At 51.2% G+C, this 57,671-nt stretch carries 52 protein-coding genes, 1 tRNA gene, 1 other RNA gene and 1 pseudogene (2 of these 55 only partly in view); 24 read left to right on the top strand and 31 right to left on the bottom strand.

Annotated features, from left to right (window positions below; all coding sequences use genetic code 11):
- Window positions 1–953, bottom strand: partial view of a galactarate dehydratase gene (gene garD / locus WES_RS02905; protein ID WP_016159727.1) — the 5' portion only. 619 nt of this gene lie to the left of the window's left edge; only the first 953 of its 1,572 coding nucleotides appear in the window; its start codon is at window positions 951–953; its stop codon lies off the left edge, out of view.
- A gap of 543 nt (window positions 954–1,496) precedes the next feature.
- On the opposite strand from garD, the gene garL reads away from it, so the two are divergent.
- From garL to rnpB, 4 genes are all read left to right on the top strand, one after another.
- A complete protein-coding gene (garL, locus tag WES_RS02910) occupies window positions 1,497–2,267 on the top strand; it encodes a 2-dehydro-3-deoxyglucarate aldolase (protein WP_016159729.1) in 771 nt (256 codons plus the stop codon).
- Between the two features lie 29 nt (window positions 2,268–2,296).
- Complete coding sequence (garR, locus tag WES_RS02915; RefSeq protein WP_016159730.1) at window positions 2,297–3,187, top strand: 2-hydroxy-3-oxopropionate reductase; 891 nt, start codon at window positions 2,297–2,299, stop codon at window positions 3,185–3,187.
- Window positions 3,188–3,283: 96 nt separating this feature from the next.
- On the top strand, window positions 3,284–4,429 hold the full coding sequence (garK, locus tag WES_RS02920) for a glycerate 2-kinase (protein WP_016159731.1): 1,146 nt from the start codon (window positions 3,284–3,286) through the stop codon (window positions 4,427–4,429).
- A 32-nt stretch (window positions 4,430–4,461) separates the two neighbouring features.
- An RNA gene (gene rnpB, locus WES_RS22020) (RNase P RNA component class A) lies at window positions 4,462–4,838 on the top strand.
- Window positions 4,839–5,072: 234 nt separating this feature from the next.
- Here rnpB and tdcR read toward each other — a convergent pair.
- Window positions 5,073–5,291 carry a transcriptional activator TdcR gene (gene tdcR / locus WES_RS0121815; protein WP_032147933.1) on the bottom strand — a complete coding sequence of 73 codons (219 nt, stop codon included), beginning with the start codon at window positions 5,289–5,291 and terminating at the stop codon, window positions 5,073–5,075.
- A gap of 313 nt (window positions 5,292–5,604) precedes the next feature.
- Here tdcR and tdcA point away from each other — a divergent pair, with 313 nt between their 5' ends.
- The 9 genes from tdcA to cyuA all read left to right on the top strand — a co-directional run bounded on the left by tdcA (window position 5,605) and on the right by cyuA (window position 17,330).
- The gene (tdcA, locus tag WES_RS02925; protein ID WP_000104198.1) at window positions 5,605–6,543 is read left to right on the top strand and encodes a transcriptional regulator TdcA; all 939 of its coding nucleotides are present in this window, start codon (window positions 5,605–5,607) and stop codon (window positions 6,541–6,543) included.
- Window positions 6,544–6,641: 98 nt separating this feature from the next.
- Entirely contained in the window at window positions 6,642–7,631 is a 990-nt protein-coding gene (gene tdcB / locus WES_RS02930; RefSeq protein ID WP_000548355.1) for a bifunctional threonine ammonia-lyase/L-serine ammonia-lyase TdcB, read from the top strand.
- Window positions 7,632–7,652: 21 nt separating this feature from the next.
- Complete coding sequence (gene tdcC, locus WES_RS02935) at window positions 7,653–8,984, top strand: threonine/serine transporter TdcC (RefSeq protein ID WP_000107716.1); 1,332 nt, start codon at window positions 7,653–7,655, stop codon at window positions 8,982–8,984.
- A 25-nt stretch (window positions 8,985–9,009) separates the two neighbouring features.
- Window positions 9,010–10,218 carry a propionate kinase gene (gene tdcD / locus WES_RS02940; protein ID WP_016159733.1) on the top strand — a complete coding sequence of 403 codons (1,209 nt, stop codon included), beginning with the start codon at window positions 9,010–9,012 and terminating at the stop codon, window positions 10,216–10,218.
- Window positions 10,219–10,251: 33 nt separating this feature from the next.
- On the top strand, window positions 10,252–12,546 hold the full coding sequence (gene tdcE, locus WES_RS02945) for a 2-ketobutyrate formate-lyase/pyruvate formate-lyase (RefSeq protein ID WP_016159734.1): 2,295 nt from the start codon (window positions 10,252–10,254) through the stop codon (window positions 12,544–12,546).
- Between the two features lie 13 nt (window positions 12,547–12,559).
- Window positions 12,560–12,949 (top strand): enamine/imine deaminase, encoded by a 390-nt coding sequence (locus WES_RS02950; RefSeq protein ID WP_000719986.1) that lies wholly within the window; start codon window positions 12,560–12,562, stop codon window positions 12,947–12,949.
- Window positions 12,950–13,018: 69 nt separating this feature from the next.
- Window positions 13,019–14,383, top strand: coding sequence for an L-serine ammonia-lyase (tdcG, locus tag WES_RS02955; protein ID WP_000622148.1), 1,365 nt, complete (start codon window positions 13,019–13,021; stop codon window positions 14,381–14,383).
- A 277-nt stretch (window positions 14,384–14,660) separates the two neighbouring features.
- On the top strand, window positions 14,661–15,992 hold the full coding sequence (locus WES_RS02960) for an SLC5/6 family protein (RefSeq protein ID WP_016159735.1): 1,332 nt from the start codon (window positions 14,661–14,663) through the stop codon (window positions 15,990–15,992).
- Window positions 15,993–16,019: 27 nt separating this feature from the next.
- Window positions 16,020–17,330 carry a cysteine desulfidase gene (gene cyuA, locus WES_RS02965; protein ID WP_000460497.1) on the top strand — a complete coding sequence of 437 codons (1,311 nt, stop codon included), beginning with the start codon at window positions 16,020–16,022 and terminating at the stop codon, window positions 17,328–17,330.
- A gap of 133 nt (window positions 17,331–17,463) precedes the next feature.
- Here cyuA and yhaL read toward each other — a convergent pair whose 3' ends face one another.
- Both yhaL and WES_RS02975 read right to left on the bottom strand, forming a co-directional pair.
- Window positions 17,464–17,628, bottom strand: coding sequence for a protein YhaL (gene yhaL / locus WES_RS02970; protein ID WP_010346326.1), 165 nt, complete (start codon window positions 17,626–17,628; stop codon window positions 17,464–17,466).
- A gap of 22 nt (window positions 17,629–17,650) precedes the next feature.
- On the bottom strand, window positions 17,651–18,352 hold the full coding sequence (locus WES_RS02975) for a pirin family protein (RefSeq protein ID WP_016159736.1): 702 nt from the start codon (window positions 18,350–18,352) through the stop codon (window positions 17,651–17,653).
- 104 nt (window positions 18,353–18,456) lie between these two features.
- Between WES_RS02975 and yhaJ the strand changes: the two genes are divergently transcribed.
- Window positions 18,457–19,353, top strand: coding sequence for a DNA-binding transcriptional regulator YhaJ (yhaJ, locus tag WES_RS02980; RefSeq protein ID WP_001041002.1), 897 nt, complete (start codon window positions 18,457–18,459; stop codon window positions 19,351–19,353).
- Between the two features lie 33 nt (window positions 19,354–19,386).
- On the opposite strand, the gene WES_RS02985 is transcribed toward yhaJ, so the two are convergent.
- The 11 genes and pseudogenes from WES_RS02985 to exuT form a co-directional block, all read right to left on the bottom strand.
- Window positions 19,387–19,755, bottom strand: coding sequence for a DUF805 domain-containing protein (locus WES_RS02985; RefSeq protein ID WP_000384146.1), 369 nt, complete (start codon window positions 19,753–19,755; stop codon window positions 19,387–19,389).
- 292 nt (window positions 19,756–20,047) lie between these two features.
- A pseudogene (yqjG, locus tag WES_RS0121810) lies at window positions 20,048–21,034 on the bottom strand (glutathionyl-hydroquinone reductase YqjG).
- A gap of 71 nt (window positions 21,035–21,105) precedes the next feature.
- Window positions 21,106–21,498, bottom strand: coding sequence for a DoxX family protein (locus WES_RS02990; RefSeq protein WP_000732237.1), 393 nt, complete (start codon window positions 21,496–21,498; stop codon window positions 21,106–21,108).
- 185 nt (window positions 21,499–21,683) lie between these two features.
- Window positions 21,684–21,983 (bottom strand): YqjK-like family protein, encoded by a 300-nt coding sequence (locus WES_RS02995; RefSeq protein WP_000015589.1) that lies wholly within the window; start codon window positions 21,981–21,983, stop codon window positions 21,684–21,686.
- Window positions 21,973–22,377, bottom strand: coding sequence for a phage holin family protein (locus WES_RS03000; protein ID WP_000785727.1), 405 nt, complete (start codon window positions 22,375–22,377; stop codon window positions 21,973–21,975). Before WES_RS03000 ends, WES_RS02995 begins: the two co-directional genes overlap by 11 nt.
- Window positions 22,378–22,379: 2 nt before the next feature.
- Window positions 22,380–22,685 carry an ElaB/YgaM/YqjD family protein gene (locus tag WES_RS03005; RefSeq protein ID WP_000031409.1) on the bottom strand — a complete coding sequence of 102 codons (306 nt, stop codon included), beginning with the start codon at window positions 22,683–22,685 and terminating at the stop codon, window positions 22,380–22,382.
- A 37-nt stretch (window positions 22,686–22,722) separates the two neighbouring features.
- Window positions 22,723–23,091, bottom strand: coding sequence for a DUF1090 family protein YqjC (yqjC, locus tag WES_RS03010; RefSeq protein WP_010346332.1), 369 nt, complete (start codon window positions 23,089–23,091; stop codon window positions 22,723–22,725).
- A gap of 146 nt (window positions 23,092–23,237) precedes the next feature.
- Window positions 23,238–23,621, bottom strand: coding sequence for an EnvZ/OmpR regulon moderator MzrA (gene mzrA / locus WES_RS03015; protein WP_001166775.1), 384 nt, complete (start codon window positions 23,619–23,621; stop codon window positions 23,238–23,240).
- A 3-nt stretch (window positions 23,622–23,624) separates the two neighbouring features.
- A complete protein-coding gene (yqjA, locus tag WES_RS03020; RefSeq protein WP_000422149.1) occupies window positions 23,625–24,287 on the bottom strand; it encodes a DedA family general envelope maintenance protein YqjA in 663 nt (220 codons plus the stop codon).
- A 343-nt stretch (window positions 24,288–24,630) separates the two neighbouring features.
- Window positions 24,631–25,407: a transcriptional regulator ExuR gene (gene exuR, locus WES_RS03025; RefSeq protein WP_000406484.1), complete on the bottom strand. Its 777-nt coding sequence runs from the start codon at window positions 25,405–25,407 to the stop codon at window positions 24,631–24,633.
- Window positions 25,408–25,536: 129 nt separating this feature from the next.
- Window positions 25,537–26,835 (bottom strand): hexuronate transporter ExuT, encoded by a 1,299-nt coding sequence (exuT, locus tag WES_RS03030; protein WP_016159739.1) that lies wholly within the window; start codon window positions 26,833–26,835, stop codon window positions 25,537–25,539.
- 478 nt (window positions 26,836–27,313) lie between these two features.
- On the opposite strand from exuT, the gene uxaC reads away from it, so the two are divergent.
- The 3 genes from uxaC (at window position 27,314) to WES_RS03045 (ending at window position 30,862) form a co-directional block, all read left to right on the top strand.
- Window positions 27,314–28,726 carry a glucuronate isomerase gene (gene uxaC, locus WES_RS03035; protein ID WP_000187442.1) on the top strand — a complete coding sequence of 471 codons (1,413 nt, stop codon included), beginning with the start codon at window positions 27,314–27,316 and terminating at the stop codon, window positions 28,724–28,726.
- Between the two features lie 14 nt (window positions 28,727–28,740).
- Window positions 28,741–30,228 (top strand): altronate dehydratase, encoded by a 1,488-nt coding sequence (gene uxaA, locus WES_RS03040; protein WP_016159740.1) that lies wholly within the window; start codon window positions 28,741–28,743, stop codon window positions 30,226–30,228.
- An 82-nt stretch (window positions 30,229–30,310) separates the two neighbouring features.
- Window positions 30,311–30,862 (top strand): YgjV family protein, encoded by a 552-nt coding sequence (locus tag WES_RS03045; RefSeq protein WP_000128138.1) that lies wholly within the window; start codon window positions 30,311–30,313, stop codon window positions 30,860–30,862.
- Window positions 30,863–30,865: 3 nt separating this feature from the next.
- Here WES_RS03045 and sstT read toward each other — a convergent pair whose 3' ends face one another.
- From sstT to WES_RS03070, 5 genes are all read right to left on the bottom strand, one after another.
- A complete protein-coding gene (gene sstT, locus WES_RS03050; RefSeq protein ID WP_000211637.1) occupies window positions 30,866–32,110 on the bottom strand; it encodes a serine/threonine transporter SstT in 1,245 nt (414 codons plus the stop codon).
- Between the two features lie 460 nt (window positions 32,111–32,570).
- Complete coding sequence (alx, locus tag WES_RS03055; protein WP_001098792.1) at window positions 32,571–33,536, bottom strand: TerC family membrane protein Alx; 966 nt, start codon at window positions 33,534–33,536, stop codon at window positions 32,571–32,573.
- A 282-nt stretch (window positions 33,537–33,818) separates the two neighbouring features.
- Window positions 33,819–34,805, bottom strand: a complete 987-nt coding sequence (locus WES_RS03060) for a Gfo/Idh/MocA family protein (protein WP_016159741.1) — start codon at window positions 34,803–34,805, stop codon at window positions 33,819–33,821.
- Window positions 34,806–34,883: 78 nt separating this feature from the next.
- Window positions 34,884–35,576, bottom strand: a complete 693-nt coding sequence (locus tag WES_RS03065; RefSeq protein ID WP_016159742.1) for a SanA/YdcF family protein — start codon at window positions 35,574–35,576, stop codon at window positions 34,884–34,886.
- Between the two features lie 76 nt (window positions 35,577–35,652).
- A complete protein-coding gene (locus tag WES_RS03070; RefSeq protein ID WP_001295542.1) occupies window positions 35,653–36,156 on the bottom strand; it encodes a M48 metallopeptidase family protein in 504 nt (167 codons plus the stop codon).
- Window positions 36,157–36,240: 84 nt separating this feature from the next.
- Between WES_RS03070 and rlmG the strand changes: the two genes are divergently transcribed.
- The 3 genes from rlmG to higA all read left to right on the top strand — a co-directional run bounded on the left by rlmG (window position 36,241) and on the right by higA (window position 38,808).
- Entirely contained in the window at window positions 36,241–37,377 is a 1,137-nt protein-coding gene (gene rlmG, locus WES_RS03075; RefSeq protein ID WP_000018652.1) for a 23S rRNA (guanine(1835)-N(2))-methyltransferase RlmG, read from the top strand.
- Between the two features lie 195 nt (window positions 37,378–37,572).
- Complete coding sequence (locus WES_RS03080; RefSeq protein ID WP_016159743.1) at window positions 37,573–38,370, top strand: DUF1266 domain-containing protein; 798 nt, start codon at window positions 37,573–37,575, stop codon at window positions 38,368–38,370.
- A gap of 21 nt (window positions 38,371–38,391) precedes the next feature.
- Window positions 38,392–38,808, top strand: coding sequence for a type II toxin-antitoxin system antitoxin HigA (higA, locus tag WES_RS03085; RefSeq protein ID WP_000560254.1), 417 nt, complete (start codon window positions 38,392–38,394; stop codon window positions 38,806–38,808).
- 53 nt (window positions 38,809–38,861) lie between these two features.
- Here the strand turns inward: higA and fadH are convergent, their stop codons facing one another.
- The 7 genes from fadH to ebgR form a co-directional block, all read right to left on the bottom strand.
- Window positions 38,862–40,880 (bottom strand): NADPH-dependent 2,4-dienoyl-CoA reductase, encoded by a 2,019-nt coding sequence (gene fadH, locus WES_RS03090; protein WP_016159744.1) that lies wholly within the window; start codon window positions 40,878–40,880, stop codon window positions 38,862–38,864.
- Between the two features lie 225 nt (window positions 40,881–41,105).
- Window positions 41,106–43,457: an alpha-glucosidase gene (ygjK, locus tag WES_RS03095; protein WP_016159745.1), complete on the bottom strand. Its 2,352-nt coding sequence runs from the start codon at window positions 43,455–43,457 to the stop codon at window positions 41,106–41,108.
- A gap of 16 nt (window positions 43,458–43,473) precedes the next feature.
- A complete protein-coding gene (ygjJ, locus tag WES_RS03100; protein ID WP_016159746.1) occupies window positions 43,474–44,544 on the bottom strand; it encodes a protein YgjJ in 1,071 nt (356 codons plus the stop codon).
- A gap of 133 nt (window positions 44,545–44,677) precedes the next feature.
- Window positions 44,678–46,111: an amino acid permease gene (locus WES_RS03105; RefSeq protein WP_001285444.1), complete on the bottom strand. Its 1,434-nt coding sequence runs from the start codon at window positions 46,109–46,111 to the stop codon at window positions 44,678–44,680.
- 62 nt (window positions 46,112–46,173) lie between these two features.
- On the bottom strand, window positions 46,174–46,623 hold the full coding sequence (locus tag WES_RS03110; RefSeq protein ID WP_001219943.1) for a beta-galactosidase subunit beta: 450 nt from the start codon (window positions 46,621–46,623) through the stop codon (window positions 46,174–46,176).
- Window positions 46,620–49,712, bottom strand: a complete 3,093-nt coding sequence (gene ebgA, locus WES_RS03115) for a beta-galactosidase subunit alpha (RefSeq protein ID WP_016159747.1) — start codon at window positions 49,710–49,712, stop codon at window positions 46,620–46,622. The genes WES_RS03110 and ebgA overlap by 4 nt, the downstream gene beginning before the upstream one ends.
- A gap of 183 nt (window positions 49,713–49,895) precedes the next feature.
- The gene (ebgR, locus tag WES_RS03120; RefSeq protein ID WP_000212439.1) at window positions 49,896–50,879 is read right to left on the bottom strand and encodes a transcriptional regulator EbgR; all 984 of its coding nucleotides are present in this window, start codon (window positions 50,877–50,879) and stop codon (window positions 49,896–49,898) included.
- A gap of 217 nt (window positions 50,880–51,096) precedes the next feature.
- Between ebgR and WES_RS03125 the strand changes: the two genes are divergently transcribed.
- Complete coding sequence (locus WES_RS03125; protein ID WP_000450586.1) at window positions 51,097–51,429, top strand: tRNA-binding protein; 333 nt, start codon at window positions 51,097–51,099, stop codon at window positions 51,427–51,429.
- Between the two features lie 41 nt (window positions 51,430–51,470).
- On the opposite strand, the gene ygjG is transcribed toward WES_RS03125, so the two are convergent.
- Window positions 51,471–52,850, bottom strand: coding sequence for a putrescine aminotransferase (gene ygjG / locus WES_RS03130; RefSeq protein ID WP_032147932.1), 1,380 nt, complete (start codon window positions 52,848–52,850; stop codon window positions 51,471–51,473).
- Window positions 52,851–53,268: 418 nt separating this feature from the next.
- Between ygjG and aer the strand changes: the two genes are divergently transcribed.
- A complete protein-coding gene (gene aer / locus WES_RS03135; RefSeq protein WP_016159749.1) occupies window positions 53,269–54,789 on the top strand; it encodes an aerotaxis sensor receptor Aer in 1,521 nt (506 codons plus the stop codon).
- Window positions 54,790–54,906: 117 nt separating this feature from the next.
- On the opposite strand, the gene nfeR is transcribed toward aer, so the two are convergent.
- On the bottom strand, window positions 54,907–55,530 hold the full coding sequence (gene nfeR / locus WES_RS03140) for a DNA-binding transcriptional regulator NfeR (protein WP_000018005.1): 624 nt from the start codon (window positions 55,528–55,530) through the stop codon (window positions 54,907–54,909).
- Window positions 55,531–55,806: 276 nt separating this feature from the next.
- Here nfeR and nfeF point away from each other — a divergent pair, with 276 nt between their 5' ends.
- Window positions 55,807–56,571: an NADPH-dependent ferric chelate reductase NfeF gene (gene nfeF / locus WES_RS03145; RefSeq protein WP_016159750.1), complete on the top strand. Its 765-nt coding sequence runs from the start codon at window positions 55,807–55,809 to the stop codon at window positions 56,569–56,571.
- A 49-nt stretch (window positions 56,572–56,620) separates the two neighbouring features.
- Here the strand turns inward: nfeF and WES_RS03150 are convergent.
- Window positions 56,621–56,696, bottom strand: a tRNA-Ile gene (locus WES_RS03150).
- 125 nt (window positions 56,697–56,821) lie between these two features.
- Here WES_RS03150 and mug point away from each other — a divergent pair.
- Window positions 56,822–57,328, top strand: a complete 507-nt coding sequence (gene mug / locus WES_RS03155; RefSeq protein ID WP_016159751.1) for a G/U mismatch-specific DNA glycosylase — start codon at window positions 56,822–56,824, stop codon at window positions 57,326–57,328.
- Window positions 57,329–57,404: 76 nt separating this feature from the next.
- On the opposite strand, the gene rpoD is transcribed toward mug, so the two are convergent.
- Window positions 57,405–57,671, bottom strand: partial view of an RNA polymerase sigma factor RpoD gene (rpoD, locus tag WES_RS03160; RefSeq protein WP_000437367.1) — the final stretch only. Its footprint extends 1,575 nt past the window's final position; only the last 267 of its 1,842 coding nucleotides appear in the window; its start codon lies beyond the right edge, outside the window — the gene reads right to left on this strand; it ends in the stop codon at window positions 57,405–57,407.

The raw sequence follows: 57,671 nt of genomic DNA, 5'->3' as shown, positions 1-57,671 counted from the left end.
ATCACCGTTGCGCCGCAGCGCACCAGTAGATCAGATGCATAGCCCACTGCCGGGTTTGCCGTTACACCAGAAAACGCATCGCTGCCGCCGCACTGCATACCGACAACCAGTTCTGAAGCCGGACAGGTTTCTCGCTGCCGTTGATTTAATTTGTGCAGGTGGTGCTCGGCAACCTGCAAAATATCCTCGACCATGGACTGAAAACCGACATGCTTTTCATCCTGCAAGCTGACAATACTGGCACTTTCCACTGGAATAGCCTGTACATCATCCGTGCCGACCAGCAGGCGTTCAGGCTGCAATTTCTCGCAACCCAGACCAATCACCATCACCTCGCCGCCAAAGTTTGGGTTAAGCGAAATGTTGTGAATAGTACGAATAGGCACCACCGCCGCCGGAGCGTTAATCGCCACGCCACAACCGTACAGGTGATTCAGCCCCACCACACCATCGACGTTCGGGTATTTCGACAGCAGGTCACGCTCAATGATTTTCACCACGTAATCCACCACGCCCGCCACACAATGCACGCTGGTGGTGATGCCGAGCAGGTTTTTGGTGCCCACGCTGCCATCGGCATTGCGATAGCCCTCAAAGGTATAACCTTCAAGCGGCGGTAAGGGTTCCGGCACTTTAGTTGCCAGTGGCAGCGTGTGTAACGGCGGCGCTTCCGGCAGTACGACCATTGATTCGTCGATCCAACTTCCGCGTGGGATTGCGCGCACGGCATAACCAATCACTTCACCGTAACGAATAATTTCGCTATTCGCAGGGATATCAACTAATGCGACTTTATGCCCCTGGGGTATATGTTCAATTAATTCCAGTCCGTCCGGGAAACGTGTTCCTGCTTTCAGGCCATTATCATTAACAATAATTGCCACATTATCTGTGTCGTGAACTTTTATATAAAACGCAGTCGGCGTTTCTTGCCTGATTTCGATGTTGGCCATTATCCCGTTTTCTCCGGTCGCTGGTAATAATAAATTTATGTTGAGTGATTCTGATGACAGAAATAATTTCATCTGTGAGATGGAATAAGAGTGTCAGGAGATGAAAAGTCAGTATGTGATCAACATCACTAATTATCGTGATAGCAGGGCGACAGGGGCCGGCAAAGCGTAAATATGTGCATTGGCACGCAGCGTGATAGGCATATGCTCAAAATAATATTTATATCAGGCAATCATAATGAGCATTTGCACAATGCCTATTATTTCTGGTCTGATTATACTCATTGTCGAAAACAGATTTATTATTGAACAGGGTCAATATTCGTTAAGAGAATATTTAATAAATAGCACTGACCTTTTTGCTATCGACGGAATATAAACATAATTAGTGGGATTGCTGAATAAGGAACGCATGTGCCTTTTTAATCTTACTGCCTATTTTTATTGTCATCGAAGAGATTGCCCTCTTTCAATACTGCACCGGGAAGCCTGACTGGCGACATTAAACGTATGGAATTGCAGAAATAAGCAAAGGTATAAGCGATGAATAACGATATTTTCCCAAATAAGTTCAAAGCCGCGTTGGCAGCGAAACAGGTACAGATTGGCTGCTGGTCAGCACTTTCTAACCCAATTAGCACTGAAGTTCTTGGTTTAGCTGGCTTTGACTGGCTGGTGCTGGATGGCGAACATGCGCCAAACGATATCTCCACGTTCATTCCTCAGTTGATGGCTCTGAAGGGGAGCGTCAGCGCGCCAGTGGTGCGTGTACCGACCAACGAACCGGTAATTATTAAGCGTCTGCTGGATATCGGTTTTTATAACTTCCTGATTCCCTTTGTCGAAACGAAAGAAGAAGCAGTGCAGGCGGTGGCATCTACCCGTTATCCACCAGAAGGTATTCGCGGCGTGTCCGTTTCTCACCGCGCCAATATGTTTGGCACCGTGGTGGATTACTTCGCTCAGTCGAATAAGAACATCACCATTCTGGTGCAAATCGAAAGCCAGCAAGGTGTTGATAACGTTGATGCTATCTCTGCAACCGATGGCGTAGACGGTATCTTTGTTGGCCCCAGCGATCTGGCGGCGGCATTAGGCCATCTCGGCAATGCGTCACATCCGGATGTGCAAAAAGCGATTCAACATATTTTTAATCGCGCCAGAGCCAACGGCAAACCCTGCGGCATCCTCGCCCCTGTCGAAGCCGATGCGCGTCGTTATCTGGAATGGGGCGCTACGTTTGTGGCCGTCGGCAGCGATCTCGGCGTATTCCGTTCCGCCACGCAGAAATTGGCAGATACCTTTAAAAAATAACCACCACCGCAACAAGAGAGATGATTGATATGACTATGAAAGTTGGTTTTATTGGCCTGGGTATTATGGGTAAACCAATGAGTAAAAACCTCCTGAAAGCAGGTTACTCGCTGGTGGTTGCTGACCGTAACCCTGAAGCCATTGCTGAAGTGATTGCCGCAGGCGCAGAAACAGCGTCTACGGCTAAAGCTGTCGCTGAACAGTGCGATGTCATCATAACCATGCTGCCAAACTCCCCTCATGTGAAAGAGGTGGCGTTGGGTGAAAATGGCATTATTGAAGGCGCGAAGCCAGGTACGGTATTGATCGATATGAGTTCAATCGCTCCGCTGGCAAGCCGTGAAATCAGCGAAGCACTGAAAGCGAAAGGTATTGATATGCTGGACGCCCCGGTGAGCGGCGGTGAACCGAAAGCCATCGACGGTACGCTGTCTGTGATGGTGGGCGGCGACAAGGTTATTTTCGACAAATACTATGATTTGATGAAAGCGATGGCGGGTTCCGTGGTGCATACCGGGGAGATCGGTGCAGGTAACGTCACTAAACTGGCAAATCAGGTCATTGTGGCGCTGAATATTGCCGCGATGTCAGAAGCGTTAACGCTGGCAACCAAAGCGGGCGTTAACCCGGAGTTGGTGTATCAGGCAATTCGCGGTGGGCTGGCTGGCAGTACCGTTCTTGATGCTAAAGCGCCGATGGTCATGGACAGAAACTTCAAGCCAGGCTTCCGTATTGATCTGCATATTAAAGATCTGGCGAATGCGCTGGATACCTCTCACGGCGTTGGTGCGCAATTGCCGCTAACTGCTGCGGTTATGGAGATGATGCAGGCACTGCGTGCCGATGGTTTGGGAACGGCGGATCATAGCGCCCTGGCGTGCTACTACGAAAAACTGGCAAAAGTCGAAGTTACTCGTTAATGGCGTCGCGCCCGGATGGCGTATTGCAATCCGGGTCTGGAATCCAGGCCGAATAAGAGAAACGCCCTCCGGCGTCATGTGGTAACAGGCACAGGTATGAAAATCGTAATCGCCCCAGACTCTTATAAAGAAAGTTTATCTGCCAGCGAGGTTGCGCAGGCGATAGAAGAAGGATTTCGGGAAATTTTTCCTGATGCACAGTACGTTTCGGTTCCGGTTGCTGATGGCGGCGAAGGAACAGTGGAAGCGATGATTGCAGCCACCCAGGGTTTCGAACGTCACGCCTGGGTTACAGGGCCACTGGGCGAAAAGGTGAATGCCAGTTGGGGGATCTCTGGCGATGGTAAAACCGCGTTTATTGAAATGGCGGCGGCCAGTGGGCTGGCGTTAGTACCGTCGGAAAAGCGTGATCCGTTGGTGACGACTTCTCGCGGCACGGGGGAGTTAATTTTACAGGCGCTGGAGAGTGGCGCGACCAGCATTATTATTGGCATCGGCGGCAGTGCCACCAACGACGGCGGCGCGGGGATGATGCAGGCGCTGGGGGCGAAGTTAAGCGATGTCAACGGTAATGAAATCGGTTTTGGCGGCGGCAGTCTTAATACCCTGAATGATATTGATATTTCCGGCCTCGATCCGCGTTTAAAAGATTGCGCTATTCGCGTCGCCTGCGATGTCACTAATCCGCTGGTGGGCGATAACGGTGCTTCGCGTATCTTTGGCCCGCAAAAAGGGGCTAATGAGGCCACGATTATCGAGCTGGACAAGAATCTCTCTCACTATGCTGATGTCATCAAAAAATCGCTGCATGTTGATGTGAAAAACGTTCCTGGTGCAGGGGCGGCAGGCGGCATGGGGGCGGCGCTAATGGCGTTTCTTGGCGCAGAGCTAAAGAGCGGCATTGAAATTGTGACGACGGCGCTCAATCTGGAAGAACATATTCATGATTGCTCGTTGGTGATCACCGGAGAAGGTCGCATTGATAGCCAGAGCATTCACGGTAAAGTGCCGATTGGCGTAGCGAACGTCGCGAAGAAATACAATAAACCGGTAATTGGTATTGCGGGTAGTCTGACGAAGGATGTCGGCGTTGTGCATCAGCATGGCATCGATGCTGTATTCAGCGTGTTGAACAGTATTGTTACGCTGGATGAAGCTTTCAGCGGGGCTTATGACAATATTTACCGTGCTTCGCGCAATATCGCCGCGACGCTGGCGATTGGAATGCGCGACGCGGGGTGACAAGGGCGCGCAAACCCTCTATACTGCGCGCCGAAGCTGACCAGACAGTCGCCGCTTCGTCGTCGTCCTCTTCGGGGGAGACGGGCGGAGGGGAGGAAAGTCCGGGCTCCATAGGGCAGGGTGCCAGGTAACGCCTGGGGGGGAAACCCACGACCAGTGCAACAGAGAGCAAACCGCCGATGGCTCACGCAAGTGGGATCAGGTAAGGGTGAAAGGGTGCGGTAAGAGCGCACCGCGCGGCTGGTAACAGTCCGTGGCACGGTAAACTCCACCCGGAGCAAGGCCAAATAGGGGTTCATAAGGTACGGCCCGTACTGAACCCGGGTAGGCTGCTTGAGCCAGTGAGCGATTGCTGGCCTAGATGAATGACTGTCCACGACAGAACCCGGCTTATCGGTCAGTTTCACCTCTTCAACAGAAACCCGCCAGTGCAAAACTGGCGGGTTTTTGCTTTTGGAGCGAGCGGTAAGATGAATGACTGTCCACGACACTATACCCAAAAGAAAGCGGCTTGTTGGTTCAATATAAACACTCTTTTTAGTCACCCTGTGCTCTCTTCTGATAGCTTACTTGCGAATTGCAATTATTAGTTTTGTGATCCTCAACACAAAATGCTGTTCCGCAACCGGAATGCGACAATAAATCATGGAAAACGATTGCATTCACAAAATGACGTTCTACAAAAGAGACAATGATTGACGTTAATCAATTGTTCGAGATGATCAATATTTGTATTCGAAATTTTAAAATATTGATAAAATAAATGTTCTATCTCCAACAAATGGCGAAAAAAAATGTGACGTACCGCATTATTTATCTGTGGAAATGATTTATTTATAATAAAATTTGATAACTTGCTCATTAAATTTAACTTAAAATTCGTCTGCGAAATACACGATAATTGCTTGAAATATCGTCTAAGAGCATTTTTTAATAACAAAAATTAAGTGCGCTGTTATCGCCATAAAATATGGTTATCCCCCCTTGTTTTTTTGATAAAAGTCAGCCTTTGTGTTGATTTTATTTATATAACTCATTGATATTAAATGATTATATGTCTTTAAGGATATGCCTGGAAAACTATTGAAAGTTAATTTGTGAGTGGTCGCACATATCCTATTCATTGCATTTTGATACACTTCATACCGTCAATGAGGTAATTAACGCGGGTTGTTATGAGCACTATTCTTCTTCCTAAAACGCAACACCTGGTAGTCTTTCAGGAAGTCATCAGAAGTGGCTCTATTGGCTCGGCTGCAAAAGAATTAGGGTTAACTCAACCAGCGGTAAGTAAAATCATTAACGATATCGAAGATTATTTTGGCGTGGAATTAGTGGTGCGGAAAAATACCGGTGTAACGCTGACGCCAGCTGGTCAATTGTTGCTCTCACGCTCCGAATCCATTACCCGCGAAATGAAAAATATGGTTAATGAGATTAGCGGTATGTCCTCTGATGCAGTCGTGGAGGTCTCATTTGGTTTTCCATCGCTGATTGGCTTTACCTTTATGTCCGGGATGATCAACAAATTCAAAGAGGTGTTCCCGAAAGCGCAGGTTTCAATGTATGAAGCGCAATTGTCCTCGTTCTTACCGGCTATCCGCGACGGGCGTCTGGATTTTGCGATAGGTACGTTAAGTGCAGAAATGAAGCTTCAGGATTTGCATGTCGAGCCGCTGTTCGAGTCAGAGTTTGTGCTGGTTGCCAGTAAGTCCCGAACATCCACCGGCACCACCACGCTGGAGTCTTTGAAGAACGAACAGTGGGTGTTGCCGCAAACGAATATGGGATACTACAGCGAACTACTCACCACGTTACAAAGAAATGGCATCAGTATTGAAAACATCGTTAAAACCGACTCAGTCGTGACAATTTATAATCTTGTTCTCAATGCTGATTTCTTAACCGTGATTCCCTGCGATATGACTTCACCTTTTGGTTCTAATCAATTTATTACCATTCCGGTTGAGGAAACATTACCGGTAGCGCAATATGCCGCAGTATGGTCGAAAAATTATCGTATTAAAAAAGCAGCATCGGTTTTGGTGGAATTAGCCAAAGAATATTCATCTTATAATGGGTGTAGACGAAAGCAATTAATAGAAGCTTGTTAGTTATTTGTTTTTTATTTAAACATAAATAATCCACCTGCCTTTTTGCAGGTGCTGGTTACGGTTACCTACATATTTAATTCAGGCTAAGAGGTTTTATAATGCATATTACATACGATCTGCCGGTTGCTATTGATGACATTATTGAAGCAAAACAACGTCTGGCTGGGCGAATTTATAAAACAGGAATGCCTCGATCTAACTATTTTAGTGAACGTTGCAAAGGTGAAATATTCCTTAAGTTTGAAAACATGCAGCGTACCGGTTCATTTAAAATTCGTGGCGCATTTAATAAATTAAGCTCCTTAACTGATGCTGAGAAACGTAAAGGTGTAGTGGCCTGTTCAGCGGGGAACCACGCGCAAGGGGTTTCGCTTTCCTGTGCGATGTTGGGGATTGATGGTAAAGTTGTAATGCCGAAAGGCGCGCCAAAATCCAAAGTTGCAGCAACGTGTGACTACTCTGCTGAAGTGGTACTGCACGGCGACAACTTCAACGACACCATCGCCAAAGTGAGCGAAATTGTCGAAACGGAAGGACGCATCTTTATTCCACCTTATGATGATCCGAAAGTGATTGCCGGTCAGGGAACCATTGGGCTGGAAATTATGGAAGATCTTTATGATGTCGATAACGTCATTGTGCCAATTGGCGGTGGCGGTTTAATTGCCGGTATTGCGGTGGCAATTAAATCTATTAACCCGACCATTCGTGTTATTGGTGTGCAGTCAGAAAACGTTCACGGCATGGCGGCTTCTTTCCACTCCGGAGAAATAACCACGCACCGAACTACCGGCACCCTGGCGGATGGTTGTGATGTCGCCCGCCCGGGTAATTTAACTTACGAAATCGTTCGTGAATTAGTCGATGACATCGTGCTGGTCAGCGAAGACGAAATCAGAAACAGTATGGTTGCCTTAATTCAGCGTAATAAAGTCATCACCGAAGGCGCTGGCGCTCTGGCATGTGCTGCATTATTAAGCGGTAAATTAGACCAATATATTCAAAACAGAAAAACCGTCAGTATTATTTCTGGCGGTAATATCGATCTTTCTCGCGTCTCTCAAATCACCGGTTTCGTTGACGCTTAATTAATTCGTTGAGGATAGGATATGAGTACTTCAGATAGCATTGTATCCAGCCAGACAAAACAATCGTCCTGGCGTAAATCAGATACCACATGGACGTTAGGCTTGTTTGGTACGGCAATCGGCGCCGGGGTGCTGTTCTTCCCTATCCGCGCAGGTTTTGGCGGACTGATCCCGATTCTTCTGATGTTGGTATTGGCATACCCGATTGCGTTTTATTGCCACCGGGCGCTGGCGCGTCTGTGTCTCTCTGGCTCTAACCCTTCCGGCAACATTACGGAAACGGTAGAAGAGCACTTTGGTAAAACCGGCGGTGTGGTCATCACGTTCCTGTATTTCTTCGCGATTTGCCCACTGTTGTGGATTTATGGCGTTACCATCACCAACACCTTTATGACATTCTGGGAAAACCAGCTCGGCTTTGCGCCTCTGAACCGTGGCTTTGTGGCGCTGTTCCTGCTGCTGCTGATGGCGTTCGTCATCTGGTTTGGTAAGGATCTGATGGTTAAAGTGATGAGCTACCTGGTATGGCCTTTTATCGCCAGCCTGGTGCTGATTTCTCTGTCGCTGATCCCTTACTGGAACTCTGCGGTTATCGATCAAGTTGACCTTGGCGCGCTGTCGTTAACTGGTCATGACGGTATCCTGATCACCGTCTGGCTGGGGATTTCTATCATGGTCTTCTCCTTCAACTTCTCGCCAATCGTCTCTTCTTTCGTGGTTTCTAAGCGTGAAGAGTATGAGAAAGACTTTGGTCGTGACTTCACTGAGCAGAAATGTTCACAAATCATCTCTCGCGCCAGTATGCTGATGGTTGCAGTGGTCATGTTCTTTGCCTTCAGCTGCCTGTTTACGCTGTCTCCGGCGAACATGGCGGAAGCAAAAGCGCAGAACATTCCGGTGCTTTCTTACCTGGCTAACCACTTTGCATCCATGACCGGCACCAAAACGACGTTCGCTATTATTCTGGAATATGCGGCGTCCATCATCGCGCTGGTTGCTATCTTCAAATCTTTCTTCGGTCACTATCTGGGGACGCTGGAAGGTCTGAACGGCCTGGTTCTGAAGTTTGGTTATAAAGGCGACAAAACCAAAGTTTCTGCGGGCAAACTGAACACTATCAGCATGATCTTCATCATGGGTTCAACCTGGGTTGTTGCCTACGCCAACCCGAACATCCTGGATCTGATTGAAGCCATGGGCGCGCCGATTATCGCATCCCTGCTGTGCCTGTTGCCGATGTACGCCATCCGTAAAGCGCCGTCTCTGGCGAAATACCGTGGTCGTCTGGATAACGTGTTTGTTACCGTGATTGGTCTGCTGACCATCCTGAACATCGTATACAAACTGTTTTAATCCATAACTCAGGATGAGAAAAGAGATGAATGAATTTCCGGTTGTTTTGGTTATTAACTGTGGTTCGTCTTCGATTAAGTTTTCCGTGCTTGATGCCAGCGACTGTGAAGTATTAATGTCAGGTATTGCCGACGGTATTAACTCGGAAAATGCATTCTTATCCGTAAATGGGGGAGAGCCAGCACCGCTGGCTCACCACAGCTACGAAGGTGCATTGAAAGCAATCGCATTTGAACTGGAAAAACGGAATTTAAATGGCAGTGTGGCTTTAATTGGCCACCGCATCGCCCACGGCGGGAGTATTTTTACCGAGTCCGCCATTATTACCGATGAAGTCATTGATAATATCCGTCGCGTTTCTCCACTGGCGCCGCTGCATAATTACGCCAATTTAAGTGGCATTGAATCGGCGCAGCAATTATTTCCTGGCGTAACTCAGGTGGCGGTATTTGATACCAGTTTCCACCAGACGATGGCACCAGAGGCTTATTTATACGGCCTGCCGTGGAAATATTATGAAGAGTTAGGTGTGCGCCGTTATGGTTTCCACGGCACGTCACATCGCTATGTTTCCCAGCGAGCGCATTCTCTGCTGAACCTTGTGGAAGATGACTCCGGGCTGGTTGTGGCGCATCTTGGCAATGGCGCGTCAATCTGCGCGGTTCGTAACGGTCAGAGCGTAGATACTTCAATGGGAATGACGCCGCTGGAAGGGTTGATGATGGGGACGCGCAGTGGTGATGTCGACTTCGGCGCGATGTCCTGGATTGCCAGTCAAACCAATCAGAGCCTGGGCGATCTGGAACGCGTAGTGAATAAAGAGTCGGGATTATTAGGTATTTCCGGTCTGTCTTCAGATTTACGCGTTCTGGAAAAAGCCTGGCATGAAGGTCACGAACGCGCACAACTGGCAATTAAAACTTTTGTTCATCGAATTGCCCGTCATATTGCCGGACATGCCGCCTCATTACATCGTCTGGATGGCATTATATTTACCGGTGGAATAGGAGAGAACTCAAGTTTAATTCGTCGTCTGGTCATGGAGCATTTAGCCGTATTAGGCGTTGAGATTGATGTGGAAATGAATAATCAATCTAATTCCTACGGTGAACGAATTATTTCCAGTGAAAATGCGCGCGTAATTTGCGCCGTTATTCCGACTAATGAAGAAAAAATGATTGCCTTAGATGCAATTCATTTAGGCAAAGTTAACGCCTCCGCAGAGTTTGCATAATTTAGTTGAAGTATTGTAGAGAGATTATTTTTCATGAAGGTAGATATTGATACCGGCGATAAGCTGTACGCCGACGCATGGCTTGGCTTTAAAGGTACGGACTGGAAAAACGAAATTAATGTCCGCGATTTTATTCAACAAAACTATACACCGTATGAAGGTGATGAATCTTTCCTTGCTGAAGCAACGCCAGCGACCACGGCATTGTGGGAAAAAGTAATGGAAGGCATTCGTATCGAAAATGCGACCCACGCGCCGGTTGATTTCGATACTAATATTGCCACTACCATTACCGCCCATGATGCTGGTTATATTAATCAGCCGCTGGAAAAAATTGTTGGTCTGCAAACCGATGCGCCGTTAAAGCGCGCGCTGCATCCGTTCGGTGGCATTAATATGATTAAAAGTTCATTCCACGCCTATGGCCGTGAAATGGACAGCGAATTTGAGTACATCTTTACCGATCTGCGTAAAACCCATAATCAGGGCGTATTTGATGTTTACTCACCGGATATGCTGCGCTGCCGTAAATCTGGTGTCCTGACCGGTTTACCAGACGGTTATGGTCGTGGGCGTATCATCGGTGACTATCGCCGCGTGGCGCTGTACGGCATCAGTTATCTGGTACGTGAACGCGAACTGCAATTTGCCGATCTCCAGTCTCGTCTGGAAAAAGGTGAAGATCTGGAAGCCACCATCCGTCTGCGTGAAGAGCTGGCTGAACATCGTCATGCGCTGTTGCAGATTCAGGAAATGGCGGCGAAATACGGCTTCGACATCTCCCGTCCGGCGCAGAATGCGCAGGAAGCGGTGCAGTGGCTCTACTTCGCTTACCTGGCGGCGGTGAAATCGCAGAACGGCGGCGCAATGTCTCTTGGTCGTACCGCATCGTTCCTCGATATCTACATTGAGCGCGACTTTAAAGCCGGCGTGCTTAATGAGCAGCAGGCGCAGGAACTGATCGACCACTTCATCATGAAGATCCGCATGGTGCGCTTCCTGCGTACACCGGAATTTGATTCGCTGTTCTCCGGCGACCCTATCTGGGCGACGGAAGTGATCGGCGGGATGGGGCTGGATGGTCGCACTCTGGTGACTAAAAACTCCTTCCGTTATCTGCACACCCTGCACACCATGGGGCCAGCGCCGGAACCGAACCTGACCATTCTGTGGTCAGAAGCATTGCCGATTGCCTTCAAAAAATATGCGGCGCAAGTGTCTATCGTCACCTCTTCCTTGCAGTATGAAAACGACGATCTGATGCGTACTGACTTCAATAGCGACGATTACGCAATTGCCTGCTGTGTCAGCCCAATGGTGATTGGTAAGCAGATGCAGTTCTTCGGCGCACGCGCTAACCTGGCGAAAACGCTGCTGTACGCAATCAACGGCGGGGTGGACGAGAAGCTGAAGATTCAGGTCGGCCCGAAAACGGCACCATTGATGGACGACGTGCTGGATTACAACAAAGTAATGGACAGCCTCGACCATTTCATGGACTGGCTGGCGGTGCAGTACATCAGCGCGCTGAACATCATCCACTACATGCACGACAAGTACAGCTACGAAGCCTCACTGATGGCGCTGCACGATCGTGACGTCTATCGCACCATGGCTTGCGGCATCGCGGGTCTGTCGGTGGCGACGGATTCACTTTCCGCCATTAAATATGCCCGTGTGAAACCCATCCGTGACGAAAACGGTCTGGCGGTGGACTTTGAAATCGATGGCGAATATCCACAGTATGGCAACAACGACGAGCGCGTAGACAGCATCGCTTGTGACCTGGTTGAACGCTTTATGAAAAAAATTAAAGCCCTGCCAACCTATCGTAACGCCGTGCCGACGCAGTCGATTCTGACTATCACTTCTAACGTGGTGTACGGACAGAAAACCGGTAATACGCCGGACGGTCGCCGCGCGGGTACGCCGTTTGCGCCGGGCGCTAACCCGATGCACGGTCGTGACCGCAAAGGTGCGGTAGCCTCGCTGACTTCCGTGGCAAAACTGCCGTTCACTTACGCCAAAGACGGTATTTCGTACACTTTCTCGATCGTCCCTGCGGCGCTGGGTAAAGAAGATCCGGTACGCAAAACCAACCTTGTTGGCCTGCTGGATGGTTACTTCCACCACGAAGCGGACATCGAAGGCGGTCAACATCTCAACGTTAACGTTATGAATCGGGAAATGTTGTTGGATGCCATTGAGCACCCGGAAAAATACCCGAACCTGACAATCCGTGTCTCTGGCTACGCTGTGCGCTTTAATGCGCTGACTCGCGAACAGCAACAGGATGTGATTTCACGTACCTTTACCCAGGCGCTCTGACGCCGGAGGATGTATGAAAAAGATTATCGAAACGCAACGTGCCCCAGGCGCAATCGGCCCTTATGTTCAGGGCGTTGATTTAGGCAGCATGGTCTTCACCTCCGGGCAAATTCCGGTTTGCCCGCAGACCGGCGAGATCCCGGCTGATGTGAAAGATCAGGCGCGTTTAAGCCTTGAAAACGTCAAAGCGATCGTGGTTGCTGCTGGCCTCACCGTGGGCGATATCATCAAGATGACGGTATTCATCACCGATCTGAATGACTTTGCCACCATCAATGAAGTCTATAAGCAATTCTTCGATGAGCATCAGGCGACCTACCCGACCCGTAGCTGCGTGCAGGTCGCGCGTTTGCCGAAAGATGTGAAGCTGGAAATTGAAGCTATCGCAGTACGTAGCGTGTAAAGCCCGGAGCGGGGCGACCGTAGAGTCGTCCTGCTCCTCTTCACAGAACGGCAATCCGAGAGTGTGGTTATGATTAGTGCATTCGATATTTTCAAAATTGGTATTGGTCCCTCCAGTTCGCATACCGTGGGGCCAATGAATGCTGGAAAAAGTTTTATCGACCGACTGGTGAGTAGTGGCTTATTAACTGCAACAAGTCATATTGTGGTCGATCTTTACGGGTCGTTGTCACTGACGGGCAAAGGCCATGCCACGGATATCGCCATCATTATGGGACTGGCAGGAAACAGCCCGCAGGATGTTGTTATTGATGAGATCCCTGCATTTATTGAACTTGTGACGCGCAGTGGGCGACTGCCGGTGGCTTCTGGTGCGCATATTGTTGATTTTCCTGTAGCAAAGAACATTATCTTCCATCCCGAAATGTTGCCTCGTCATGAGAACGGGATGCGGATTACTGCCTGGAACGGGCAGGAAGAGCTATTAAGCAAAACCTATTACTCTGTCGGCGGCGGGTTTATCGTTGAAGAAGAACACTTCGGCATGTCGCACGATGTCGAAACACCCGTACCTTATGACTTCCACTCGGCAGGCGAACTGCTGAAAATGTGTGATTACAACGGCCTGTCTATTTCTGGCCTGATGATGCATAACGAGCTGGCGCTGCGCAGCAAAGCGGAAATTGATGCAGGGTTTGCTCGTATCTGGCAGGTGATGCACGACGGTATTGAACGCGGCATGAATACCGAAGGCGTATTGCCTGGCCCGCTCAATGTCCCACGCCGGGCGGTGGCGTTGCGCCGTTTGCTGGTCTCTAGTGACAATATCTCTAACGATCCAATGAACGTCATCGACTGGATCAATATGTTTGCGCTGGCGGTCAGCGAAGAAAACGCCGCTGGCGGACGTGTAGTGACAGCACCAACTAATGGCGCTTGCGGTATTATTCCGGCAGTGCTGGCCTATTACGATAAATTCCGCCGTCCGCTCAATGAGCGATCCATCGCCCGTTTTCTGCTGGCGGCTGGCGCTATCGGCGCGCTGTATAAAATGAATGCCTCCATCTCTGGTGCGGAAGTGGGGTGTCAGGGCGAGATTGGCGTGGCCTGTTCGATGGCTGCGGCAGGGTTAACCGAACTGCTGGGCGGCAGCCCGGCGCAGGTATGCAATGCGGCGGAAATCGCTATGGAGCATAACCTTGGGCTGACCTGCGATCCGGTTGCCGGACAAGTGCAAATTCCGTGTATTGAACGTAACGCTATCAACGCTGTGAAAGCGGTAAACGCCGCGCGAATGGCGATGCGGCGCACTTCTGCACCGCGTGTTTCACTCGATAAAGTGATCGAGACGATGTATGAAACCGGCAAAGATATGAACGATAAATACCGCGAAACTTCACGCGGAGGACTGGCCATAAAAGTAGTCTGCGGCTGATATTTCATCCGCATTTATCTTTGGGTGCACAAAATGTGCACCCTTTTTTATTGTGATCTGCCGCAAATAGAGAATAACTGTTTATTTTTTGTTGATTTGATAGAAAATTATTATCCATAACTGCTATTTCAAAGTCTTGATTGTGAAGATTTTCTCTAACCTCACGCGTATCATTTCTTCATTCTAATAACTCGCCTGCAAAAAAACGTAGACCGCGTATCGCCTTGATGCGGCTCGAAAAAAATAAAAAGCCCTACAAAATATTGAGCGAGAAATTATGGAAATTGCAACGAATAAAGGCGTCATTGCAGACGCTTCGACCCCGGCGGGTCGTGCTGGAATGAGTGAAAGTGAATGGCGTGAAGCAATCAAATTCGACAGTACCGACACCGGCTGGGTAATTATGAGTATCGGGATGGCGATTGGCGCGGGGATTGTTTTTCTCCCGGTGCAGGTCGGTTTGATGGGATTGTGGGTATTTTTGCTCTCATCAGTGATTGGTTACCCGGCAATGTATCTGTTTCAGCGGTTGTTTATTAATACGCTGGCAGAATCACCGGAGTGTAAAGATTACCCGAGCGTCATCAGCGGTTATTTAGGCAAAAACTGGGGCATCCTGTTAGGTGCGCTCTATTTCGTAATGCTGGTGATCTGGATGTTCGTGTATTCCACCGCCATCACCAACGATAGCGCCTCCTATTTACATACTTTTGGCGTGACGGAAAGCGTGCTATCAGACAATCCGTTTTATGGACTGGTACTGATTTGCATTCTGGTCGCCATCTCCTCACGCGGCGAGAAACTGTTATTCAAGATTTCGACTGGCATGGTACTGACCAAACTGCTGGTAGTCGCTGCGCTGGGCGTGTCGATGGTGGGAATGTGGCATCTGTATAACGTGGGTTCGCTGCCGCCGCTGGGGCTGCTGGTGAAAAACGCCATTATTACGCTGCCGTTTACCCTGACGTCGATTCTGTTTATCCAGACATTAAGCCCGATGGTGATTTCCTATCGCTCGCGGGAAAAATCGATTGAAGTAGCGCGGCATAAAGCGTTGCGGGCAATGAACATCGCGTTCGGCATTCTGTTTGTCACTGTCTTTTTCTACGCAGTGTCGTTCACGCTGGCGATGGGACATGACGAAGCGGTAAAAGCCTACGAGCAGAATATTTCCGCGCTGGCAATTGCCGCACAGTTTATTAGCGGTGACGGTGCTGCGTGGGTAAAAGTGGTTAGTGTCATTCTCAATATCTTTGCTGTCATGACTGCATTCTTTGGCGTCTATTTAGGCTTTCGCGAAGCAACGCAAGGGATCGTAATGAACATCCTGCGTCGCAAGATGCCTGCCGAGAAGATTAACGAAAATCTTGTTCAGCGCGGCATCATGATTTTCGCCATTTTACTGGCCTGGAGCGCCATCGTACTGAACGCGCCGGTGTTGAGCTTCACCTCTATCTGTAGCCCGATTTTCGGCATGGTAGGGTGCCTGATCCCGGCGTGGCTGGTTTACAAAGTACCGGCATTGCACAAATACAAAGGGATGTCTCTGTACCTGATTATCGTCACCGGTTTGTTGCTTTGCGTTTCTCCGTTCCTGGCATTTTCTTGATTTACCTGAAATTTTAAGGTTTTTATTATGTTTGATTCGACTTTAAATCCGTTATGGCAGCGTTACATCCTCGCCGTTCAGGAGGAAGTAAAACCGGCGCTGGGATGTACTGAACCTATTTCACTGGCGCTGGCAGCGGCGGTTGCTGCGGCAGAACTGGAAGGTCCGGTTGAACGTGTAGAAGCCTGGGTTTCGCCAAATCTGATGAAGAACGGTCTGGGCGTCACCGTTCCCGGCACGGGAATGGTGGGGCTGCCGATTGCGGCGGCGCTGGGAGCGTTAGGCGGAAATGCCAAAGCCGGGCTGGAAGTGCTGAAAGACGCAACTGCGCAGGCAATTGCCGATGCCAAAGCATTGCTGGCGGCGGGGAAAGTCTCGGTTAAGATCCAGGAACCTTGCGACGAGATCCTCTTCTCACGCGCCAAAGTCTGGAACGGCGAGAAGTGGGCGTGTGTCACCATTGTCGGTGGACATACCAACATTGTGCATATTGAGACGCACAATGGCGTGGTATTTACCCAGCAGGCATGTGTGACAGAGGGGGAGCAAGAGTCGCCGCTGGCGGTGCTCTCCAGAACGACGCTGGCCGAGATCCTGAAGTTCGTCAATGAAGTCCCGTTTGAGGCGATCCGCTTTATTCTCGATTCTGCGAAGCTAAACTGCGCATTATCGCAGGAAGGCTTGAGTGGCAACTGGGGACTGCATATTGGCGCAACGCTGGAAAAACAGTGTGCACGCGGTTTGTTGGCGAAAGATCTCTCTTCGTCGATTGTGATTCGTACCAGCGCGGCATCCGATGCGCGTATGGGCGGCGCAACGCTTCCGGCGATGAGTAACTCCGGTTCTGGCAACCAGGGGATCACCGCGACAATGCCCGTGGTGGTGGTCGCGGAACACTTCGGGGCGGATGATGAACGGCTGGCGCGTGCGCTGATGCTTTCGCATTTGAGCGCGATCTACATCCATAACCAGTTGCCGCGTTTATCCGCGCTGTGTGCTGCAACGACGGCAGCAATGGGGGCTGCTGCCGGGATGGCGTGGCTGGTGGATGGGCGTTATGAAACGATCTCTATGGCTATCAGCAGTATGATCGGCGATGTCAGCGGCATGATTTGCGATGGTGCGTCGAACAGTTGCGCGATGAAGGTTTCGACCAGTGCTTCGGCTGCGTGGAAAGCGGTGCTAATGGCGTTGGATGATACCGCTGTGACCGGCAATGAAGGGATTGTGGCGCATGATGTTGAGCAGTCGATTGCCAACCTGTGTGCGCTGGCAAGCCATTCGATGCAGCAAACGGATCGGCAGATTATCGAGATTATGGCGAGCAAGGCCAGATAAGCGGCGGGTCTTGGGTATCGTGCCGGATGCGATGCTGGCGCATCTTATCCGGCCTACGGGGTGCGCAATTTATTGATGTTGTTGGATTTTGTAGGCCGGATAAGGCGTTTACGCCGCATCCGGCAACCTGTATTTATGCGGCGGCTTCATCCTCGGCTAACCGCGTTTCGGCGTCGGCGACTATCGCTTCCAGCTCGCTCAACATCTCTTCATAGCCAAAGTTTTTAGTTGCGCGAGTAGTTTCTTTCGCCACAACGGGCTTCACTGACTGGCGTTTCTTCGCCGATTTTTTACTCATCATCTTCTCCCTGTAAAAACAACTAGACAGGTAAATCTATCAGTAAAGCGCGCAGCGGGGAATCAGCAACCAGCGTAATGTTAGCCTCGTCACGAATAAATGCCCCGTCACCGCAGGTCAGTGCTGCTTTCTCTTCATGATGCGTAATCGCATGAAATTGGCCGTGAATCGATTGTAAATAGGCGCGCGGGCCGTGCAGTTGAAAGTTCGCACTTTCGCCCTTGGCGAGCACAATATGATGCAACCACACTTGCTGGCGCAGTTGCAGACTACCCTCTGTGCCATCGGGCGAGGCGATTAATTGCTGCTTGCCCATATTAAGCGCCAGTTTTTGAATCAGCGGATTCTCTCGCTGCGGGCAGGCATCCAGCCAAAGCTGCATCCGCGTTAACGGTTTGTCTTTGCTGATGTTATGTTCGCTATAACTCACGCCCGGCTGAATAGAAAGCAATAAGGCTTCACCGGTGCTGGCCTGAACATGATTGCCTTCACTGTCGCGGTATTCTGCTTCTCCATCCAGAATCACATTCAAAATATCGACTTTTGGGTAGGTTCGCGGCTGAAAGGCGGCACCTGGAGCCAGCACTTCCTGGTTGAGCACGCGCAGGGAGGCGTAGCCTAACAATTTCGGGTCGAAGTAGTGTCCAAAGGAAAAAGTATACCGGGCCTGTAACCATCCGTAGTCTGCTTGTCCACACTGCCTGGCAGTTCGGGTAGTAATCATAATTATTGACCTCTCTTTACTTCCTTTTATGGTAAGGGGCTGGACGCTACATTGTTAGCCAGATATTCTGCCCGGTATGTTCAAATTTCCTGAATGAGAACGACATGGCCAAAGAAAGGGCATTAACGCTGGAAGCACTGCGTGTTATGGACGCGATCGATCGCCGTGGCAGTTTTGCGGCGGCAGCAGATGAGCTGGGACGCGTGCCTTCTGCGCTTAGCTACACCATGCAAAAACTGGAAGAAGAGCTGGATGTGGTGCTGTTTGACCGTTCGGGTCATCGTACAAAATTCACCAATGTCGGGCGTATGTTGCTGGAGCGAGGACGCGTTCTGCTGGAGGCAGCAGATAAGCTGACTACCGATGCCGAAGCCCTCGCGCGCGGCTGGGAGACGCATCTCACCATTGTGACCGAGGCACTGGTGCCGACGGCTGCCTTTTTTCCGTTGATCGACAAACTGGCGGTGAAGGCTAACACCCAACTGGCAATCATCACCGAAGTGCTGGCGGGCGCGTGGGAGCGGCTGGAGCAGGGGCGAGCGGATATCGTTATCGCGCCGGATATGCATTTTCGTTCCTCGTCGGAGATCAACTCGCGCAAGCTCTATACCTTAATGAACGTCTACGTTGCCGCGCCTGATCACCCGATTCATCAGGAGCCGGAACCGTTATCTGAAGTGACGCGCGTGAAATATCGTGGAATTGCGGTAGCGGATACCGCTCGTGAGCGCCCGGTGTTGACCGTACAGCTGCTGGACAAACAGCCGCGCTTAACGGTGAGCACGATTGAAGATAAACGTCAGGCATTACTGGCGGGGCTTGGCGTGGCGACGATGCCGTATCCGATGGTCGAAAAAGATATTGCGGAAGGGCGGTTGCGTGTCGTCAGCCCGGAATCGACCAGCGAGATCGATATTATTATGGCCTGGCGTCGCGACAGTATGGGAGAAGCAAAATCCTGGTGTTTGCGGGAAATTCCAAAGTTGTTCGCCGGAAAATAAACGATTAAGCACCTTTCACAAGGTGCTTAATTATTATTCCTGTTCCAGTTTCGGGTCTGGTCCAAAGCGGTTTTCACCCGGTGTACCCGCCTGGCAGTTAAAGACGATGATAATCAGCCAGCCGATAAACGGGATCAAGAACAGCAGTACCCACCACGCCGAACGGTCGGTGTCATGCAGGCGACGGAACTGAACCGCCCACCACGGTAAAAACACCAGAATGCCATAGATTGTCGTCAGGATGCCTTCGCCACCGGCGCGTTGCCAGCCTAACATTTTATCCAGTAGTCCCAGCACGAACGTAAAGATGATGTTGACCAGAATAAACATCCAGTACTCTTTGCGCCGCGCACGACCCCGGAATCCGACATAATTTTTTAGTACTTTCAGATACCAGTCCATTTTTGCCTCAATTTTGCTCAATCACTTGTTTTTAAAGCAGCAAATTAAGAATAGACATGAATGAAATAGCAGTAAATATCACTATGGTGAATTAATAAGGCGCAATGAACGGAACTTCAGACTGATGGCAAGCGCAAAATCGCCAGATGCGCTACGTTTATCTGGCCTGTGAGGTATCTGCAATATATTGAATGTACAATGTTTTTAGGTCGGATAAGGCTTTCACGCCGCATCCGACATGAACAACACGCACTTAGCCAACAATCAGAGGCACCACGAAGGGTGCCTTTGTCTAACCGAAGCGAACGTCCCGACCGTGTGGTTCATCGAGATCCTGCCACGGACCAATCGAAATAATCCCCGTAGGGTTGATGGTCTTATGGCTGCGGAAGTAGTGATTACGGATGTGATCGAAATTGACAGTTTCGGCAATCCCCGGCATCTGGTAGATATCGCGCAGGAAGCCGTACAGGTTCAGGTAATCGCTGATGCGGTGCTTATCACATTTGAAGTGGGTGACATACACCGGATCAAAACGCACCAGCGTGGTCCACAGGCGAATATCAGCTTCGGTTAACTGGTTACCGGTCAGATAGCGATGCTGACCTAAGATCTGCTCCAGTCGCGCCAGCGATTCAAACACTTTCACCACCGCCTCGTCGTAGGCTTCCTGGCTGGTAGCAAAACCGGCTTTATACACGCCATTGTTGACGGTGTCGTAAATCCAGCCGTTAAGTTCGTCAATTTTCGTTTGCAGGGCTGGTGGGTAGTAATCTCCCGCTTTCGCGCCCAGTGCATCAAACGCAGTATTGAACATGCGGATGATTTCCGCCGATTCGTTGCTGACAATGGTGTGGTTCTTTTTGTCCCATAGCACGGGAACAGTGACACGTCCGCTATAGTGCGGATCGGCGTGGAGATAAAGCTGATACAAAAATTCATGTTGATAGAGCGTGTCTCCGGTTGCTCCCGGAAAACTGTCATCAAAGGTCCAGCCGTTTTCCAGCATCAGCGGATTCACCACGGAAACGGAGATAAACGGTTCCAGGCCTTTGAGTTTACGCATAATCAGCGTGCGGTGTGCCCACGGGCAGGCGAGTGAAACATAGAGATGATAACGGTCTTTTTCTGCGGCAAAACCACCTTTGCCGGTTGGTCCTGGTGCGCCGTCAGCGGTGAGCCAGTTACGAAATGCGGAAGCTGAACGTTGAAATTTACCGCCGGTGGATTTGGTGTCGTACTAGGTGTCATGCCAGACGCCGTCAATCAGTTGACCCATTTTTCTCTCCTCCAATAGCAAAAACGAGGAGTGTTTCTCCTCGTTTTTTTATCGTTAAGTATAGCGTGTGCTTACCACTTTTTATTCAGCAGGCGGTCGATGCTGAATGCGCCCGGACCCGTAATCGCCAGCAGCAGGAATCCGCCAGAAATGGTCAGGTTTTTCATAAACATCAGCGAGTTCATGCCTTCTGCAAAATTGCTGTGAAATAAAAATGCAGTCAGCAGTGTAAAGCCAGCGGTAAACAGCGCCGTGGTGCGAGTCAGGAAACCAAACAGAATTGCCAGACCACCACCAAATTCAAGCAAAATCACCAGCGGCAGCATAAAGCCCGGGACGCCCATCGCTTCCATGTATTGTTGCGTACCAGCGTAGCCAGTAATCTTTCCCCAGCCGGCCGTAATAAACAGAATCGGCATTAAAATACGCGCTACCAGTACACCAACATCTTCTAATTTTTTCATCTTACTCTCCACTGCGCCGCTCAGGCTGCTGATTGTTTTTTTGTGCATTGACGCGGTATTAGCGTCGTTGCTGTCGATGGAGAGAAGCATAAACGTAGTGAATGGTGATTGTTAGCAAGGAAAACTGTCAAATTTTTTCAAAAATTTTGAGGGATAAGGCCGGAATGACTCCGGCCAGAAAGGCGTTAACCGCGAAGCTGTTGCTGTTTGAGGGTGGTTTTAACCAGACGCCAGGCACTCCATACTCCAAAACCGCGCCTGGCCCAGCGGACCAGCATATTCGGATGGCGAATTGTCCAGATAGCCATCACGCTACTGCCAACCAGCGCCCATGAGCGCAGACTCAACAGTATATTCCAGCGACGATCGTAAGCGCCTGTTGCTTCCAGCCAGTCTCGACGACTGGCGGAAAGATCCAGCCGTTGTTGCTGGATCTGGCTAAGTAGCTGTGCCTTGCGGCGTTCACGTTCGACTTTACCGCTCACGGGACTCCTCCTCGAGCAGTTGCCGATCGTTCGCCAGTTCATGGCGCGTATGACGCAACAGTGTCGATTTCCGTGACTTGCGTAACGTCCAGATACCGCCAATCAGTGCCAGTAGCAGTAACACCACGGTGGTGGCAATCATCGCATTCAGGCGATATTGCGGATCAACCGCCCAGATAATCAGCACCATCAGGCTCATAAGACCAAATGCAGCGAAAAGCATCGTCAGGCCCAGCATCAGTAACAGTTGAAAGAGATTGGCTTTTTCCTCTTCCAGCTCCACCACCGCCAGCCGCAGACGTGTCTCCACCATTTCGACCATGATGGTGACAATTCGCTGCCCGATGCCCAGAACGCTTTTACCGGGCCCTTGCGCGTGATGAGTGTCCGCCATAATTAACGACGCGACAGCAGAACGCCGAGCACTACACCGATTGCAGCGCCAATGCCCACACCCGTCCACGGATTTTCACGCACGTACTCATCGGCACGCGCCGCCGCTTCACGAGTCTGTTTGGCAATTGCCTCGCCAGTTTCACCCAGGCGATAGCGGCTCTGTTTTAGCGCCTGCTCCGCTTTACTGCGAATCTTACTCAACTCTTCTTTCGACTTATCTCCTGAGGCGCTTAGTACTTCTTCCAGCGTATCAGACAGGGATTTCAACTCTGCACGCAGATGTTCCGTAGTGTGTTCTTTCGACATAGTTTTCTCCAGGTGAGTAAGTAGTGACTATTGTGAATTAGTAGTCGCGCGCTTCCAGCTTTTTCAGCTCTTCCTGCGCTTCTGCCAGTTTCCGTTCGCGTTTGGCAATCTTATCCGCATCGCCTTTTTGTTTCGCTTCGGCTAAATCTTGCTTGCGTTCCGCCACCTCATCTTTCTGCTTAGCGATTTTCTTCTGATGATCGGCGCGCAGCTGGCTATCTGAACAGTTGGCCCGGACTTCACTCAGGGCTTTATTCAGACCGTCAATACGATTCTGGTTTTGGTGTTTTTCGGCATAGCTGATCTCCTTAAGGATATTTTGCTCCTTTTCCTGACACAGGGTAGTGGCATAACTACCGGCACTAAGAGCAAAAAGAGAAACAGCTAAAGCGATGCGGTATTTCATTCTTGAACCTTCCATTGTGACTCGAACCTATTACAAAGGAACGATTGTCCAGACAACGAAGCGGTGGTGTTAACCACCGCCTCATTAATCATAGACAGTAACGGTGAAATCACCAAAGTGAGTGATATGTTTCGGATAACAGGAAGTTATCCGAAGCGATGAGAATTATCCCGCAGCCGGGTCAGCCACTGCATGGCCTGACTGTTATCGTCCTGCTGCGCAATGATGTAGCCATGGGGCAATGTTCTGTCGAGGACCGCTTTTGCGGCGGCACTCTGATCGCTGGAGTCAAATGTAATTAACAGAGTGTCGTTCTTGGGGGTAATGCTTTTGAAAGGAATGCCGTGAGCGTCAAGGTGATGCCAGATGGAAAAACCGTCTGGCATCGTCATGCCTTGATGAACGGCACGGATCGCCAGCGTCGAATCTTGCTGACGAACCGCAGACCAGGCCAGCAGCAGCGTGCCGACCAGCAATAAAGCAGCGCCGGACCAGACTAGCTGGCGAAGCGACATGCGAGGTATTTGCATCCCTTACCCCCGATTTCCATATTTCTTTTTCCATAACACGACCAGAGAACCTGCCAGGCCAAATACCAGCAGTACCACCGGGAGCAGCATCAGGCATGACATTAGCTGATCCTCGTACTTCAAAAATACCGGCGTTTTGCCGAGCATGTAACCCAGAGTTGTCAGGATCAACACCCACAGCAGACCGCTCATCCAGTTGAAGAACTGAAAGCGAGCGTTATTCAGCCCTGATAACCCGGCAATGGTCGGCAGCAGTGTTCTGACAAATGCAATAAAGCGACCAATTAATAGCGCCGATAAACCGTGTTTGTGAAAAAGATGGTGTGCGCGTTGGTGATAGTGCGCGGGTAAATGGGAAAGCCAGTTTTGCACAGTGCGGGTATTGCCCAGCCATCGCCCCTGTATGTAACTGACCCAGCAGCCAAGGCTGGCGGCAACGGTCAGTAACAGAATCGTTTGTGGATAACCCATCGCGCCTTTAGCAATCAATACGCCGACCAACACCAGTAAGCTGTCGCCCGGTAAAAAGGCCGCCGGAAGCAAGCCGTTTTCAAGGAACAAAATTACAAACAAGACAAAATACAACATGCCAATCATCGATGGATTGGCCAGCGTTTCAAAATCCTGCGCCCACAGGGCCTGCAGTAATTGGGTCAAAAGTTCCATTCATTATTCCTGGTGAATCGGTTAACGCCACGCCGGTTTTAAATGATGTACTCCCGCCAGATTATTGCTGTTTTTGTATGGATTGCGGGTCGAGACACCAACACGGCCTGAACTATTCCCTGTTAAAACGTGAGATAAGAAAACATTTAATAGCATAAATTCAAATTGAATCTAATTGTAACAAAGGTCAACGTTGTTCGTTATCAAAATTACATGTCCGTGGAGTCTGATTTTGCTGATTGCAGGGGAGGGTGGCGAGAGGATTTACACAGGCTGACACTTTATACTTTTTGCTTACTGACAAAGCGTACAGGCGCGCGTCAGCGCCTGTCGGATGGGCGTTTTATTTGCTGCCGCTGGCGGCCGTATCCAGATGCACAACCGGGTTTTCTGCGAACAGGTAACGGTCGGCGTTGAACTCGAAATCGTCGCTGGTTTCGTTAAATAACATTATCTTGGTGTTTTCCAGGTGCTGCCACATTGCCAGTTTGGCTGCATGAGGATCTTTGCGAATCAACGCTTTAAGGATTTGATCGTGGTCATCACACCAGTTATCGACGGTACGGGAATCAATGTGTTCGTGGAGCTTTTTCCAGTACGGGTTATGGCTACGCTGGGTCCACATTTTCTCAACGATGGCCGCCAGCGCGGAGTTTTGAGTCGCTAATGCTACCTGAATGTGGAACTGCAAATCCCACTCGGAATCGCGGAAGCATTGTTCGCCGCGAGCCTGCTCCTGGATGGCCATCAATTTCATGATGTCCTGCTTGGTCACCTGGGTTGCGGCAAACTCGGCAATATTGCTTTCGATAAGCTGGCGAGCTTGCAGCAGTTCAAATGGGCCGTAATTGGCAAATTCCATATTATCGTCAGCCGCTTGCTGATGGCGAGGCTGGTTTGAAATCACATGAATGCCGGAGCCTTTGCGCACTTCGACATAACCTTCAACCTCCAGCATGATGATGGCTTCACGAACCACGGTGCGGCTGACGTTTTTTTCATCGGCAATAAAACGTTCGGCGGGCAGTTTATCTCCCACCAGATAGACGCCTTGCTCGATGCGCTCTTTCAGGTCAGCGGCGAGCTGTTGATACAAACGGCGTGGTTCAGTGATTTCCATATGCGCTCCAGGCATGATACGGCAGACTATATTTGTTATACCACTTTTGCGAGTTTAGCTCTACTCGCAGTGATGAAAAAGCCGCCTGAGAAGGCGGCTTTGAAGGGAAACTAAAACTTACACGAAGCGTTAATGTTGTGGCGCGGGATCGTTATGCGCTTCTTCCACAACCTCAATCGCCGGTTTGTTCTGCAATACCGTCCAGATAACCAGCGCACCCAGCAGGTCGAACACTGCCAGCACTGCGAACAGCGGGCTGAAGCCGATGGTGTCAGCCAGAGCACCAACAACCAGCGCAAACAGCGTACTTGCCAGCCATGCGGACATCCCGGTCAGACCGTTTGCCGTTGCGACTTCGTTACGACCGAACACGTCAGAAGAGAGCGTAATCAGTGCGCCAGACAGTGCCTGGTGAGCAAAACCACCGATACACAGCAGCATAATCGCGACATATGGGTTGGTGAACAGACCGATCATACCTGGGCCAATCATCAGCACCGCACCCAGCGTTACTACCATCTTACGGGAGACGATCAGGTTCACGCCAAACCAACGCTGGAACAGCGGCGGCAGGTAACCACCGAGGATACAACCGAGGTCAGCAAACAGCATCGGCATCCAGGCGAACATCGCGATCTCTTTCAGGTTAAAGCCGTAAACTTTAAACATGAACAGCGGGATCCACGCGTTGAAAGTACCCCACGCCGGTTCAGCCAGGAAACGCGGCAGCGCGATACCCCAGAACTGACGGTTACGCAGGATCTGACCAACGGACATTTTCTTCGCCGTGCCAACCTGGTGCTGGGCTTCCTGACCGTTAATAATGTATTCGCGTTCTTCATCAGTCAGATGTTTCTGGTCGCGTGGGTGCTTATAGAAAATCAGCCATGCCATCGCCCAGATAAAGCTCAGTGCACCGGAGATGATAAACGCCATCTGCCAGCTGTGCATCACGATTGCCCATACCACCAGCGGCGGCGCAATCATCGCACCAATTGAAGAACCAACGTTAAAGTAACCTACTGCGATGGAACGTTCTTTCGCCGGGAACCATTCGGAACTGGCTTTCAGACCTGCCGGGATCATTGCTGCTTCAGCAGCACCTACCGCACCACGAGCAATCGCCAGGCCGCCCCAGCTACCTGCCAGCGCGGTAGCGCCACAGAACACAGCCCACAACACGGCAAACATCGCGTAACCGATTTTTGTACCCAGAACATCCAGTACATAACCCGCTACCGGTTGCATGACCGTATAAGCAGCAGAATAAGCTGCGATGATGTAGGAATACTGTTGGGTGGAGATGTTTAACTCTTCCATCAGAGTTGGCGCAGCTGCCGCCACAGTGTTACGCGTCAGGTAACCGAGCACGGTGCCGAGCGTCACCAGTGCGATCATATACCAACGTAACCCTTTAATTTTACGCATGTAAAACCTCATCGTTTTGTTATATCCGCAGTAATCGCGGCCATCATCCCGCCAGAGGCTGAAGATGTTACTTACGACCGGGTAACCGAAAAAAAACCGGCACGCCCCGAACGTTGCCATGAAAGTTTCGTGCTAATTCGGCTTCCGTACCGGTCAACCCAATTCATCTAACGAATGAATCGGCAATTTGCATTCCGTCGACTTATGATTTGCGACGGCAGAAAGATAACTTGTCATACAACTTTAAAAGGTGAGAGCCATCACAAATGTGCGAATATTTGTAGGGACATTACAGGATGATAGCGAGGCCAGTAACGGCGCGGCTTGCAGCGATATTTACCACTTTGAGAGTAATTTTTTTAACTACGTTTATTGATCTAACTCACGAAAATATCTTCTGGCTCTGGAAATTGGTGTGATAACTTTGTCAGCATCGCACCATAAGCAAGCTAGCTCACTCGTTAAGAGGAAGACGATAATGACTCCGTTTATGACTGAAGATTTCCTGTTAGATACTGAATTTGCCCGCCGCCTGTATCACGACTACGCAAAAGACCAGCCGATTTTCGACTACCACTGCCATTTGCCGCCGCAGCAGATCGCAGAAGACTATCGCTTTAAGAATTTGTATGACATCTGGCTAAAAGGCGATCACTACAAATGGCGTGCAATGCGCACCAATGGTGTAGCTGAACGCCTGTGTACCGGTGATGCCTCTGACCGTGAAAAGTTTGACGCATGGGCGGCGACTGTTCCGCACACTATCGGCAATCCGTTATACCACTGGACGCACCTCGAACTGCGTCGTCCATTCGGTATCACTGGCAAACTGCTGTCTCCGTCTACTGCGGATGAAATCTGGAACGAATGTAACGAACTGCTGGCGCAGGATAACTTCTCCGCGCGCGGCATCATGCAGCAGATGAACGTGAAAATGGTCGGCACCACCGATGATCCGATCGATTCTCTGGAGCATCATGCAGAGATCGCCAAAGACGGCTCTTTCACCATTAAGGTGCTGCCGAGCTGGCGTCCGGATAAAGCCTTCAACATCGAACAGGCGACCTTTAACGACTATATGGCGAAGCTGGGTGAAGTCTCCGATACCGACATTCGCCGCTTTGCAGACCTGCAAACTGCTCTGACCAAACGTCTGGATCACTTTGCCGCTCACGGCTGTAAAGTGTCTGACCACGCGCTGGATGTGGTGATGTTTGCTGAAGCGAACGAAGCGGAACTGGACAGCATTCTGGCGCGCCGTCTGGCTGGCGAAACCCTGAGCGAGCACGAAGTGGCACAGTTCAAAACTGCGGTGCTGGTGTTCCTCGGCGCAGAATACGCACGTCGCGGCTGGGTACAGCAGTACCACATTGGCGCACTGCGTAATAACAATCTGCGTCAGTTCAAACTGCTGGGGCCGGATGTAGGCTTTGACTCCATCAACGACCGTCCGATGGCGGAAGAGCTGTCTAAGCTGCTGAGCAAACAGAACGAAGAAAACCTGCTGCCGAAAACCATTCTCTACTGCCTGAACCCGCGCGATAACGAAGTGCTGGGCACCATGATCGGTAACTTCCAGGGCGAAGGTATGCCGGGCAAAATGCAGTTCGGTTCTGGCTGGTGGTTTAACGATCAGAAAGACGGTATGGAACGTCAGATGACCCAACTGGCGCAGCTTGGTCTGCTGAGCCGCTTTGTTGGTATGCTGACTGACAGCCGTAGCTTCCTGTCATACACCCGTCACGAATACTTCCGCCGCATTCTGTGCCAGATGATCGGTCGCTGGGTGGAAGCGGGCGAAGCACCGGCGGACATCAACCTGCTGGGCGAGATGGTGAAAAACATTTGCTTTAACAATGCGCGTGACTACTTCGCCATTGAACTGAACTAAGGTCTGGGGTTGATATGCAATACATCAAGATCCATGCGCTGGATAACGTCGCGGTTGCTTTAGCTGATTTGGCTGAAGGCACAGAAGTCAGTGTCGATAACCAGACTGTTAGGCTGCGCCAGGATGTTGCTCGTGGACATAAATTTGCGTTAACGGATATCGCAAAAGGGGCCAACGTCATCAAATATGGCCTGCCGATTGGTTATGCACTGGCGGATATTGCGGCAGGTGAACACGTTCACGCCCACAATACGCGCACGAATCTGAGCGATCTGGATCAGTATCGCTATCAACCTGATTTTCATGATCTGCCAGCACAAGCGGCAGATCGTGAAGTGCAGATCTATCGTCGCGCGAATGGTGATGTCGGGGTGCGTAACGAGCTGTGGATCCTGCCAACCGTGGGCTGTGTTAACGGCATCGCGCGTCAGATCCAGAACCGTTTTCTGAAAGAGACCAACAACGCCGAAGGTACTGACGGCGTGTTCCTCTTCAGCCACACCTACGGATGTTCGCAACTGGGTGACGATCACATCAATACCCGTACTATGCTACAAAACATGGTGCGTCACCCGAACGCAGGTGCGGTGCTGGTAATTGGTCTGGGATGTGAAAACAATCAGGTCGATGTCTTCCGTGAAACGCTGGGCGATATCGATCCTGAACGTGTCCATTTCATGATCTGCCAACAGCAGGACGATGAAATCGAGGCCGGGATCGAACATCTGCATCAGTTGTATAACGTGATGCGCAACGATAAACGCGAGCCAGGCAAACTCAGCGAACTGAAGTTTGGTCTGGAGTGCGGTGGTTCTGACGGTCTTTCCGGTATTACCGCTAACCCAATGTTGGGGCGTTTCTCTGACTACGTGATTGCTAACGGCGGTACGACCGTACTGACCGAAGTACCGGAGATGTTCGGCGCAGAGCAGTTGCTGATGGATCATTGCCGTGACGAAGCAACGTTTGAAAAACTGGTCACCATGGTCAACGACTTCAAACAGTACTTTATTGCCCATGACCAGCCGATCTACGAAAACCCATCGCCGGGGAACAAAGCGGGTGGTATCACCACGCTGGAAGATAAATCTCTCGGCTGTACGCAGAAAGCGGGCTCCAGCCAGGTGGTAGACGTGCTGCGTTACGGCGAGCGTCTGAAAACGCCGGGGCTGAACCTGTTAAGCGCGCCGGGTAACGATGCCGTAGCGACCAGCGCCCTGGCGGGTGCAGGCTGTCACATGGTGCTGTTCAGTACCGGTCGCGGTACGCCGTATGGTGGTTTTGTGCCGACAGTGAAAATTGCCACCAACAGTGAACTGGCGGCGAAGAAAAAACACTGGATCGACTTTGACGCGGGTCAGCTGATCCATGGTAAAGCGATGCCGCAGTTGCTGGAAGAATTTATCGATACCATCGTTGAGTTTGCCAACGGTAAGCAAACCTGCAACGAGCGTAACGACTTCCGCGAACTGGCGATCTTCAAAAGCGGCGTAACGCTATAAAGTCGAAATGAGTTGTTAATAAAAAACGGCGTTTCATAATGTGAAGCGCCGTTTGCTTTTCCATACCTGCTAAGGATTTATCATGACCGCGTATTGGCTGGCCCAGGGCGTGGGTGTCATCGCCTTTCTGATTGGTATCACAACATTTTTTAACCGTGACGAACGTCGCTTCAAAAAGCAGCTTTCGGTCTATAGCGCCGTTATTGGCGTGCATTTTTTCCTCCTGGGCACCTATCCCGCCGGTGCCAGTGCCATCCTTAATGCCATTCGTACGCTGATTACCTTACGCACGCGCAGCTTATGGGTAATGGCGATCTTTATTGTGCTGACTGGCGGAATTGGCCTGGCGAAGTTCCACCATCCTGTTGAACTATTGCCGGTTATTGGCACGATTGTCAGTACCTGGGCGCTGTTTCGCTGTAAAGGTCTGACCATGCGCTGCGTAATGTGGTTTTCAACGTGTTGCTGGGTGATTCACAACTTTTGGGCTGGGTCGATTGGCGGCACGATGATTGAAGGCAGTTTTCTACTGATGAATGGCCTGAATATCATTCGTTTCTGGCGGATGCAGAAAAGGGGAATTGATCCGTTTAAAGTAGAGAAAACCCCTTCCGCCGTTGACGAAAGGGGTTAAACATTAATTACGCAGGGCGCTATTTGCCAGACGATCGTCTTCTGCCTGGCAAGCTGCCGCAGTGAACAGCACGTCAGTTGAAGAGTTCAGTGCGGTTTCGCAGGAGTCCTGCAATACGCCGATAATAAAGCCGACGGCAACCACCTGCATGGCGATATCGTTCGAAATACCGAACATATTACAGGCCAGTGGGATCAGCAGCAGAGAACCCCCCGCCACGCCGGAGGCGCCACAGGCGCACAGAGAAGCAACCACGCTCAGCAGCAGCGCCGTAGGCAGATCGACCGGAATACCCAGCGTATTAACCGCAGCCAGCGTCAACACCGTAATGGTGATTGCTGCGCCCGCCATATTGATGGTGGCTCCCAGCGGAATAGAAACGGAATAGGTATCTCGATCCAGATTCAGCTTTTCACACAGCGCCATATTCACCGGAATGTTCGCCGCAGAGCTGCGGGTGAAGAAGGCGTACACACCGCTTTCGCGCAGGCACAGCAGTACCAGCGGGAACGGGTTACGACGAATTTTCCACCACACCAGCAGTGGGTTAACCACCAGCGCCACCAGCAACATACAGCCAACCAGCACGACCAGCAGTTGCGCGTAGCCCCACAGTGTGGAGAAACCGGTGGTTGCCAGCGTAGAAGAAACCAGACCAAAAATACCGATTGGCGCGAAGCGAATCACCAGTTTCACCATAAAGGTGACGGCATTCGACATATCATTGACCAGGTTTTTGGTGGTTTCGTTACCGTGACGCAACGCGAAACCGAGGCCAATAGCCCACACCAGAATCCCGATGTAATTACCTTTCAACAGGGCGTCAATGGGGTTGGAAACCATGCTCATTACCAGTCCGCGCATCACTTCCACAATACCTGACGGCGGGGAAATATCGCCTGCGCTACTGGACAAATGCAGGGTCGATGGGAAGGCAAAGCTGAAAACGACTGCGGCCAGTGCGGCGGAGAAAGTACCCAGCAGATAGAGGAACAGAATAGGGCGGATATTGGTTTTTTGCCCGTGTTGGTGGTTAGCGATGGAAGCCATCACCAGCATCAGCACCAGGATTGGTGCTACGGCTTTCAGGGCGCCAACAAATAAAGTGCCTAACAGACCAACAGCTTCAGCCGCCGGTTTTGAGATCCATGCCAGGAGAATCCCCAGAATAAGGCCGACCAGGATTTGTTTTACCAGGCTGCCATGAGCCAGACGCCGGAATAGCCCCGGTGAACGTTGCGTAGTCATTTTTCGATCCTTTCATTGTGTTGTCGCACATCCCTGGTGCGTTCTATCGACGCATCTTTCAGGATGTAACAAAGTGTTTGCAAGGTCGAGTATAAGGAAAGTTACAGCTTCGGGAAGCGAAAAATGCTGGATTTTAAAGAGAGGTCATGTTTTGCAACTTAATGGTTACATTTGTTTGACATGTTTGAGGGGAAAGCAAACTTGCATCTCCTCATCCTGAATTGGGTTTAGTTGTGTTTGTTGTGGACTGATAAACCGCACGGGTGTTGGTGGCATCAAAATCGCCGAAGCGTTTCCTGGAGGCCAGGGCAGCCCACATGGATGTGGGCTGAGGGTGCGTCTTACAAGGATAATGAGATGGACGCTCCAGATTTTACGGTATCAAGTACCAGACTGGATCGTTGCAATACATCCTGAAAAATGAGGAGCGTCCCTGGTGGTGTATGTTTGTTAACGCGAATTATCCAACCCGCTGTTTATCATGCCGATAATTCACCCAGGCGTTGATAATAAACGTCATCACCAGAATGCCAAACACCACGCCCAGCGAGACGGCGATCGGAATATGATAGAAATCGACAATCAGCATCTTGATACCGATAAATACCAGAATCACTGCCAGACCATATTTGAGCATCGAGAAACGCTCCGCTACGCCTGCCAGCAGGAAATACATCGCACGCAGGCCGAGGATTGCAAACAGGTTTGAGGTCAGCACAATAAACGGATCGGTGGTAACAGCGAAGATAGCCGGAATGCTATCCACGGCGAAGATCACGTCGCTTAACTCCACCAGAATCAACACCAGCATCAGCGGCGTGGCGTACAACAAACCATTCTTGCGCACAAAGAAATGCTCGTTGTCGATGGTGTCGGTCATGCGCAAATGACCGCGCAGCCAGCGCACCAGCGGCTTGTCACCGATTCCTGATTCATCTTCATGAGCCAGCGCCATCTTCACGCCAGTAAACAGCAGGAATGCACCGAAGATATACAGGATCCAGTCGAACTGCGAAATCAGCCAGCTACCGGTGAAGATCATGATGGTACGCAGAACAATCGCCCCAAGCACGCCATACACCAGTACGCGACGTTGTAATGCTGCCGGAACAGAGAAATAGCTGAACAACATTAACCAGACGAAGACGTTATCGACCGCCAGCGATTTCTCAATCAGATAACCTGTGAGGAAGGCCAGCGCCTGCGGGTCAGCGACTTCACGCCCCTGTGTCTGCGCCAGATACCACCAGAAAGCGGCATTAAACAGTAACGACAGCGTCACCCAGACCAGCGACCATGCCGCAGCCTGTTTCATGGTCATGGCATGTGCGCCACGACGCCCCTGTAATAACAGGTCGATAGCCAGCATAATGGCGACAACAACAGCGAATCCGCCCCATAGCAACGGCGTGCCGACAGTATTCATAGAAGTTCCTTACACATAAAAAAACGGCCAACGTCGGAAGACGTCAGCCGCTGCTTTTTATGCATAGACCTCGCCTTCCGGCAAGGTCTCACTTACAACAAAAAAGGAATACGTCTGCGTATTCCTTTCGGGTTGCCCGGTGACCGGATGTGGTTTTTCACACATCGTAATGACGATCGACCGGCAATGAAGTTACTCCCCTTTGCAGGTAACAAAGTATGACAGACCATTCAGCCAGTCAATGGTCTGTTACATGCCTTTTACACTGCTTTACGGTAACAATTATAGATTTACGCTATCAGCCGGAAAAACGACCCCAGTCTGGCGGCGGATCTCAGTCAGCAGTTTGGCGGTAATGCGACTGACCGCCAGCCCCGGATGATTCACCAGATGTTCATCCACCAGGGTGGCGAACAGTTCAGCCTCATAGAGCATGGTATTAATATGCTGCGGCTGAGTGAGATCCTGCATCTTACTGCCGCGCGGGACAAAGCAGACTTTCTGGCATTCGGAGAGTTTTTCAATCACCAGCGATCCCGCTTCGCCCTGAATCTCGCTTGCCAGGACAGAATCGCTGACTTTTGAATGCTGCAACGTAACGCTGAAATCACCGTAATCCATTACCACCACGCCGTGGGCATCCACGCCGCTTGCCAGCAAACTGGCGGTTGCCTGTACGCTTTTCGGTTCACCAAATAATGCCACCGCCGACGCCAGACAGTAAAAGCCGATATCCATAATCGAGCCGTTGGAGAACGCCGGATTAAAGGTGTTGGGATTCTCGCCGTCCAGATAACGCTGGTAACGCGAGGAATACTGGCAGTAGTTGAAAAAGACTTTACGCAGTTTGCCGACTTTCGGCAGCGCCTGGCGTAACAAATGAAAGTTCGGCAGGCTGGCGGTTTTAAATGCCTCGAACAGCACCACCTGATTTTCCCGCGCACAGGCAATGGCGGCATCCACTTCCGCCAGATTCGATGCCAGCGGTTTCTCGCAAATTACATGAATTTTGTGGCTAAGAAAAAGTTGCGTCTGGGCAAAATGCAGAGCGTTCGGGCTGGCAATATACACCGCGTCAATGGCATCGCTTTCCGCCATCGTTTCCAGCGACGTAAACAGATGCTCGACAGAAAAATCATTGGCGAAGTGCTGGGCCTGTTCAAGGCTGCGGGAATAGACGGCGGTTAACTTGTATTTGCCGCTCTCATGGGCAGCCTCGACGAACTGGCGAGTGATCCAGTTCGTACCAATCACAGCGAAACGTATCATAACGCGTGGATACTCCATAAAGGGATTCTGCCGTCAATGTAGCACGCCTTTTTCATCTTCGACGTGCGCAGATACGCATTATTTCTGCGCCGGACAGCCATGCTCGCTAAACGGCCCAATCATGACCGACGGCCCGAGATATTTCGGCTGGCGATGGAGGATTTTCGCATCAATCACCGCGCTGACTCTGGCAAGTTTTTCCCGCAGTTGAGTATATAAACCGTGCTTCATATTCAGGTCTGGTGCGTTAAAACCGATAGCATCGATGCCGTACTGTTTTGCCAGCCAGATGGCGCGTTGGTTATGAAATTCTTGCGAAATAATGGTGATATGGTTTTCACCAAACACCTTTTTGGCGCGTACCACCGAATCAAGTGTCGAGAATCCGGCATAGTCGCAGAAGATGGCTTTTGCCGGAACGCCCTTAGCGATTAAAGCCTGTTGCATTCCGGACGCTTCATCGTAATTTTTACGTCCGTTATCGCCACTGACTAACAGCCATTTCACTTTTCCGGCATGGTACAACTCTGCGGCGGTATCAATGCGTCGGGTAAAGTAGCGATTACCCGGCCTCGCTCCCAGCAATAAACCCACGTTACGCGCTGGAACGGCGTTGATATCGCTCCAGGTCAGCTGCTTGCTGGCGGTGACCATTGCGCGATCGGCGATAAAAATGGTCGCTCCTGCCACAAGCAACAATAAACAGGCAATTTTAAGAGTCCGGCGAGAAAAACAAACGCGGCGAAGAAGGCGAGCAAATGCGCGCAGCATGGCCGTTATCCTTAACGAAAAGAGGGGCGTCGATTTTAGGCGTTAATGATTGAAAATATAACGCCTGGCATCATTTTCAGATTTTGTCTTGCCCAAGCGACAACTGCGTTAGCCACAGCCGGGTGTCGAACTCAAGCTGGTGGTACTGTGGCTCCATATGGCAGCACAACTGGTAGAACGCTTTGTTATGCTCTTTCTCCTTCAGGTGCGCCAGTTCGTGCACCACTATCATGCGCAAAAACGGTTCCGGCGCATTGCGAAACACGGTAGCGACGCGGATCTCCGCTTTTGCTTTCAGTTTGCCGCCCTGCACACGCGAAACAGCGGTATGTAACCCGAGCGCGTTTTTCAGCACGTGGATCTTGTTGTCATACATCACTTTATTGATCGGCGGGGCGTTACGCAGAAACTGATTTTTCAGATCCTGGGTATATTGCCAGAGTGCTTTATCGGTGGCGTAGTCGTGCGTTCCCGGATAGCGTTTTGCCAGCACATCGCCCAGACGTTGTTCATTAATCAGCGTGCGCACCTGGGAAAGTAGCTGCTCGGGATAACCCTGAAGATAAGTAAGATTGCTCATAACCGCCCACGAAAAAGAGAAAAAGGGTATACTCACGCACCCTTTTCAGGGGCAACGTCGAAATTTTATCATTCAGGAGGGCCGATGAGCCACTTAGACAACGGTTTCCGTTCACTGACACTACAACGTTTCCCGGCGACGGATGACGTTAACCCGCTGCAGGCGTGGGAAGCGGCGGATGAGTATCTGCTGCAACAGTTGGACGATACAGAAATCTGCGGCCCGGTGTTGATCCTGAATGATGCCTTCGGCGCGTTAAGCTGTGCGTTGGCAGAACATAAGCCGTACAGCATTGGCGACTCATACATCAGTGAACTGGCGACGCGCGAGAATTTACGCCTCAACGGGATTGATGAGTCGAGCGTGAAGTTTCTCGACAGCACCGCTGACTATCCGCAACAGCCGGGCGTGGTGCTGATCAAAGTACCGAAAACGCTGGCATTGCTGGAACAACAACTGCGTGCGTTGCGCAAAGTGGTCACGCCAGATACGCGCATTATTGCCGGTGCTAAAGCCCGCGATATCCACACTTCCACGCTGGAACTGTTTGAAAAAGTGCTCGGCCCGACCACCACCACGCTGGCATGGAAAAAAGCGCGACTGATTAACTGTACATTCAACGAGCCGCCGCTGGCCGATGCGCCGCAGACTGTTAGCTGGAAGCTGGAAGGCACTGACTGGACTATCCACAATCACGCAAATGTCTTCTCCCGCACCGGGCTGGATATTGGCGCGCGCTTCTTTATGCAGCATCTGCCGGAGAATCTCGAAGGTGAGATTGTCGATCTCGGCTGTGGTAACGGCGTTATTGGCCTGACATTGCTCGATAAAAACCCGCAGGCGAAAGTGGTGTTTGTCGATGAATCGCCAATGGCGGTTGCTTCCAGCCGTTTGAACGTTGAAACCAACATGCCTGAGGCGCTGGATCGCTGCGAGTTTATGATCAACAACGCGCTCTCCGGCGTGGAGCCTTTCCGCTTTAATGCTGTGCTCTGCAACCCGCCGTTTCACCAGCAACATGCGCTGACCGATAACGTCGCCTGGGAGATGTTCCACCACGCCCGCCGCTGCCTGAAAATCAATGGTGAGCTGTATATCGTTGCCAACCGCCATCTGGATTACTTCCACAAACTGAAGAAAATTTTCGGCAACTGCACCACTATTGCCACGAATAATAAATTTGTGGTGCTGAAGGCGGTGAAGTTAGGGCGTCGTCGGTAAGATTTATGCGCAATGCCGGATTGTGGTTGAAATACCCGATCCGGTAATTGAATTTATTGTTATTCCATTATTTTTAATCTGTTAATTTAAATAAAATAATTCTAAATAGAAGAGGTCTGTTTAAGGACTTTTTTGTCTGGTTGTCATTCTATATTCTTAACGATCTTCATCAGCATATCATTGATTGGAATAATTATGGATAAATATACTTTGCTAGGACTTGCTGTTACTGTTCCTGTTGCTCTGACGTGGGCGTGGATGGATGTAAAAAGAAAACGTAAAAAAAGAGACAATGCTCCACTGCTAAATGATACGATGCGTTATGTTAATGGAACGCACCTTGTAATTACAGTATTAAATCGCGGTGATTATCGGTTATTAGCGAGCCATGAGTATAATAAAGATAATCGTTTTACTGCAAAAGGTCGTTGTAAACGATTCTGGGGGATAAAAGACATATCTGCGGGTATGGAGATGGTCCAGTCACTTGTTGATGGCCGCCATAACGAACAATTTCTCCGGGAGTTTAATCATCTAAATGAAAATGTCATAAATTTAGATACAGAGCAAAACTGGCAAACATTATTTGAAAATCTCACTGATAAAAAACTGCTGCCTAAAATGAGAGTAATGCATGATGCTCTTCTTGATTTTGGCAACAATGCGATTCTCGCATGGGATTTAAGTCGAGCAAATCATTTATTAGCGGATTACTATTTAGCAGGATGGATAGATGAACAACGTTATATGAAAGAAGTCTTTGATGTAACATCAAAAATTCAGAAAAGTTTTTCATCATGGAGCGAATTTAATAAAAGCTATTTATATGGTTATCTTTGGTGGAGTGGGGAAGATCAACAACATGATCTTAAAAAATTAGGCTGCTATCACAATAGAGTCGTGATTATAAATAAACATCAGGATGTGGCTAACAGTCCATTTAAGTTAGACTGGAATACACCATTAAAAATAGAAAAGTCACCCTATGCTTGAATTAATTGTGTAAGGGAAAAAATGATTGCGATTGCCGACATCTTGCAGGCGGGAGAAAAGCTAACTGCTGTGGCACCTTTTCTTGCGGGTATCCAGAACGAAGAACAATACGCCCAGGCGCTGGAACTGGTCGATCATCTGCTGCTTAACGATCCTGAAAATCCCTTGCTGGATCTGGTGTGTGCCAAAATAACCGCGTGGGAAGAATCAGCGCCCGAATTTGCTGAATTTAATGCCATGGCTCAAGCCATGCCAGGTGGTGTTGCTGTGATTCGTACCCTGATGGATCAATACGGCTTAACCCTTTCCGATCTGCCGGAAATTGGTAGCAAATCGATGGTGTCACGCGTTTTGAACGGGAAGAGAAAATTAACACTGGAACACGCTAAAAAACTGGCTGCGCGATTCGGTATTTCTCCTGCGTTGTTTATTGATTAACGCTACCTGCCGGATGAGGTGTGAACGCAGCATCCGGCACGTCAAATAACGGTTTAAATCTCCAGCGCAAGCCGTGTTCCCTGGGCAATCGCTCGGCGTGCGTCCAGCTCCATAGCCACGTCGCAGCCACCGATCAAATGCACAGTTGTTCCTGCATCGATTAAGGGTTGTGCCAGCGCGCGGTTTGGCTCCTGCCCCGCGCAGATCACCACATGATCTACCGCCAAAATTTGCGGTTCACCGTTGATCACCACATGTAGTCCGTCATCGTCAATCTTCTGATAACTTACGCCAGGGATCATTTTCACGCCTCGCGAGAGCAGGGTGGTGCGATGGATCCAGCCTGTGGTTTTACCCAGCCCCTGACCCGGTTTACTGGCTTTGCGCTGGAGCATCACAATCTGTCGTGGGCTACGGGGGATCTGCATACCTTGCGAACTTAAGCCACCAGCTTGTTGCAGGCTGCTGTCGATGCCCCATTCTGTGCAGAACTCGGCAATATTCTGGCTGGTGGATTCACCAGGCTGACAGAGATACATCGCCGTATCAAAACCAATCCCGCCACAACCGATGATGGCGACTTTGTTGCCCACCGGCGCTTTGTCGCGCAATACGTCGAGATAACTCAGCACCTTCGGATGATCGATACCATCGATGGGCGGAATGCGCGGTACGATCCCACTGGCGAGAATCGTTTCATCGAACGCCTGTAACTGATCCGCCGTCACGGTGTGATTGAGTTTGAGCGTTACGCCCGTCACTTCGATCATCCGCCGGTAGTAGCGCAGCGTTTCGTAAAACTCCTCTTTGCCAGGGATCTGTTTGGCGATATTAAACTGCCCGCCGATCTCGCTATGTGCATCAAACAACGTTACCTGATGACCACGCGCCGCCGCGTTAATGGCAAACGCCAGCCCCGCCGGACCGGCACCGACCACCGCCAGATTTTTTTTCTGCACGGCGGGAAGGATTGGCATTTTGGTTTCATGGCAGGCGCGAGGATTCACCAGGCACGAGGTGACTTTGCCGACGAAGATCTGATCGAGGCAGGCCTGATTGCAGCCAATACAAGTGTTGATCTCATCGGCTCGTCCCGATTGCGCTTTTGACAGCAGCTCCGCATCGGCGAGAAATGGTCGCGCCATCGACACCATATCGGCATCGCCGCGCGAGAGAATATCGTCGGCAACCTGTGGATCGTTAATCCGGTTGGTGGTCACCAGCGGCAGCGAGACGTGACCTTTCAGTTTGCGCGTGACCCAGCTAAATGCGCCGCGCGGCACGGGCGTGGCGATGGTCGGAATACGCGCTTCATGCCAGCCAATGCCGGTGTTGATAATGGTTGCGCCAGCCGCTTCGATGGCCTGCGCCAGTTGTACCGTTTCGGCAAAAGTCCCGCCGCCTTCTACCAGGTCGAGCATCGACAGCCGGTAGATAATAATGAAGTCGTTGCCGACGCGTTCGCGCACCGCACGCACTACTTCTACGGCAAACCGCATCCGGTTAGGGTAATCACCGCCCCACTGGTCGCTACGCTGATTGGTGCGCAGAGTCAGAAATTCGTTGATCAAATACCCTTCGGAACCCATCACCTCTACGCCATCGTATCCGGCTTCCCGCGCCAGTTGCGCGCAGCGGGCGAAATTGTCGATCAGTTGCAGGATCTCTTCATGGCTTAACTCATGGGGAACGAAACGGTTGATGGGAGCCTGCAATGCGGAAGGTGCCACCAGATGTGGCTGGTAGCTGTAGCGCCCGGTATGCAAAATTTGCAGGGCGATTTTGCCGCCTTCCTGATGCACCGCTTCAGTAATGGTGCGATGGTGCGGGATCTGACTGACGTCATTGAGCATTGCGCCGCCTTCCATGCCAACGCCTGTGAAATCTGGCGCAATGCCGCCGCTGACAATCAGCGCCACGCCGTGACGGGCGCGTTCAGCATAAAACGCTGCCAGCCGTTCAGCGCCGTCCGGGTATTCCTCCAGCCCCGTGTGCATTGAACCCATCAGTACTCGGTTTTTTAACGTGGTGAAGCCTAAATCCAGCGGGGCGAACAGCGACGGGTAGCTCATAAAATTGTCCAGTATGTAAAATAATTGTTATGTGGTCGGATGAGTTCTAATTTAGCCGTCGCCGGGGAAAAGGGAAAAGGGGAGTGCGGGGTTTGTGATGGGATTCAAAAAGAATACGCCCATTGGAAATGCCGGATACGACGCTTGTCGCGCCTTATCCGACCTGAGGGAGCGTACAACCAGGGCGGATAAGGCGTTTACGCCGTATCCGCCAGCCGTTGTAAATTACTGCTTACGGAAAAAATCGTTATACAACATATACAAATGCGCGGCACTCCAGGAGAAATTGGGTGCCCCTTGCTGCGCGCCGGTCAGCGGATTGTAATTCTCCTGAATCGGACCATCGGCGGTTAATCCTTTGGCGTGCTGGAAGAACGTATCTGCCAGTTTCAGGGCATCATCGCGATAACCGTAACGCTCCATCCCTTTCAGTCCAAACCAGAACTGATCCACCCATACGCGCCCGCGCCAGTAGATATCCGCACCAAAAGCCGGGTTGGTTAACGCCGCCGTTCCCAGCGGTACAAAGGTGTTGAACTCTTTAGTGTCCAGCATCACCTTCACCACCGCGTCGGCATTGGTCTGCGTTGCCGCACCGTTAAACAGCGGCGACCAGCCTTCTGGCCCTTTACCGCGCTCGACAATTGGTTTGCCTGCGCAGCCGTTCGCCAGCGGTTTATCTTCAATGCGCACGTCATAGTAGAACTGCGTAGTCGGGTCGAACATACAGGTGTTGATGTAGTCCGCGAGCTGCTGTGCCAACTGGCGATAGCGTTTGGCCTCTTCCGGTTTACCGAGGATGGTTGCCATCTCCGCCAGATAATGGTTATCGCTGTACATATAGCTGGCCTGATCCACCGACTCCTGCAACAACGAGTAGCCCAGTAGTGTTCCGTCCTGACTGCGGTTCTCGGCGAATTTCACCGTCCAGTCGCTACGTTTGCCGCCGTTAGCGACATATTTATCCAATTGTTCTTTGTCGATAAAACCAAAGACGGCGGCGTCATCACGCCCCGATTCCCACGACGCAGCAACCTGTGCCGGAATTTCCAGACTGTCGTACTGGCCTTTCTCCACCACCCGGGCGTAGTTGTTCAGCCCAGACTGCGTCTCTTCTTTGTCACCTTTTTTAACCGTAAACAGCATCTCGCCGTTCTCAGTGTTGTGGGCTTTGTCGCGGGTCGCGCCATATTCCGGTACGCCGTTGCCGTTATGATCGCGGTTACGTAACCACCAGTCGTGATAGGCCACCAGTTTTGGGTACATCTCTGCCACCCAGGCTTTATCCTGGGTGACGTTGTACACTTCCATCACCGACCAGGCGGCAAGGCTGGGTTTGGTGTTACGTTCGTTCCAGTTGCCGCCGTCACCGCCGCGCTCGGGGCTAAGGTTCCACGCAATCAGGTCGGGGACAAAGCCCACATCCTGCGGACGCACGGCGTCGCCGGGCTGGATCTGCCAGGAGAAGACCGCGCGGATATTCTCTTTGGCGATGTCCGGATTGAAATGCGCCATCGCAAACGCCTGCTTCCAGGTATCCCACGGCCAGGTCTGATTGCCGGAGAACCAGCGCCCGGTCACCGACGGCGTGACGGTGTTATATTTCACCGCACCGCCAGGCGAGCGCCAGTTACCGTTAAGCGTTTCGATTGCTTTCACCGCGACGCGCGTCTGTTCCGGCGTCGCATCCGGATTGGTTAACCCTTTCTTCAGATACTCTTCCCAGCGTTGCTGCGAGGTGGTGAGATAAAACGCCGGACGCGCCAGAATATCGCGGATTTGCATCTGCTCTTTGCTAACTTCCTGAGCGGTCAGCAGGTGGGAGTAGGTGGTATAGAGCGTCGTCGACCCGTTGATATGCGCCTTACTGGTAAAGCGATTGCCGCTGATTTCAGTCTGCACCGGCAGGGATTTATGCACCTGATATTCCGATTCGCCGGAGGTCAGTAGATCCCAGGTGGCGCGCACTTTGCCAAAGGTGACTTTCAGGCCATCACGGGTGGCGCTGATTTTGCGTTGATAATCAGGGTACTCGCCAGCAATGGTTTTATCGGAAAGCGGTTTCCCTTCCTTCGCTTCCAGTTTTTCCAGCAGCTCGCCATCCCACACCAGATCCAGCGGTTTATCGCTGGTGATTTTGGTTTCCAGTAGTGAGGTGCGCGGCGTGGCGAAGCGCAGGGTCATTTCAACCTGCACATCTTTTGCTGTCAGTTTTTGCACCAGCGCGCCGGGAATACTGTATGCCTCCAGCGTGAAGTTGACTTTCTTGCCGTCCTGCCAGACGGTCAGGCGGTCGAAATTGGTCGCCATAAAGTTGATGTACTCTTCCGTCAGCAGCGCAACGCCCGGAAAACCGCCCATCGTGTTCGGGCCGTCTGGCAACAAGTGACCATGCCAGGCGCCGAGATCGAAAAACGGATTAAAACGCTGGTGGTCGTCGTAATCGTAATCCTTCATGTACTGCGGCGCGCCGGTACGGTTAATCACGTTTTTATAGTTGTCGGCGTTAGCGGCATGGGCGGAAAAGCTCATCAGCAGAGCACAGGTTACTGGCGTTAAAATAGTTTTGATTTTCATGAAATTACTGTCCTTATTACCAGTAAAAATATTGCATCAGGAAGAGTTGGTCGCTGGGATCGTTAGAGGCATTTTTCATGTAGAAGCGGCTATCGAAAGCCGTTGCGAAACGTCCGCCGCCGTATTCGTACCAGACACCAAACTGCATAAAGGAGGTGGTTTCATCGTCAGCGTGGTCAGAGCGATGTTTGGCGTAGGTGTAAGCGGTGGAGAGATAAACGCCCTTTAACGCTTCATACATGGCGCTCACCATCATCCCACTTTCGCTTCCCGGTACGTCCAGCCCGTCGGCGCGTCCGGTATGGTGCCAGGCGCGGGCAGCGAAGTTAGGGGTAAGCAGACCCGTGAGATAGAGTTGTCCTGTGCCGTCGGTGATTTCCAGACCGTTCATCCAGGTGACGCCTTCGGCAAGGTCATACTGGATGTAACCGTTCATCATTGCCGGATAGGTGTATTTGTCGTCGTAGCGATCGTATTTGCCAAAATGCAGCCAGGCTTTGCTTTCGTCATGATGTCCGGCAGGCGTGGCGGTGACGCTATAGCGGAAGTTACCGGTTAAGTTCTGCACCTTCAGCGCGGCCATAATGTCGCGGGTATTGGGAATGACGTAGCCCAGATCGGGCGTGAAATCGCCCCACCATTGCAGGTCATCCAGCGAGGAATCCTGGCGCAGACTGAGCATGATTTCGGTGCCATCGTTAGTACGATAACCGCCATAAAAACGGTTAATCCCACCTTCAAAACCACCCCAGCTATGGTCAGGCACCCAGGCATTGCCGTCGTGGTCGGCCTGCACGGTCCAGCCTTCGCCGTAAATCAGGCCGAACCAGGAGCCATATTTCATCTCCAGACCGCCTTCGATATAAGTTCCGTCGCTGTATTTATGTTTATTCTCACCCTCTAAATCCATATACCCACCAACCCCTAATTCACCATAAAAACGAAATGAAGGAGAAGATGTTGAGGTAATGGCGGGTGTTTTTGTGTCGTCATGTTCTGCCGGACGCACTTCTTCAGCGGCCGCAGAAAACGCGTAGCAAAACGGCAGAGCAAGTAATGCTCTGCATGGTGCAGTGATTAATTTCATTGTGTTAATCCATGAGCTAAATAAAAAATACAGCCTTTTATCGTTGTAATTATAAAAATATTAAGGCAGAAACTATTTTCCCTCTCCCCATCCAGGAAGAGAGAAAATGCCTGCTCATTTTTTATTAGTCTGCTTAATCAACATTGTTGGCTGGCGTCGCTTCAATATGGCGCTCTTCAGCCGTGAGTCCCTTTATATATTTACTGTATTTCCACCACGCAAAGCCGAGGAAGATAACAATACCGCCGACGTTATAAAAAATGATGGTCAGAATATTCGCACCAGTCGGGAATGTCGAAGCGACAAATCCTACGGCAAATATCGCAATCAGCATTGAAACAACGATAATACCGGTGCGGCGGGAACCCATACGGAAATCGCGTGGCAGGTGATCTAATTTGGCGCGTAAATTCAGATACGCCAGCATGATGAATAACGGCGGAAGCATGGACGCAGCGGCAGTCATATTAATAATGGTATTCATCAGATCCTGCACGGTATTGGAGCCGAGCATCGGGATAATCATCAGCGGGATGACGATCAGGAACTGGATCCACGCTGCGCGCGCCGGAACGCCGTTTTCGTTCAGTTCAACGGTTTTCTTACCAAAGATGCCTTCCGGGATTTCGGAGAAGAAAATTTTCACCGGCGTTGCGGTCCACATCAGCAGGGAACCGAACATCGCAGTAAAGGAAACAAGGCCAACAAAGCGATTCATTAACGCTTCCGGCAGACCAAAATACGCCGCCATGCCGTGGAATACCTGTACCGATCCGCCGGTAAACTTCAACTCTTTGCTGCTGACGAAGACGTTAATCAGCACCGAGGAGACGGAGTACAGTACACCAATGAAAATCCCGGCGAGGATGATCACTTTAACGAACGATTTCGAACCGCCTTTGACGTCGTTAACGTACACCGCGACGGACTCCGCGCCGCCTGCGGCCATAAAGATCCAGGTGGTAACGCCGAGGAACGCCCAGTTGAAGTTCGGGATCATCGCGTCAACGGTGATCGGATCGGCAGGCTGTACGCCACCAACCAGCGCCGTACCTGCCAGTAAAATGTAGGAGAGCGTTAACAGCAGCATTAGCGTTGAGGTCACGGAGGTGATTGGCCCCAGCATTTTCGCCCCGTTGGTAGAAACCCAGGTGGAGAAGGCGAACAGCACCATACTGATAATGGTGGTAGCAACCGGCGTCATAATATATTCGTAGCCGAGGAAGGCATATGAAGCGTAAGCAATAACGCGCGGCAACAGCGAGGTGAAAAAGAACAGGTTTACGAACCAGTAGGTATAGGCAGTAATAAATGCCCAACGTCCGCCCAGCGAGCTTTTTACCCACGCGTAGACACCGGCTTCCGAGTTTTTGTTTAACGAGACAAATTCTGCGATGATCAGACAGAAGGGGATAAAATAAAAAATCGTTGCGAGGAAAAACATCGGCGCCGAGGCCAGTCCAAGCTCAATATTATTATTGATAACGTTGTTAAAGCTGTAAACGGCGGCAAAAGTCAGCGAGAGCAAGCCGAATTTGCCGATTGTATTACGTTTGGTATCAGACATAACACATCTCCGAAAATGAGTAGGGTAGCGGTGGCGGCAAACTCCTTTTGCCGCCGTAGTTGTTATTTGTTATGGAAATAACCATCTTCGATGGTGACTTTGAGAACGACTTTTTTGACCGCGTTATTGCAGATAAAACGATATGCTTCATGGATATCGCAAATAACGATTTGCCCTTCGTGAACCTCGACGGTTTCTCCGCAGCCTTTTAAATATTCACGGTCAGTTTCATCGCGATAATATTCCACTACCTGTAATGTCTCTTTCGGCGCATATTCAATCTTTTGCTGCCCTTGCAGGTAGTAATGCACTTCAAAATAACGACGATGCCCGGTAAATAACGCATCGGTCGCGGAGTCATTTTCCACACGGTAGGTCAATGAGTCACCGATGGAGTGGGCGACGCCAGGCTGAATGTTGTCGATATTTTCAATCGCTTCAACGCAGCGTTGCCACTTCTTGCCAGAGGCGTAAATCTGGCGGAACTGTTCTAAGTTATCGATGATCCTCATTGCTTATTCTCGCTGTGCAAATTCGTGGAAAAGAATCCTGCGCCGAACTCATACGACGCCAGGCTTTGCGCGGTGGCTTCTCCGCCAGAAACCGGCAGCAACGTAAAGCCGTAGCTGAAGTCACGGAACCAGACGCGCCAGGAGTCCAGCACCTCGCTGCCCCAGGAGTTGGAGCCGAGGCCAAGCAGTTGGTGGTCAAGATTCAGGGTGATGTCATCACTGCGCTGAAGTTCGTTGCAGTGTTGCGCGGCGTGGATGTTCTCCTGGGTGTAGTGCCAGGCGCTGAAGTTAATTGGGCGCTGCGGAACCACCAGCAGACCGTTGCCGTGGCGGTTAGTCAGTGCCGTCCAGCGGACATGCTGACGGTTGCCGTTGTTCTGCGGGAAGGGATAGTTCTCGAACATGGCATCGACGTTGCTGCGCCAGATATCGATGATGTTAGCCTGCTGGCTGTCGGCGTAGTTTTCGCCCGGCCCGCGTCCGTAATACGCCACCTGGTCGTATTCGCCGTTAATCCCTATGGTGAAACCGATGCATGGAATGATGTGCGGATAGTCGCCGTAACGCTCGCCGGAAAGCGCCACGTTAACCTGTCCATCGGCAGCGATGCGCCAGATGTAGGTGCAGCGCATCCCGAAGTCAAACACTGGCGGGGCAATAACTGTGCGGCTGATGATCAACACTTCGCCATCACTTTGCTCAACGGCAAAGTCGCGCAGATGTTCCTGCATGATCTGCAAATGATTCGGCTGCCACAGCCCTTCGTACTCCTGCTTGTGGTTGTCGATCATCGGTTTGAAGAAGTTGATCTTTGGCTCGCGGGTCAGCAGCGACTCGCCATTCACCTGCCAGGATGTCGGTTTGCCACTCATTTTTGAGAAGGTGATCGCGAAGTTGTAGCCGCGAACGGTGCAACTCAAACGATCGTCTTCCAGCGTCAGCGGACGAGCATTATTCGGCGCGAAAGGCACCGGCTGTGCGGTGTTTTCCTTCAGCGGGAACTGATAAGTGGCGATAGGATGTCCGGCTTCGCTGTAGCGGGTACGGGAATCCTTGGTCACTGTAATGTTGAGGAACGTTTCGCGGGCGTCCAGTTGCGGCAGCGTAATGTGCAATGGCGCTTCGCTGTTTGGTGCAACGTCGCGCAGTTTAATCTGCTGCGTCGCGAGCGTTTCACCTTCGGCGCGCACCTCTACGTGCAGGGTGTAGTCATCAAGCGTGGTAAACCACAGTTTATTTTCTACTTTCAGCTCGCCGCGAGTCAGATCCAGCGCGTGGATTTTTACCGGCGCAATAACCTGTTTGTACTCTTTCAGACCTGGTCCCGGCGTTTGATCGGAATAGATCAAACCATCAAGACAGAAGTTATAGTTGTTGGGATAGTCGCCGTAATCGCCGCCGAATTTATACCAGACGTTGCCGTTGTCATCCTGCGCCTGGATCCCGTGGTCGCACCATTCCCAGACATAATGTCCCTGAATGCAATCGTGCTTATAGAAGACGTTCTGATATTCCGTCAGCCCGCCAGGTCCATTCCCCATCGCATGAGCGTATTCGCAGATGATGCGCGGCTTCGGATGCGGGTATTCACCAAACTCATTCATCAGCGGTACGCGGGTGTACATGGTGGAAATAATATCGACCACTTCAGCATCGCGATCTTCTTCGTAATGCACCAGACGCGTGTCATCGAGCGCCTTCGCCGCGTGGTACATCGCGCGGATGTTACAGCCATAGCCGGATTCGTTGCCCAGCGACCAGATGATGATCGACGGATGGTTTTTCTGCGCGTGAATATGGCGAATGATGCGCTCGACGTAGACCTTTTCCCACTGCGGATCGTCGGTTATGCGGCTGATATCGCCGACGTTAGCAAAGCCGTGCGATTCGACGTCGGTTTCCGCCATCACAAACAGGCCGTAGATATCACACAGTTCGTAGAAACGCGGATCGTTCGGGTAGTGAGCGGTACGCACGGAGTTGATGTTGTGCTGTTTCATCAACTGAAGATCTTTCTCGACGCGATCCATCCCAACGGCGCGGCCTTTGCGATGATCGTTGTCGTGACGATTGACGCCGTGCAGCATCACATAACGGTTATTGATCCAGAACAGACCGTCGCGCACTTTGATATCACGGAAGCCGACGCGTTGTGGCACCACTTCCAGAACGTTGCCGTCGGCGTCTTTCAGCGTCATGACCAGATGGTAAAGATAAGGAGATTCTGCCGACCATTGCTGCGGCTGTTCGACAGTAAAAGCAAAGCTGGCGCTGGTTATTTTTTCAATTGCCAGATGAGGAATGGCGCTGCTGTGCACCACGCGTTCGCCATCAAACAGGGTATATTCCAGCGTCGTTACGACAGGGGAGGCGGCGAGATTTTCCAGCACCACTTCGCAGGAGAGAGTGGCATCGCAATAGGCTTCGTCAAAGTCGGTGCGCACGGTGAAATCGTTAATATGCGTCGGTTGTTTACCGATCAGATAAACATCGCGGAAGATCCCTGCCGACCACCACATATCCTGGTCTTCCACGTAGGTGGAATCCGCCCACTGCATCACGCGCACACATAACAGGTTGTCGCCGGTTTTAACCATCGCACTGATGTCAAACTCTGCGGTCAGGCGACTGCCCTTGCTGAAACCCACATACTGACCGTTAACGTAAACTTCAAAATAGGTTTCGACGCCGTCAAATTTAATCAGTGTCTGCTTGCCCTGCCATCCGTCGCTGAGGGCGAAAATACGTTGATAGGCACCGGTTGGGTTATTGCTGGGGACAAATGGCACATCGATGGGGAACGGAAAACCTTCGTCGGTATATTGCAGTTTGCCGTGGCCTTCCATTTGCCACATGGCGGGGACGGTGATGTGCCCCCAGTCAGTCATTAACTCGGAAGTGAAGGCTTCTGGCACTTGCAACGGATGGTCAAAAAAATGGAAATTCCACTGACCGCTTAAGGGCAGAAACAGGCTGCTGGTTTCGCGGGCAAAGGTACGCGCCTGCGTAACAGAATCATATGAAAAAAAGTACGCACGCGGCGCAAGTCGGTTTTCGTGGGTGAGCTGAATGTTTTCCCAGCGATTCATAGGGCCTCCCGGTAGAGAGAAATCGGAACCATTCGTGGTGATGGTAGTTTGTGTAATTGCTGGGGAGTTTAGTAAAATTTTTACTAAAAAGTAGCAGGTAAATGCATTTACTTTAACTGGATCACGAAAATAAACGGCAGCACTGTCCGGCAAAAACGATTGCCGGACAGTGTGTAAGGGGATTTAGCGGGTGGTGCCGCGCAGTTTTAATTTGCTGGGAACGAACACTAACAGCGGCAGCGCGCGACCATCGCGAGCCTTTTCATACAACAGGTTAACGCCCTGGCTTCCCATCATTTCGGAATGGATGCGCACGGTTGAGAGCGGCGGAAAGGTAAATCGCGCGGTGGGGATGTCGTTGACGCTGATAAGCGAAATATCCTGCGGGATGTTCAGGCCGCGTTCATGAATTGCCCGCAGTACGCCGATAGCAATGGAATCAGAAGCGACAAACAACGCCTTCGGGTAGTCTTCCCGCGCCAGCATTTGCTTTGCCAGTTCATAGCCCGACGAACTGGAAAAACCGCCGCGCCAGATGTCCTCTTCGCGTACCACTTGCTTCAGTCGGCCATATTCCGCAAAGGCGACCTCACGAATATCCGCCTTGCCAGGCTCATCTTCGCCGCCAATAAAACCAATACGATTAACGCCCTGATCGATGTAGAAGTCGATGATTTCCTTACTGATGCGTGCCAGATCGATATCCACCGCATCGTAACCGCTGCCGGGTTCGTGAAAGTCGATAAAACAGATATTGTCGGTCAATGCGCTGGCGGCGGCGCGCAGGGCAGGCGTGGGTTTGCCGACAATCAAAATGCCGGTGACGTTTTTAATGTCCGGCAAGCCGTTGTGTTCATAACAGTTGGTCAGTTCGATCGCCAGCTTTTCGCACTGGGTTTCAATGCCGTGGCGGATCGCCAGATAGTAAGGATCGTTGATCTCCAGCTCCTGTTGGTAGCTGTAGATAGCCAGAATATGGTGTTGGTTGACTGCGCCTGTCTGTAGTTTTCGGGCGCTACTGGTCTTGTACTCCAGCTTTTCGGCGATCTCAAGAATGCGATGTTTCGTCTCTTCTTTCACATTCAACGTCGGATCGTCATTTAAGACCCTGGATACTGTCGCCAGGGATACGCCAGCTTCGATTGCGATGTCTTTTAGTGTTGCCATGTTTACCTTTTTTACTTTCCCTGATGTGCGTCTCCATTGTAGAGGAAGTGCTTATCGGGTCACCTGTTTTCAGTAAATAAAGCGCGTTTCTTTGACGCTGTAACGGTAACACAGCGGCTCACGAATGTGATCACGCCTGCATTCTCCATTTTTAGCCTACAGGATTGAGAAAAACCTTTGCTATAGTTTAGTAAAATTTTACTTGAAGGAGGGAACAATGGAAACCGTGGCTTACGCTGATTTTGCACGTCTGGAAATGCGCGTCGGGAAAATTGTGGATGTGAAACGCCATGAAAACGCCGACAAGCTGTACATCGTACAGGTTGATGTGGGGGAAAAAACGCTGCAAACCGTGACCAGCCTGGTGCCGTACTACAGCGAAGAAGAGCTGATGGGGAAAACGGTGGTGGTCTTGTGCAATCTGCAAAAAGCGAAAATGCGCGGTGAAACCTCGGAATGCATGCTGTTGTGTGCGGAAACCGATGACGGCAGTGAAAGCGTACTGTTAACGCCGGAACGGATGATGCCTGCGGGCGTGCGAATCGTATAAAGAGATCGGATGGCGACGTTGCATCGCCATCCGATTTGATATTACGCTTCTTCGACACTTACTCGCATGGCCGCCAGCGCCTTACGCGCCGCTTTGATCACCAGTTCACACTGTTCAATGGTCAGCGTCAGTGGCGGTTCAATGCGGATCGTTTTGGCGTTGTTGAGCGTGCCGGCAACCAGCACGCGCTGGCGGAACATCTCGCTGGCAAAGTTGTAGCCGATTTCGTTATCAACAAACTCAATCGCCATCAACATCCCTTTACCACGCGCTTCCTGTACCAGATCGGGATATTCCCGCGCCAGTTGACGGAAACCGTCCAGCAACATATCGCCTTTTTGTTCAGCCTGAGCCGGTAAGTTTTGTTCCAGCAACACATTGATGGTCGCCAGCGCCGCCGCACAGGCCAGCGGGTTGCCGCCAAAGGTGGTGGTATGCAGGAACGGGTTGTCGAACAGGACTGAGAACACCTCTTCGGTAGCAATAGTTGCGCCAATTGGCATCACGCCGCCGCCGAGGGCTTTCGCCAGACACAGGATGTCCGGCTGAACGTTCTCATGCTCGCAGGCGAACATCTTGCCCGTACGCCCCATGCCTGTTTGCACTTCATCGAGGATCATCAGTGCGCCGAACTCATCGCACAGCTTACGCACGGCGGTGAGATAGCCCGGCGGCGGCAGAATGACGCCACCTTCGCCCTGAATCGGCTCAAGGATCACCGCAGCCACATCATCACCGGTTTTTTTGCACTCGCTAAGGGCCGTGCGTATGGCTTCGATATTGCCAAACGGTACATGACGGAAGCCCGGCAGCAGCGGCATAAACGGTTTGCGGAAGGTCGATTTCGCCGTGGCTGACAGCGCGCCAAGCGATTTACCGTGGAACGCGCCGCTGGTGGCGATAAAAGTAAACTTGCCGCGCGGTGACTGATAAGCCTTCGCCAGTTTCAGCGCCGCTTCAACGGACTCGGTGCCGCTATTACAGAAGAAGCTGTATTTCAGTTTACCGGGCGTTAGCGCAGCAAGGGTTTTCGCCAGCATCGCCCGTAATGGGTCGAGCAGCTCCTGGCTGTGCAGCGGTTGTTTCGCAAGTTGATTCTGTACGGCGGAAACCACAACTGGATTACGGTGCCCCACGTTGAAAATTCCAAAACCTCCCAGGCAGTCGATAAACTCCTGTCCCTGGGTGTCGACAAGCGTATTTAAACCTCCCGCTTGCCACTCTACGGCTCCGTAATCCCCGCCGGCGGTAACAGATTTGCGATACTCTAAAAACCCCGGATTGACATGCTCTTTGAAGTATTCAATCACCTCCCGGTTAAGTGCTTTCATCTCCTCATGATCCAGCGTTCGCTTCTCTATGAGATTCAGGGCGTGGGCGCTGCACGCTAAAGCCGATGCGCTCGAAGGTAACCTGTTCAAAATATGCTCCGGAGGCTCGCGTATCACATGATACCGATTTAAGTATTGCAGGGATTGCGCCACTCCGGCTGCGATCGCGAAAATCGGGATAAACACAAATTACGTTATCATTTACGCAACATTTAATTCCAATTGTTAACCATTGTTGTTATTTTGCACGATTTTTATCGGGCGCACCTCCTGTTATCAAGGAGTAAATGCACCATGCCAGGGCAATAATTGCCTGATTGTTGAGCAATATAATAAACGTGCCGGGATAGTACCCAAATGAAAGTATTTTAAATCAAGGAATTAGGTTTTGTGCTTTAATCGAAAATTGCGATCTAAATCAAATTAAACCACTAAAGATAACCGCACCGGAGCCGACATAACTTCTGACAAGAAGTTAACAACAATATAACCTGCACAGGACGCGATTATGTCTTCTCATCCGTATGTCACCCAGCAAAATATCCCGCTGGCTGACGATACCACTCTGATGTCTACTACCAATCTACAAAGCTATATCACACATGCTAATGACACTTTTGTGCAGGTTAGCGGCTATACCTTGCAAGAGCTACAGGGGCAGCCGCATAACATGGTGCGCCATCCGGATATGCCAAAAGCGGCCTTTGCGGATATGTGGTACACCCTGAAACAGGGAGAACCCTGGAGTGGTATTGTGAAAAATCGGCACAAAAATGGCGATCATTACTGGGTGCGAGCGAATGTGGTGCCGATGGTGCGCGAGGGCAAAATTAGTGGGTATATGTCGATTCGCACGCGGGCGACGGATGACGAGATCGCAGCGGTAGAGCCGCTGTACAAGGCGCTGAATGCCGGACGCACAAATAAGCGTATTCATAAAGGTCTGGTGGTGCGTAAAGGCTGGCTGGGAAAACTGCCTTCATTGCCGCTTCGCTGGCGGGCGCGTGGAGTGATGGCGCTGATGTTTATCGTGCTGGCGGCCATGCTTTGGTTTGTTGCTGCCCCGGTGGTGACGTATTTCCTCTGCGCGTTAGTGATGTTGCTGGCAACTGTCTGTTTTGAATGGCAGATAGTGCGCCCGATAGAAAATGTTGCCCGTCAGGCACTGAAGGTGGCGACCGGAGAACGTAATAGTGTTGAGCATTTGAATCGCAGCGATGAGCTGGGGCTGACATTACGCGCGGTAGGGCAGCTTGGCCTGATGTGCCGCTGGTTGATTAATGATGTCTCAAGCCAGGTGTCCAGCGTCAGAAACGGCAGCGAGACGCTGGCGAAAGGCACAGATGAACTGAATGAGCATACTCAGCAGACGGTAGATAACGTTCAGCAAACGGTGGCGACCATGAACCAGATGGCAGCGTCGGTAAAACAGAACTCTGCCACGGCGTCGGCTGCCGATAAACTTTCTATTACCGCCAGTAATGCGGCGGTGCAGGGCGGGGAAGCGATGACCACGGTGATCAAGACGATGGATGATATTGCTGATAGTACCCAGCGCATTGGCACCATTACTTCGCTGATTAACGATATTGCGTTTCAGACCAATATCCTCGCTCTGAATGCAGCGGTGGAAGCGGCACGCGCCGGAGAACAAGGCAAAGGTTTCGCGGTTGTTGCGGGTGAGGTGCGTCATTTAGCCAGCCGCAGCGCCAATGCTGCCAACGATATTCGCAAGCTGATTGATGCCAGTGCTGATAAGGTGCAATCCGGTTCGCAACAGGTACACGCCGCCGGACGGACGATGGACGATATTGTGGTGCAGGTAAAAAACGTCACGCAGTTGATCGCCCAGATCAGCCATTCAACGCTGGAACAGGCCGATGGGCTTTCCTGCCTGACCCGTGCGGTAGATGAGCTTAACCTGATCACCCAGAAAAATGCCGAACTGGTGGAAGAGAGTGCGCAGGTGTCGGCAATGGTGAAACACCGCGCCAGCCGACTGGAAGACGCGGTGACGGTGCTGCATTAATCGGTGTGCCGCATTCGGCGGTTGGTACACAATGCCTGATGCGATGCTGGCGCATCTTATCAGGCCTACGGGTGGGTAGGCGGATAAGGTGTTTACACCGCATCCGGCAGTTGGTGATTAATCCAGTTGCGTAATATCAAAAGCGGCGCGGTCGATCACCGCAATGATCTTTTTTATCTGCGCGTCGGTGATATCGCTCTGGTTGACGCGTAAGTCCAGCACCGCTTTAAAATTATCCAGCGCCCGCTTCATTTGCGGGTTCTGGCGCAGCGCCGCACCAACACAACGCGCTTTGATGCGTTCCTCAATCATCTCTACTTGTTCGCGGTTTTCTTCCAGCCACTGTGCGCCCTGTTCGGTCAGCGCAATCTGCTTCTTGCCGCCTTCCTCTTCGCGAATGGTAATTAGCGACTGCTCCTGGAGAAAATCCAGCGTCGGGTAGATGACGCCAGGGCTTGGGGTGTAATTCCCCTGGGTCAGATTCTCAATCGCTTTAATCAACTCATAACCGTGGCTGTCATCGCGCGAGAGAATATCCAGAATTACCAGTCGCAATTCACCGTGACCAAAGAAACGCTGCCGACGACCGCCGCCGCGACCGTGGCGACCACCGCAGCATTGACCGTGTTCATGCTGGTGACCGTGCCCGCAGTGCTCGTGTTCTGACTTCTCACCTTTGCAGCAGCCTTCATGGCGTGGCTGGCCTTCATGTTTACAACACCCTTCGTGATGATGGCTCATATCAGCCTCCTTTTGCTTAATTAGATATATCTAATTTATATCTGATATGTGAGTTGCTGCAAGTACAAAAATGATTTTTAAACGCAAATGTACTCAACATGTAGGCCGGATAAGGCGTTCACGCCGCATCCGGCAGCCTTGCTACGGTGCTGAATGACTTCACATACTTCAGATATATCAGTACTACAAATTGCTTGCATTTATCATGATTAACAATCATTATCATTTGCGAATTTTATTTAGATATATCTGATTACCATCACGAAGGCGATAACAATGAATAACTCTCCCCGCTACCCACAGCGCGTTCGCAATGATCTGCGCTTCCGTGAACTGACCGTGTTACGCGTTGAGCACATCAGCGCCGGTTTTCAGCGTCTTGTCCTCGGCGGCGAGGCGCTAGACGGTTTTACGTCGCGCGGCTTTGACGATCACAGCAAACTCTTCTTTCCTCAACCTGACGCTCACTTTGTGCCGCCAACGGTAACTGAAGAGGGGATCGTCTGGCCGGAAGGGCCACGTCCACCGTCGCGCGACTATACGCCACTGTATGATGAGCAGCGCCATGAACTGGCGATCGATTTCTTTATTCATGACGGTGGTGTCGCCAGCGGCTGGGCGATGCAGGCGCAACCGGGCGATAAACTCACAGTAGCCGGACCGCGTGGTTCACTGGTGGTGCCGGAGGATTACGCGTATCAGGTGTATGTCTGTGATGAATCCGGAATGCCCGCACTGCGCCGCCGCCTGGAAACGTTGAGCAAACTTGCCGTTAAACCGCAAGTTACCGCGCTGGTCAGCGTGCGGGATAACGCCTGTCAGGATTATCTCGCGCACCTTGACGGTTTTAACATCGAGTGGCTGGCGCATGATGAGCAGGCGGTGGACGCGCGTCTGGCGCAGCTGGAAATTCCTGCCGATGATTATTTCATCTGGATAACCGGCGAAGGCAAGGTGGTTAAGAATTTAAGCCGCCGCTTTGAAGCGGAACAATATGACCCACAGCGGGTACGCGCAGCGGCTTACTGGCACGCAAAGTAATTGATATATGAAAAAAGGCTGACGATTTCTCGTCAGCCTTTGCTGTATCTGGTGGCCCCTGCTGGACTTGAACCAGCGACCAAGCGATTATGAGTCGCCTGCTCTAACCACTGAGCTAAGGGGCCATGGTAGCGGATTATAAAGTAACTCCGTGCTGCAATCCAGCCATTAGCGCGCGGCTGCTGTTTTTATAAACAATGTGTTTTCAATTCGTTATACTTCCTGCGAGTTGTGTTGTTCAGGAGTTAATATGGTTGACGATATTCTTGCGCCAGGATTGCGTGTGGTGTTTTGTGGCATCAATCCGGGTCTTTCTTCCGCAGAGTCTGGCTTTCCGTTTGCCCATCCGGCAAATCGCTTCTGGAAGGTGATTTATCAGGCCGGATTTACCGACCGTCAGTTGAAGCCGCAGGAAGCGCAGCATCTGCTGGATTATCGTTGCGGCGTTACCAAACTGGTAGATCGTCCAACGGTGCAAGCCAATGAAGTTTCAAAGCAGGAGCTGCACGCAGGCGGGCGTAAGCTGATTGAAAAAATTGAAGATTACCAACCACAAGCGTTGGCGATTCTGGGGAAACAGGCGTTTGAGCAAGGATTCAGCCAGCGTGGGGCGCAGTGGGGAAAACAAACGCTCACTATTGGTTCGACGCAGATTTGGGTGTTGCCGAATCCCAGCGGTTTAAGTCGCGTTTCACTGGAGAAACTGGTTGAGGCGTATCGGGAACTGGATCAGGCGCTGGTGGTGCGTGGGCGATAAAAACGCCACCGAAAAGGTGGCGTTTGTGCAGAGGGACTAGTGCCGGGTGCGGCGTAACGCCTATCCGGCCTACCGATTAATCGTCCAGGAAGCTACGCAGCACTTCAGAACGGCTCGGGTGACGCAGTTTACGCAGCGCCTTCGCTTCGATCTGACGGATACGTTCACGGGTAACGTCGAACTGTTTACCTACTTCTTCCAGCGTGTGGTCGGTGTTCATGTCGATACCGAAACGCATACGCAGAACTTTCGCTTCACGCGCGGTCAGGCCAGCAAGCACGTCGTGCGTTGCCGCACGCAGGCTTTCAGTGGTCGCAGAATCCAGCGGCAGTTCGAGGGTGGT

Source organism: Escherichia sp. KTE31, assembly GCF_000407925.1.
Taxonomy (GTDB): Bacteria; Pseudomonadota; Gammaproteobacteria; order Enterobacterales; family Enterobacteriaceae; genus Escherichia; species Escherichia ruysiae.
The sequence above is the reverse complement of the archived record's forward strand: the minus strand, read 5'-3'. Positions and strand labels throughout refer to the sequence as shown.

Bases quoted from the DNA above. Each gene is read 5' to 3' on its own strand.
- WES_RS02960 (WP_016159735.1), top strand. From the start codon at position 14,661: ATGGAAATTGCAACGAATAAAGGCGTCATTGCAGACGCTTCGACCCCG.
- garR (WP_016159730.1), top strand. From the start codon at position 2,297: ATGACTATGAAAGTTGGTTTTATTGGCCTGGGTATTATGGGTAAACCA.
- WES_RS03070 (WP_001295542.1), bottom strand. From the start codon at position 36,156: ATGAGCAATCTTACTTATCTTCAGGGTTATCCCGAGCAGCTACTTTCC.
- aer (WP_016159749.1), top strand. From the start codon at position 53,269: ATGTCTTCTCATCCGTATGTCACCCAGCAAAATATCCCGCTGGCTGAC.
- cyuA (WP_000460497.1), top strand. From the start codon at position 16,020: ATGTTTGATTCGACTTTAAATCCGTTATGGCAGCGTTACATCCTCGCC.
- tdcD (WP_016159733.1), top strand. From the start codon at position 9,010: ATGAATGAATTTCCGGTTGTTTTGGTTATTAACTGTGGTTCGTCTTCG.
- uxaC (WP_000187442.1), top strand. From the start codon at position 27,314: ATGACTCCGTTTATGACTGAAGATTTCCTGTTAGATACTGAATTTGCC.
- tdcA (WP_000104198.1), top strand. From the start codon at position 5,605: ATGAGCACTATTCTTCTTCCTAAAACGCAACACCTGGTAGTCTTTCAG.
- higA (WP_000560254.1), top strand. From the start codon at position 38,392: ATGATTGCGATTGCCGACATCTTGCAGGCGGGAGAAAAGCTAACTGCT.
- nfeR (WP_000018005.1), bottom strand. From the start codon at position 55,530: ATGAGCCATCATCACGAAGGGTGTTGTAAACATGAAGGCCAGCCACGC.
- tdcG (WP_000622148.1), top strand. From the start codon at position 13,019: ATGATTAGTGCATTCGATATTTTCAAAATTGGTATTGGTCCCTCCAGT.
- WES_RS03045 (WP_000128138.1), top strand. From the start codon at position 30,311: ATGACCGCGTATTGGCTGGCCCAGGGCGTGGGTGTCATCGCCTTTCTG.
- WES_RS02975 (WP_016159736.1), bottom strand. From the start codon at position 18,352: ATGATTACTACCCGAACTGCCAGGCAGTGTGGACAAGCAGACTACGGA.
- WES_RS03060 (WP_016159741.1), bottom strand. From the start codon at position 34,805: ATGATACGTTTCGCTGTGATTGGTACGAACTGGATCACTCGCCAGTTC.
- tdcB (WP_000548355.1), top strand. From the start codon at position 6,642: ATGCATATTACATACGATCTGCCGGTTGCTATTGATGACATTATTGAA.
- mug (WP_016159751.1), top strand. From the start codon at position 56,822: ATGGTTGACGATATTCTTGCGCCAGGATTGCGTGTGGTGTTTTGTGGC.
- rlmG (WP_000018652.1), top strand. From the start codon at position 36,241: ATGAGCCACTTAGACAACGGTTTCCGTTCACTGACACTACAACGTTTC.
- WES_RS03125 (WP_000450586.1), top strand. From the start codon at position 51,097: ATGGAAACCGTGGCTTACGCTGATTTTGCACGTCTGGAAATGCGCGTC.
- exuR (WP_000406484.1), bottom strand. From the start codon at position 25,407: ATGGAAATCACTGAACCACGCCGTTTGTATCAACAGCTCGCCGCTGAC.
- WES_RS03065 (WP_016159742.1), bottom strand. From the start codon at position 35,576: ATGCTGCGCGCATTTGCTCGCCTTCTTCGCCGCGTTTGTTTTTCTCGC.
- ygjK (WP_016159745.1), bottom strand. From the start codon at position 43,457: ATGAAAATCAAAACTATTTTAACGCCAGTAACCTGTGCTCTGCTGATG.
- yqjA (WP_000422149.1), bottom strand. From the start codon at position 24,287: ATGGAACTTTTGACCCAATTACTGCAGGCCCTGTGGGCGCAGGATTTT.
- WES_RS03080 (WP_016159743.1), top strand. From the start codon at position 37,573: ATGGATAAATATACTTTGCTAGGACTTGCTGTTACTGTTCCTGTTGCT.
- yqjC (WP_010346332.1), bottom strand. From the start codon at position 23,091: ATGAAATACCGCATCGCTTTAGCTGTTTCTCTTTTTGCTCTTAGTGCC.
- fadH (WP_016159744.1), bottom strand. From the start codon at position 40,880: ATGAGCTACCCGTCGCTGTTCGCCCCGCTGGATTTAGGCTTCACCACG.
- garL (WP_016159729.1), top strand. From the start codon at position 1,497: ATGAATAACGATATTTTCCCAAATAAGTTCAAAGCCGCGTTGGCAGCG.
- uxaA (WP_016159740.1), top strand. From the start codon at position 28,741: ATGCAATACATCAAGATCCATGCGCTGGATAACGTCGCGGTTGCTTTA.
- ebgR (WP_000212439.1), bottom strand. From the start codon at position 50,879: ATGGCAACACTAAAAGACATCGCAATCGAAGCTGGCGTATCCCTGGCG.
- tdcR (WP_032147933.1), bottom strand. From the start codon at position 5,291: ATGAGCAAGTTATCAAATTTTATTATAAATAAATCATTTCCACAGATA.
- WES_RS02990 (WP_000732237.1), bottom strand. From the start codon at position 21,498: ATGAAAAAATTAGAAGATGTTGGTGTACTGGTAGCGCGTATTTTAATG.
- ebgA (WP_016159747.1), bottom strand. From the start codon at position 49,712: ATGAATCGCTGGGAAAACATTCAGCTCACCCACGAAAACCGACTTGCG.
- garK (WP_016159731.1), top strand. From the start codon at position 3,284: ATGAAAATCGTAATCGCCCCAGACTCTTATAAAGAAAGTTTATCTGCC.
- alx (WP_001098792.1), bottom strand. From the start codon at position 33,536: ATGAATACTGTCGGCACGCCGTTGCTATGGGGCGGATTCGCTGTTGTT.
- sstT (WP_000211637.1), bottom strand. From the start codon at position 32,110: ATGACTACGCAACGTTCACCGGGGCTATTCCGGCGTCTGGCTCATGGC.
- WES_RS03000 (WP_000785727.1), bottom strand. From the start codon at position 22,377: ATGGCGGACACTCATCACGCGCAAGGGCCCGGTAAAAGCGTTCTGGGC.
- yhaJ (WP_001041002.1), top strand. From the start codon at position 18,457: ATGGCCAAAGAAAGGGCATTAACGCTGGAAGCACTGCGTGTTATGGAC.
- tdcE (WP_016159734.1), top strand. From the start codon at position 10,252: ATGAAGGTAGATATTGATACCGGCGATAAGCTGTACGCCGACGCATGG.
- ygjJ (WP_016159746.1), bottom strand. From the start codon at position 44,544: ATGAAATTAATCACTGCACCATGCAGAGCATTACTTGCTCTGCCGTTT.
- yhaL (WP_010346326.1), bottom strand. From the start codon at position 17,628: ATGAGTAAAAAATCGGCGAAGAAACGCCAGTCAGTGAAGCCCGTTGTG.
- WES_RS02985 (WP_000384146.1), bottom strand. From the start codon at position 19,755: ATGGACTGGTATCTGAAAGTACTAAAAAATTATGTCGGATTCCGGGGT.
- tdcC (WP_000107716.1), top strand. From the start codon at position 7,653: ATGAGTACTTCAGATAGCATTGTATCCAGCCAGACAAAACAATCGTCC.
- mzrA (WP_001166775.1), bottom strand. From the start codon at position 23,621: ATGCAAATACCTCGCATGTCGCTTCGCCAGCTAGTCTGGTCCGGCGCT.
- WES_RS02950 (WP_000719986.1), top strand. From the start codon at position 12,560: ATGAAAAAGATTATCGAAACGCAACGTGCCCCAGGCGCAATCGGCCCT.
- exuT (WP_016159739.1), bottom strand. From the start codon at position 26,835: ATGCGTAAAATTAAAGGGTTACGTTGGTATATGATCGCACTGGTGACG.
- nfeF (WP_016159750.1), top strand. From the start codon at position 55,807: ATGAATAACTCTCCCCGCTACCCACAGCGCGTTCGCAATGATCTGCGC.
- WES_RS03110 (WP_001219943.1), bottom strand. From the start codon at position 46,623: ATGAGGATCATCGATAACTTAGAACAGTTCCGCCAGATTTACGCCTCT.
- WES_RS03105 (WP_001285444.1), bottom strand. From the start codon at position 46,111: ATGTCTGATACCAAACGTAATACAATCGGCAAATTCGGCTTGCTCTCG.
- WES_RS03005 (WP_000031409.1), bottom strand. From the start codon at position 22,685: ATGTCGAAAGAACACACTACGGAACATCTGCGTGCAGAGTTGAAATCC.